The 55,273-nt window shown below is 64.1% G+C and carries 56 protein-coding genes, 1 tRNA gene and 3 pseudogenes (1 of these 60 cut by a window edge); 43 read left to right on the top strand and 17 right to left on the bottom strand.

Annotated features, from left to right (window positions below):
- From ACODSR_RS06270 to ACODSR_RS06255, 4 genes are all read right to left on the bottom strand, one after another.
- Positions 1-164: the 5' end (the start) of an OmpP1/FadL family transporter gene (locus ACODSR_RS06270; RefSeq protein ID WP_489074736.1), read on the bottom strand. 1,132 nt of this gene lie to the left of the window's left edge; the window shows 164 of its 1,296 coding nt (coding positions 1-164); the start codon lies at positions 162-164; its stop codon lies off the left edge, out of view.
- Between the two features lie 398 nt (positions 165-562).
- Positions 563-1,933, bottom strand: a complete 1,371-nt coding sequence (pgmG, locus tag ACODSR_RS06265; protein ID WP_489074734.1) for a phosphoglucomutase/phosphomannomutase PgmG — start codon at positions 1,931-1,933, stop codon at positions 563-565.
- On the bottom strand, positions 1,930-2,355 hold the full coding sequence (locus ACODSR_RS06260) for a J domain-containing protein (RefSeq protein WP_489074732.1): 426 nt from the start codon (positions 2,353-2,355) through the stop codon (positions 1,930-1,932). Before ACODSR_RS06260 ends, pgmG begins: the two co-directional genes overlap by 4 nt.
- A complete protein-coding gene (locus ACODSR_RS06255) occupies positions 2,355-3,161 on the bottom strand; it encodes a division plane positioning ATPase MipZ (protein WP_489074730.1) in 807 nt (268 codons plus the stop codon). Before ACODSR_RS06255 ends, ACODSR_RS06260 begins: the two co-directional genes overlap by 1 nt.
- A 110-nt stretch (positions 3,162-3,271) precedes the next feature.
- Between ACODSR_RS06255 and panC the strand changes: the two genes are divergently transcribed.
- Positions 3,272-4,117 (top strand): pantoate--beta-alanine ligase, encoded by an 846-nt coding sequence (panC, locus tag ACODSR_RS06250; RefSeq protein ID WP_489074728.1) that lies wholly within the window; start codon positions 3,272-3,274, stop codon positions 4,115-4,117.
- Positions 4,118-4,308: 191 nt separating this feature from the next.
- On the opposite strand, the gene ACODSR_RS06245 is transcribed toward panC, so the two are convergent.
- Together ACODSR_RS06245 and hemE are read right to left on the bottom strand one after the other, a co-directional pair.
- Positions 4,309-4,749 (bottom strand): CopD family protein, encoded by a 441-nt coding sequence (locus ACODSR_RS06245; RefSeq protein ID WP_489074726.1) that lies wholly within the window; start codon positions 4,747-4,749, stop codon positions 4,309-4,311.
- Positions 4,749-5,804, bottom strand: a complete 1,056-nt coding sequence (gene hemE, locus ACODSR_RS06240) for a uroporphyrinogen decarboxylase (protein ID WP_489074724.1) — start codon at positions 5,802-5,804, stop codon at positions 4,749-4,751. Before hemE ends, ACODSR_RS06245 begins: the two co-directional genes overlap by 1 nt.
- Before the next feature lie 289 nt (positions 5,805-6,093).
- On the opposite strand from hemE, the gene ACODSR_RS06235 reads away from it, so the two are divergent.
- From ACODSR_RS06235 to ACODSR_RS06185, 11 genes are all read left to right on the top strand, one after another.
- Entirely contained in the window at positions 6,094-6,921 is an 828-nt protein-coding gene (locus ACODSR_RS06235; RefSeq protein WP_489074722.1) for a pyruvate, water dikinase regulatory protein, read from the top strand.
- Positions 6,918-7,511 (top strand): Maf family protein, encoded by a 594-nt coding sequence (locus ACODSR_RS06230; RefSeq protein WP_489074720.1) that lies wholly within the window; start codon positions 6,918-6,920, stop codon positions 7,509-7,511. The genes ACODSR_RS06235 and ACODSR_RS06230 overlap by 4 nt, the downstream gene beginning before the upstream one ends.
- Positions 7,508-8,332, top strand: a complete 825-nt coding sequence (gene aroE, locus ACODSR_RS06225; RefSeq protein ID WP_489074718.1) for a shikimate dehydrogenase — start codon at positions 7,508-7,510, stop codon at positions 8,330-8,332. Before ACODSR_RS06230 ends, aroE begins: the two co-directional genes overlap by 4 nt.
- A gap of 11 nt (positions 8,333-8,343) precedes the next feature.
- Positions 8,344-8,937, top strand: a complete 594-nt coding sequence (gene coaE, locus ACODSR_RS06220; protein ID WP_489074716.1) for a dephospho-CoA kinase — start codon at positions 8,344-8,346, stop codon at positions 8,935-8,937.
- 32 nt (positions 8,938-8,969) lie between these two features.
- Complete coding sequence (gene dnaQ, locus ACODSR_RS06215) at positions 8,970-9,671, top strand: DNA polymerase III subunit epsilon (protein ID WP_489075011.1); 702 nt, start codon at positions 8,970-8,972, stop codon at positions 9,669-9,671.
- A gap of 76 nt (positions 9,672-9,747) precedes the next feature.
- The gene (hpf, locus tag ACODSR_RS06210) at positions 9,748-10,356 is read left to right on the top strand and encodes a ribosome hibernation-promoting factor, HPF/YfiA family (protein WP_489074714.1); all 609 of its coding nucleotides are present in this window, start codon (positions 9,748-9,750) and stop codon (positions 10,354-10,356) included.
- 131 nt (positions 10,357-10,487) lie between these two features.
- Positions 10,488-10,955 (top strand): PTS sugar transporter subunit IIA, encoded by a 468-nt coding sequence (locus tag ACODSR_RS06205; protein ID WP_294138176.1) that lies wholly within the window; start codon positions 10,488-10,490, stop codon positions 10,953-10,955.
- Entirely contained in the window at positions 10,915-11,412 is a 498-nt protein-coding gene (locus tag ACODSR_RS06200) for a PaaI family thioesterase (RefSeq protein ID WP_489074712.1), read from the top strand. Before ACODSR_RS06205 ends, ACODSR_RS06200 begins: the two co-directional genes overlap by 41 nt.
- On the top strand, positions 11,402-11,755 hold the full coding sequence (locus ACODSR_RS06195) for a DUF1491 family protein (RefSeq protein WP_489074710.1): 354 nt from the start codon (positions 11,402-11,404) through the stop codon (positions 11,753-11,755). The genes ACODSR_RS06200 and ACODSR_RS06195 overlap by 11 nt, the downstream gene beginning before the upstream one ends.
- Positions 11,756-11,932: 177 nt before the next feature.
- A complete protein-coding gene (locus ACODSR_RS06190) occupies positions 11,933-12,595 on the top strand; it encodes a cell wall hydrolase (protein WP_489074708.1) in 663 nt (220 codons plus the stop codon).
- 114 nt (positions 12,596-12,709) lie between these two features.
- Entirely contained in the window at positions 12,710-13,204 is a 495-nt protein-coding gene (locus tag ACODSR_RS06185; protein ID WP_489074706.1) for an MmcB family DNA repair protein, read from the top strand.
- 216 nt (positions 13,205-13,420) lie between these two features.
- Here ACODSR_RS06185 and ACODSR_RS06180 read toward each other — a convergent pair whose 3' ends face one another.
- Positions 13,421-14,047 carry an ankyrin repeat domain-containing protein gene (locus ACODSR_RS06180; RefSeq protein ID WP_489075009.1) on the bottom strand — a complete coding sequence of 209 codons (627 nt, stop codon included), beginning with the start codon at positions 14,045-14,047 and terminating at the stop codon, positions 13,421-13,423.
- Positions 14,048-14,088: 41 nt separating this feature from the next.
- Between ACODSR_RS06180 and ACODSR_RS06175 the strand changes: the two genes are divergently transcribed.
- From ACODSR_RS06175 to ACODSR_RS06160, 4 genes are read left to right on the top strand one after another with little or no spacing between them, the layout of a single operon-like run.
- Entirely contained in the window at positions 14,089-14,742 is a 654-nt protein-coding gene (locus ACODSR_RS06175; RefSeq protein WP_489074704.1) for an SCO family protein, read from the top strand.
- A gap of 3 nt (positions 14,743-14,745) precedes the next feature.
- The gene (locus ACODSR_RS06170) at positions 14,746-15,171 is read left to right on the top strand and encodes a YcgN family cysteine cluster protein (protein ID WP_489074703.1); all 426 of its coding nucleotides are present in this window, start codon (positions 14,746-14,748) and stop codon (positions 15,169-15,171) included.
- Positions 15,152-15,883 carry a M48 family metallopeptidase gene (locus tag ACODSR_RS06165; protein ID WP_489074701.1) on the top strand — a complete coding sequence of 244 codons (732 nt, stop codon included), beginning with the start codon at positions 15,152-15,154 and terminating at the stop codon, positions 15,881-15,883. Before ACODSR_RS06170 ends, ACODSR_RS06165 begins: the two co-directional genes overlap by 20 nt.
- Before the next feature lie 4 nt (positions 15,884-15,887).
- Complete coding sequence (locus ACODSR_RS06160) at positions 15,888-16,154, top strand: hypothetical protein (protein ID WP_489074700.1); 267 nt, start codon at positions 15,888-15,890, stop codon at positions 16,152-16,154.
- 81 nt (positions 16,155-16,235) lie between these two features.
- Here the strand turns inward: ACODSR_RS06160 and trhO are convergent, their stop codons facing one another.
- Positions 16,236-17,084, bottom strand: coding sequence for an oxygen-dependent tRNA uridine(34) hydroxylase TrhO (trhO, locus tag ACODSR_RS06155; protein ID WP_489074698.1), 849 nt, complete (start codon positions 17,082-17,084; stop codon positions 16,236-16,238).
- A 64-nt stretch (positions 17,085-17,148) separates the two neighbouring features.
- On the opposite strand from trhO, the gene pdeM reads away from it, so the two are divergent.
- Together pdeM and ACODSR_RS06145 are read left to right on the top strand one after the other, a co-directional pair.
- Positions 17,149-17,808, top strand: coding sequence for a ligase-associated DNA damage response endonuclease PdeM (gene pdeM / locus ACODSR_RS06150; protein ID WP_489075007.1), 660 nt, complete (start codon positions 17,149-17,151; stop codon positions 17,806-17,808).
- 189 nt (positions 17,809-17,997) lie between these two features.
- The gene (locus ACODSR_RS06145) at positions 17,998-20,793 is read left to right on the top strand and encodes a TonB-dependent receptor (protein ID WP_489075005.1); all 2,796 of its coding nucleotides are present in this window, start codon (positions 17,998-18,000) and stop codon (positions 20,791-20,793) included.
- Here the strand turns inward: ACODSR_RS06145 and ACODSR_RS06140 are convergent.
- Entirely contained in the window at positions 20,771-21,517 is a 747-nt protein-coding gene (locus ACODSR_RS06140; RefSeq protein ID WP_489074696.1) for a YggS family pyridoxal phosphate-dependent enzyme, read from the bottom strand. The genes ACODSR_RS06145 and ACODSR_RS06140 overlap by 23 nt on opposite strands.
- A 23-nt stretch (positions 21,518-21,540) precedes the next feature.
- Here ACODSR_RS06140 and ACODSR_RS06135 point away from each other — a divergent pair, with 23 nt between their 5' ends.
- Positions 21,541-22,098 (top strand): thiamine phosphate synthase, encoded by a 558-nt coding sequence (locus ACODSR_RS06135; protein ID WP_489074694.1) that lies wholly within the window; start codon positions 21,541-21,543, stop codon positions 22,096-22,098.
- A 910-nt stretch (positions 22,099-23,008) separates the two neighbouring features.
- On the opposite strand, the gene ACODSR_RS06130 is transcribed toward ACODSR_RS06135, so the two are convergent.
- Positions 23,009-23,731, bottom strand: coding sequence for a hypothetical protein (locus ACODSR_RS06130; RefSeq protein ID WP_489074692.1), 723 nt, complete (start codon positions 23,729-23,731; stop codon positions 23,009-23,011).
- 242 nt (positions 23,732-23,973) lie between these two features.
- On the opposite strand from ACODSR_RS06130, the gene ACODSR_RS06125 reads away from it, so the two are divergent.
- The 9 genes from ACODSR_RS06125 (at position 23,974) to ACODSR_RS06085 (ending at position 34,483) form a co-directional block, all read left to right on the top strand.
- Positions 23,974-24,423, top strand: coding sequence for a DUF3576 domain-containing protein (locus ACODSR_RS06125; RefSeq protein ID WP_489074690.1), 450 nt, complete (start codon positions 23,974-23,976; stop codon positions 24,421-24,423).
- 137 nt (positions 24,424-24,560) lie between these two features.
- Positions 24,561-27,089, top strand: coding sequence for a leucine--tRNA ligase (gene leuS, locus ACODSR_RS06120; protein ID WP_489074688.1), 2,529 nt, complete (start codon positions 24,561-24,563; stop codon positions 27,087-27,089).
- 120 nt (positions 27,090-27,209) lie between these two features.
- Positions 27,210-27,713, top strand: a complete 504-nt coding sequence (gene lptE, locus ACODSR_RS06115) for an LPS assembly lipoprotein LptE (RefSeq protein WP_489074686.1) — start codon at positions 27,210-27,212, stop codon at positions 27,711-27,713.
- Positions 27,710-28,735, top strand: a complete 1,026-nt coding sequence (gene holA, locus ACODSR_RS06110) for a DNA polymerase III subunit delta (protein ID WP_489074684.1) — start codon at positions 27,710-27,712, stop codon at positions 28,733-28,735. Before lptE ends, holA begins: the two co-directional genes overlap by 4 nt.
- A gap of 174 nt (positions 28,736-28,909) precedes the next feature.
- Positions 28,910-29,992 carry a type III polyketide synthase gene (locus tag ACODSR_RS06105; RefSeq protein ID WP_489074682.1) on the top strand — a complete coding sequence of 361 codons (1,083 nt, stop codon included), beginning with the start codon at positions 28,910-28,912 and terminating at the stop codon, positions 29,990-29,992.
- A complete protein-coding gene (locus ACODSR_RS06100) occupies positions 29,989-30,663 on the top strand; it encodes a methyltransferase domain-containing protein (protein WP_489074680.1) in 675 nt (224 codons plus the stop codon). Before ACODSR_RS06105 ends, ACODSR_RS06100 begins: the two co-directional genes overlap by 4 nt.
- Complete coding sequence (locus ACODSR_RS06095) at positions 30,654-31,724, top strand: NAD(P)/FAD-dependent oxidoreductase (RefSeq protein ID WP_489074678.1); 1,071 nt, start codon at positions 30,654-30,656, stop codon at positions 31,722-31,724. Before ACODSR_RS06100 ends, ACODSR_RS06095 begins: the two co-directional genes overlap by 10 nt.
- A 31-nt stretch (positions 31,725-31,755) precedes the next feature.
- On the top strand, positions 31,756-32,160 hold the full coding sequence (gene msrB / locus ACODSR_RS06090; protein WP_489074676.1) for a peptide-methionine (R)-S-oxide reductase MsrB: 405 nt from the start codon (positions 31,756-31,758) through the stop codon (positions 32,158-32,160).
- A gap of 238 nt (positions 32,161-32,398) precedes the next feature.
- Positions 32,399-34,483 (top strand): transglycosylase domain-containing protein, encoded by a 2,085-nt coding sequence (locus ACODSR_RS06085; RefSeq protein ID WP_489074674.1) that lies wholly within the window; start codon positions 32,399-32,401, stop codon positions 34,481-34,483.
- A 112-nt stretch (positions 34,484-34,595) separates the two neighbouring features.
- On the opposite strand, the gene ACODSR_RS06080 is transcribed toward ACODSR_RS06085, so the two are convergent.
- The gene (locus ACODSR_RS06080; protein ID WP_489075003.1) at positions 34,596-35,582 is read right to left on the bottom strand and encodes an aspartyl protease family protein; all 987 of its coding nucleotides are present in this window, start codon (positions 35,580-35,582) and stop codon (positions 34,596-34,598) included.
- Between the two features lie 298 nt (positions 35,583-35,880).
- Between ACODSR_RS06080 and rho the strand changes: the two genes are divergently transcribed.
- The 3 genes from rho to ACODSR_RS06065 are packed head-to-tail and all read left to right on the top strand — an operon-like array spanning position 35,881 to position 38,160.
- A complete protein-coding gene (gene rho, locus ACODSR_RS06075; RefSeq protein ID WP_119743521.1) occupies positions 35,881-37,137 on the top strand; it encodes a transcription termination factor Rho in 1,257 nt (418 codons plus the stop codon).
- A 13-nt stretch (positions 37,138-37,150) separates the two neighbouring features.
- On the top strand, positions 37,151-37,441 hold the full coding sequence (locus tag ACODSR_RS06070; RefSeq protein ID WP_489074672.1) for an antibiotic biosynthesis monooxygenase family protein: 291 nt from the start codon (positions 37,151-37,153) through the stop codon (positions 37,439-37,441).
- Positions 37,438-38,160, top strand: coding sequence for a YjbE family putative metal transport protein (locus tag ACODSR_RS06065; protein WP_489074670.1), 723 nt, complete (start codon positions 37,438-37,440; stop codon positions 38,158-38,160). Before ACODSR_RS06070 ends, ACODSR_RS06065 begins: the two co-directional genes overlap by 4 nt.
- A 193-nt stretch (positions 38,161-38,353) precedes the next feature.
- Here the strand turns inward: ACODSR_RS06065 and ACODSR_RS06060 are convergent, their stop codons facing one another.
- Positions 38,354-39,322: a quinone oxidoreductase family protein gene (locus ACODSR_RS06060; protein ID WP_489074668.1), complete on the bottom strand. Its 969-nt coding sequence runs from the start codon at positions 39,320-39,322 to the stop codon at positions 38,354-38,356.
- A complete protein-coding gene (locus ACODSR_RS06055) occupies positions 39,322-40,020 on the bottom strand; it encodes a dienelactone hydrolase family protein (RefSeq protein WP_489074666.1) in 699 nt (232 codons plus the stop codon). The genes ACODSR_RS06060 and ACODSR_RS06055 overlap by 1 nt, the downstream gene beginning before the upstream one ends.
- A 147-nt stretch (positions 40,021-40,167) precedes the next feature.
- Here ACODSR_RS06055 and ACODSR_RS06050 point away from each other — a divergent pair, with 147 nt between their 5' ends.
- The 7 genes from ACODSR_RS06050 (at position 40,168) to pepN (ending at position 48,759) form a co-directional block, all read left to right on the top strand.
- Entirely contained in the window at positions 40,168-40,416 is a 249-nt protein-coding gene (locus ACODSR_RS06050; RefSeq protein ID WP_217673969.1) for a DUF6489 family protein, read from the top strand.
- Positions 40,417-40,433: 17 nt separating this feature from the next.
- A complete protein-coding gene (mnmE, locus tag ACODSR_RS06045) occupies positions 40,434-41,717 on the top strand; it encodes a tRNA uridine-5-carboxymethylaminomethyl(34) synthesis GTPase MnmE (protein WP_489074664.1) in 1,284 nt (427 codons plus the stop codon).
- Positions 41,718-41,778: 61 nt separating this feature from the next.
- Positions 41,779-43,629, top strand: coding sequence for a tRNA uridine-5-carboxymethylaminomethyl(34) synthesis enzyme MnmG (mnmG, locus tag ACODSR_RS06040; RefSeq protein WP_489074662.1), 1,851 nt, complete (start codon positions 41,779-41,781; stop codon positions 43,627-43,629).
- On the top strand, positions 43,626-44,270 hold the full coding sequence (gene rsmG, locus ACODSR_RS06035; RefSeq protein WP_489074660.1) for a 16S rRNA (guanine(527)-N(7))-methyltransferase RsmG: 645 nt from the start codon (positions 43,626-43,628) through the stop codon (positions 44,268-44,270). Before mnmG ends, rsmG begins: the two co-directional genes overlap by 4 nt.
- A complete protein-coding gene (locus ACODSR_RS06030) occupies positions 44,267-45,049 on the top strand; it encodes a ParA family protein (protein WP_217673973.1) in 783 nt (260 codons plus the stop codon). Before rsmG ends, ACODSR_RS06030 begins: the two co-directional genes overlap by 4 nt.
- On the top strand, positions 45,046-45,969 hold the full coding sequence (locus tag ACODSR_RS06025) for a ParB/RepB/Spo0J family partition protein (RefSeq protein ID WP_489074658.1): 924 nt from the start codon (positions 45,046-45,048) through the stop codon (positions 45,967-45,969). Before ACODSR_RS06030 ends, ACODSR_RS06025 begins: the two co-directional genes overlap by 4 nt.
- A gap of 192 nt (positions 45,970-46,161) precedes the next feature.
- Positions 46,162-48,759, top strand: a complete 2,598-nt coding sequence (gene pepN, locus ACODSR_RS06020; RefSeq protein WP_489074656.1) for an aminopeptidase N — start codon at positions 46,162-46,164, stop codon at positions 48,757-48,759.
- Between the two features lie 11 nt (positions 48,760-48,770).
- On the opposite strand, the gene ACODSR_RS06015 is transcribed toward pepN, so the two are convergent.
- Positions 48,771-49,286: an outer membrane protein assembly factor BamE gene (locus ACODSR_RS06015; protein WP_006966442.1), complete on the bottom strand. Its 516-nt coding sequence runs from the start codon at positions 49,284-49,286 to the stop codon at positions 48,771-48,773.
- A gap of 164 nt (positions 49,287-49,450) precedes the next feature.
- On the opposite strand from ACODSR_RS06015, the gene ACODSR_RS06010 reads away from it, so the two are divergent.
- The 3 genes from ACODSR_RS06010 to dinB are packed head-to-tail and all read left to right on the top strand — an operon-like array spanning position 49,451 to position 51,651.
- Complete coding sequence (locus ACODSR_RS06010) at positions 49,451-49,978, top strand: ubiquinol-cytochrome C chaperone family protein (protein WP_489074654.1); 528 nt, start codon at positions 49,451-49,453, stop codon at positions 49,976-49,978.
- Complete coding sequence (locus ACODSR_RS06005) at positions 49,975-50,505, top strand: DUF177 domain-containing protein (protein WP_489074652.1); 531 nt, start codon at positions 49,975-49,977, stop codon at positions 50,503-50,505. The genes ACODSR_RS06010 and ACODSR_RS06005 overlap by 4 nt, the downstream gene beginning before the upstream one ends.
- A gap of 57 nt (positions 50,506-50,562) precedes the next feature.
- Positions 50,563-51,651: a DNA polymerase IV gene (gene dinB, locus ACODSR_RS06000; RefSeq protein WP_489074650.1), complete on the top strand. Its 1,089-nt coding sequence runs from the start codon at positions 50,563-50,565 to the stop codon at positions 51,649-51,651.
- Positions 51,652-51,701: 50 nt separating this feature from the next.
- Here the strand turns inward: dinB and ACODSR_RS05995 are convergent, their stop codons facing one another.
- Positions 51,702-52,487, bottom strand: a complete 786-nt coding sequence (locus tag ACODSR_RS05995) for a DUF1134 domain-containing protein (protein WP_489074648.1) — start codon at positions 52,485-52,487, stop codon at positions 51,702-51,704.
- Positions 52,488-52,721: 234 nt separating this feature from the next.
- On the opposite strand from ACODSR_RS05995, the gene ACODSR_RS05990 reads away from it, so the two are divergent.
- A tRNA-Ser gene (locus tag ACODSR_RS05990) sits at positions 52,722-52,813 on the top strand.
- A 143-nt stretch (positions 52,814-52,956) separates the two neighbouring features.
- Positions 52,957-53,202, top strand: a pseudogene (locus ACODSR_RS05985) (Arm DNA-binding domain-containing protein); the annotation flags it as partial.
- A 30-nt stretch (positions 53,203-53,232) separates the two neighbouring features.
- Here the strand turns inward: ACODSR_RS05985 and istA are convergent.
- Positions 53,233-54,315 (bottom strand): annotated as a pseudogene (gene istA / locus ACODSR_RS05980) (IS21 family transposase); the annotation flags it as partial.
- Between the two features lie 157 nt (positions 54,316-54,472).
- Positions 54,473-55,231 (bottom strand): annotated as a pseudogene (locus tag ACODSR_RS05975) (IS481 family transposase); the annotation flags it as partial.
- Positions 55,232-55,273: the final 42 nt, after the last annotated feature.

Below are 55,273 nucleotides of genomic sequence, written 5' to 3'. Positions count from 1 at the left end.
TAGATGGTCGATGGATCGTCGCCTGCTGCAGCGCCCCCTGACAGCGCACGCCCGGTTTCCTTGGGCGATTGTTCCTGGAGGTAGAAGCCGCCCGCCAGCGCCGGGACCGGGGCCGCCAGCACGCCTGACAGCAGGAAGGGAAGAAGGCGACGGCTAAGCGACATGGACGATCCTCTATTCACTATCGTGCCGGCACCGGCGCGCTATCCCGCGCGCGCTGGCCGACTTTGCGCAGCGCGGATAGCAGCATCGTGGTTAATTTCCAGTATCGCGGCTGTCCGGTTCATCGCATTTACAAGCGGTTGCGACGGTGAACGCGGTCTGACGCTACGGCAGGACCGCCATGCGAAGGACAAAAAAAAGCCGCCCCGAAGGACGGCCTTGAAGTTTTAGGAGAGGATGCCTGAAAGGCGAGTTTCTTTTGCGGTGCAGCAGCGATTGTCGCAAATGCGAAATATGACGGGGTGATTGCAGAAAATGCAATCATGTCCGCATTTACAGCTTTCCGTAAGGGAAAGGCCAAGGGCGCGGTGATAGCGATATCAAATTTTTTATCGCGACATCATATAGAGGGTCGCCTGATCCCCGATTCGTGCAGCTGTGCGTCGATCTGGGCCATGAGTCGGGCCAACCCTGCGCCGTCTTGCGATTCGGCGCGGGCGACCAGTGCCGCCTGGGTATTGGAGGCGCGCAGCAGCCACCAGCCATCGATGGTGCGGACGCGCACGCCGTCGATCGCGTTCACATCCGCGCCGCTGGCGCGCAGCCGGGCGCGTATTTCGTCGATCACCGCGAATTTGCGATCCTCCGCCACGGCAAAGCGCAGTTCGGGGGTGTTGGCAAGGTCGGGCATCGCGCTGCGCAGGTCGGTGATGCTGCGATCCTGCCGGGCGGCGCGGATCAGGCGGACGGCGGCATAAAGGCCGTCGTCATAGCCATAATAGTCGTCGGCGAAGAAGAGATGCCCGGTCATCTCGCCGCCCAGCGGGCTGCCAATCTGCTTCATTCTGGACTTGATATGGCTGTGGCCGGTTTTCCACATATCGGGTCGGCCACCCAGCGCAGCGATGCCGTCGAACAGTGCCTGACTGGCCTTCACATCAGCGACAATGGCGGCACCGGGGCGCTTTTCCAGAACGCCTGGCACGAACAGGCCCAATAGCTGATCCCCGGCAATCACCCTGCCCTGCCCGTCAATCACGCCGATCCGGTCGCCATCGCCATCGAAAGCCACACCGAAATCGAGCTGCTTGGTCAGGACAAGGGCGCGCAGGTCGGCCAGATTCGCTTCTTCGGTAGGATCGGGATGATGGTTGGGAAAATTGCCGTCTATGTGGGTGAAGAGCAGATGATGCTCACCGGGCAGGCGCTGCACCAGTTTCTCGACCACCTGGCCCGCCGCGCCATTGCCCGCGTCCCAGCCGATGCGCCAGTCGCACCCGTCAAAACCCTCGACCAGCCGATCCACATAGCGGTCGATGATCGTGATGCTTTGACTCTGGCCAAAGCCATCGTCCCAGTCGCCCGCCGCCGCCATAACGCCCAGTTGCTGGATCGCTTCGCCAAAAAAGGGCGCGTGACCCTGCACCAGCTTGAAGCCATTTTGATCGCCGGGATTATGGCTGCCGGTTATCTGAATGGCGCCGTCCACCTGGCCGACCATTTCGGCATAATAGAGCATGGGGGTTGGCCCCAGCCCGATGCGCAGCACGTCGATGCCGCTGGCGCACAGCCCGTCGACCAGCGCGCTTTCGAGCATCTCTGAACTCAGCCGCCCGTCATAGCCCACGGCAATGCGCGATCCCCCTGCCCGCGCGATGACGGTGCCGAAGCTGCGCCCCAGTGCCCAGGCGTCGGCGGCATCCAGCGTTTCGCCCACCGTGCCGCGCATGTCATAGTCGCGCAGCAGGGTCGGGTCGAAGCGGTGAGTCACCTTTCCGCCTGATGGCGCAGCAGCAGGTCGCGGGCAGCGTTGATCTGGGCCGCCAGTGCCTCCGTCCCGCCCTTGTCGGGATGGACCGAGGCGATCAGGCGACGATGGGCGGCGCGGATCATGTCGGCGTCGGCATCAGGCGCGACGCCCAGCAGGGCGCGGGCCTGGGCAATATCCTGCGGTGGCAGGGGTTTGGGCGCGGCGGTCTTGCGCTTACCGCGCAGCTTGCCTCGTCCTACGAAGAACATGGCCGCGCCGATCAGCAGCGGCGCGCCGATCACCGGCTTGCCCTTGGCCGCCAGCACCGCGCCGACCAGCGCCACCCCCAGCGCCATTCCGTCTTTCGCGCTCATGCGTTGCAGCCTTCCTGTCCAGATCAGCCAGCCTGCAAGGCCCGCCAGCAGCAGCGCGAGCCAGCCCATCAGGCCGCGCCGATCAAGTCCATGGAGCCAACGCCTTGGCGTTCGGGGAGAGCAAGGCCCGCCACCATTTCCCGCAATTCCTGCCGCGCGGCGATGTGGCTGACGCCCAGTTCGCCCAGATGCCCCTTGTCCAGCAGGGTCAGCCCCGACGGGAACAGTTCGCGGAAGATCACGCGCTCCGACAGGCCCGGAATGACGCGGAAGCCGACCCGGCGGGACAATTCCATCAGCGCGTCGCCGACCCGCTTCTTGTTGCGGGCGTCCTGATGCTGGACGCGGTTGCGCAGCACGACCCAGTCGATCGACACGCCATCGGCCTTGGCCCTGGTCTTGCGCGCTTCAAAGATGAGTTCGGAATAGAAGGACAGACGCTTGACCTTGAAACTTTCCGCATCGACCTGCCCGATCAGGTCGAAATCGACGAAACTGTCGTTCATCGGCGTGACCAGCGTGTTGGCGCGCGCCGCCATATGGCGGGCGAACAGATCATCGCGGCCGGGCGTATCGACGATCAGGAAATCGGTGTCCTGCGACACGGCAGCGACTTCGGATTCGAGCGCCTCTATGCTATCGCCCTTCAACACTGCAAAGGTCGGTGCGACCAGTTCAATGCCGCGGCGGCGCGCGGTTTCGGCGCGATTCTCCAGATAGCGGGTGACGGTGCGCTGGCGCGGATCAAGGTCGATCATACTGACGCGATGGCCGAGCGCGGTCAGTGCGATCGCGGTATGGACAGCGGTGGTCGATTTGCCGGTTCCGCCCTTTTCATTGGCGAATACGATGAGATGCGGCTGCGAATTGGCCATTGGACCCCTGATAACCCCGTTGATTGTCGCAATGATTCTTGACCGTCCAGCGACTGCGCGCCTAGCAGGACGTCCCTGTCACCCCTGCCCTTATCGGAGCCGTTCCTCCCGTGCAAACCCTGTCTGACCTGCCCCCGCTGCGCGCCGCCATCGACGCGCTGAAAAGCGACGGAAAGCCGCTGGTTCTGGTGCCGACCATGGGCGCTTTGCATGACGGGCATATGGCATTGGTCGAGGAAGCGCGACGGCACGGGCGGCATGTCGTCGTGTCGATCTTCGTCAATCCCAAGCAGTTCGGGCCGAACGAGGATCTGGCCGCCTATCCAAGGCGCGAGGTCAAGGACGCGCAGATGCTGAGCGCCGCCGGGGTGGATATTTTATGGATGCCCACCGTCGATGTCATGTATCCGGCTGGCTTTGCCACCAACATCAGCGTGAGCGGGGTCAGCGACGGGCTGGACGGGGCAGCGCGGCCGGGCCATTTCGATGGCGTCGCAACGGTGGTGACCAAATTGTTCAACCAGGTCCGTCCCGATGTCGCGATCTTCGGCGAGAAGGATTATCAGCAGCTGGCCGTCATCCGGCGGATGGTGGCAGACCTCGACATGGGCATAGAGATTGTCGGGATGCCGACCCAGCGGGCCGAGGATGGGTTGGCCCTGTCGTCGCGCAACGCTTATCTCAGCGATGATGAACGCAAGGCGGCGCTGGCTTTGCCGCGAGCGCTGGGCGAGGCCAAGCGGCAGATCGAAAAGGGTGGCGCGGTCGAGGAGGCGCTGGCCAAAGCGGTCGCGATGCTGAGCGCCCAAGGCTTTGATCCGGTCGATTATGTGACTTTGTGCGATGCGGTCACGCTGGAGCCGATGCATGTGCTGGACCGCCCGGCCCGGCTGCTGGGCGCGGCCAGGCTGGGCAAGACGCGGCTGATCGACAATATCGCGGTCGATGCGTTTTAGACATTACTCCCGCCTCCGTTCGTTTCGAGCGAAGTCGAGAAACGAATGGATCGAGATTGAGTAATCTCGCTTAACTTCGCACTTTTCCCGGTAAATCGGACATTTTATTGCGCCGGGATGATCCTATCGGAAAGCGGCAGGGCAATGATAGCAGCGCGGCTGGCTGTAGGACAGACTGCCCCCGCCCCTGATCAAAATGGCTTCACGATCACCGCGATGACGATGACGGCAGCGGCGATGCCGGGGACTTCGTTGAACAGGCGGAGCTGTTTGTCGGTCAGGGTGCGCTGACCCCTGGCGAGCTTCTTCGTATAGCCCGCAATCCAGCCATGATAGGCCGACAGACCCAGTACGAAGAGCAGTTTGAGGTGGAACCAGCCAAAGCTCCATGCGCCCAGTTCGACCATCAGCATCAGGCCGAAAATCCAGGTCAGCACCAGCGAGGGGTTGAGGATGATCTTGAGCAGCCGCTTTTCCCGATCGATCCATTTGCGGTCCTCGTCCGATCCGGGCGCGCTTTCCTGATGATAGACGAAGAAGCGCGGCATCATGAACAGGCCCGCCATCAGGAAGATGACAAAGATGACATGGGCAGCCTTTACCCACAGATAAGCGGCACCAAGATAGGCCATCAGACATGCTTTCCGTTGCGGACATAGGCGATCAGCGCCTCGACATGCGCGATCGGCGTGTCGGGGAGGATGCCATGGCCCAGATTCATGATGTGCGGGCGATCGGCAAAGGCGGCGCGGATATTATCCACCGCCTGCTGAACCGCCTGCCCGCCCGCGATCAGCGCCAGCGGATCGAGATTGCCCTGCACCGGCAAGCTCTGGGGCAGGACGCGGTTGGCCCAGTGTGGATCGACCGTTTCATCGACGCCGATCGCATCGACCCCGGTGCCCGCGGCATAATCGGGCAGTTTCGCGCCCGCGCCTTTGGGAAAGCCGATGATCGGGATCGTGGGATGCAGCGCCTTTAACTTGCGCACGATCGCGGCATTGGGCTGGATCACCCAGCGGTCAAACTGGAGCGGGGCGAGGCTGCCGGCCCAGCTGTCGAACAATTGGACCGCTTCGACCCCCGCCTGGATCTGGCCCGACAGGTAAGTGACGGTCGCGTCCACAATCGCGTCGATCAGCGCGCCGAAGCGGACGGGATCGCCATAAGCGAGGCGACGGGCCGCGCCCTGATCCTTGCTGCCCTGCCCCGCGACCATATAGGTGGCGATAGTCCAGGGGCTGCCTGCAAAGCCCAGGAATGTGACCGAGGGGTCAAGCGCAGCCTTTACCTGCCGCACGGTCTCATAGACCGCCTCATAGCGGCTAAAATCGGGCTTGAGTGCGCTCAGGTCGGTTTCGGCAAGGATCGGGGCGAGGCGCGGGCCTTCGCCAGCCTCGAACCATAAATCCTGTCCCATCGCGTAGGGGACGATCAGAATGTCGGAAAAGAGGATGGCACCATCAAAGCCGAAACGGCGCAAAGGCTGCAGCGTGACCTCCGCAGCGGCTGCGCTGTCATAGACAAGTTCGAGGAAGCCGCCCTTGTCAGCCCGCAATGCGCGATATTCGGGCAGATAGCGCCCAGCCTGGCGCATGAGCCACATGGGGGGCACGGTCGGGACGTCGCCCTGGAGGACGCCAAGCAGGGGCTTGGTGGCAAGGACCGTCGGCGCGTCGAGGCTCATCTATTCTCTCTTAATATAGATTTAAGTAGGATGTTGGAGATAGTAGGGACGTTGGCAGCGGGGTTTATGCGCTGTGCCCGGATTTGCCAACAGCTTGACTCCCCCGGCTTACGCTTTGCGGCCTGAGTCAGTCACTCTATCCCCGTTATCCACAGGCTGTGGATGAAAATGTGGGTCTGTTGGGGGGCTGTGGATAAGATTCTGCGCTCCGGGGATGGACGAAAAGCGGGGATTTTGTCCCCAACTCCTCCCTTGCTTTATCCACAGCCTGCCCACACAGATATGGGCCATGTCGCGCATCCACCTGCACCTCCTGTCGGACTCCACCGGTGAAACGCTGGAGAATATCGCCAAGGCCGCGATCGGCCTGTTCGAAAATGTCGAGGCAATCCGCCATTTCTGGCCGATGGTGCGATCCGAAGTCCATCTCGACCGGATCATGCAGGAAATCGCCGCCAATCCGGGGCTGGTGCTGTTCACCCTGACCAATCATGTCTTGCGGCGGCGGCTGGAAACGCGCTGCCGGGCGCTGGGCCTGCCCCATGTCGCCGCGCTCGACAGCGTGGCGGATGCACTGTCCAACATATTGGGGCAGGAAACGCGGACCCGGCCTGGGCGCAAACATATATTGGATGAAGCCTATTTCGCCCGGATCGAGGCGATCCAGTTCACCATCGCCCATGATGATGGCGTGGGCCATGAAAATTGGGAGGAGGCCGACATCGTGCTGGCAGGCGTGTCGCGCGCGTCCAAGACGCCGACGTCGATCTACCTCGCCAATCGCGGCTACAAGACCGCCAATATCCCGCTGGTGCCGGAATCGCCGCCGCCCAAAAGCCTCTATAGCCTCAAACATCCGATGATCGTCGGCCTGACCGTCAGCCCCGATCGGCTGATCCAGATCCGCCGCAACCGGCTGCTCTCGCTCAATCAGGCGCCGGAGACGGCCTATGTGGATAATGACAAGGTGCAGGAGGAGCTGGCCTTTGCCCGGCGCATGTTTGCCGACAATGGCTGGCCGGTGATCGACATGACCCGCCGCTCGATCGAGGAAGCGGCTGCGGCGATCATCAACCTGTTCAACGACCATGTTCTGGGTGAAGGGGCGGCATCATGATCGTGCTGGCATCGCAAAGCGCCAGTCGCCGGGCGCTGCTGGAGGCGGCGCATGTGCCGTTCGAGGCATTGTCACCCGGCGTGGATGAGGAGGCGGCCAAGGAAGCGTTGCGCGCCGATGGGCTGGATGCGCGGGCGCTGGCGGATGCGCTGGCGGAGTTGAAGGCGCTCAAGGTTTCGCGCCGTGTGCCTGGCGGGCTGGTGCTGGGATGCGACCAGACTCTGTCCCTTGATGACGGGACGATGATCGACAAGGCGGTCGACCGGGCGGACGCTGCGCGCATCCTGCGCTTGCTGTCGGGGCGGGTGCATCATCTGCATAGCGCGGCGGTAATCGTGCTGAATGGCGAGCCAATCTGGCGGCATGTCGAGCGGGTGCGGATGACGGTGCGGCCGTTAAGCGATGCCTTTATCGAGACCTATCTGGTCGGCGACTGGGACGAATGCCGCTGGTGCGTGGGATGCTACCGGATCGAGGGGCCGGGTGCGCAATTGTTCAGCAAGGTCGAGGGCAGCCAGTTTGCGATTCAGGGCTTGCCGCTACTGCCGCTGCTTGACTTTCTGCGCGTGCGCGGCGTTTTGGCGGCATGACCGACATGCTCCCCTATGCAGAAGTGATTGGCGATCCGATCGCCCACAGCAAATCGCCGCTCATTCATAATTTCTGGCTGAAAGCGCTGGATATAGAGGCGGAATATCGCAAGACCCATGTGACGGCTGAGGGTCTGTCCAGCTATTTTCTGCAACGACGCGCCGATCCCGACTGGCTGGGCTGCAATGTCACCATTCCGCACAAGATTGCGGTGATGGATTATACCGACGATCCGGGCGGGGTGCGCACGCGGATCGGGGCGATGAACACCATCGCCAGCGAAACCGGCGGGCCGCTGATCGGCACCAATACCGATGCAGGTGGCTTCCTCCAGCCACTGCTGCGCGACAAATGGAAGGGGCAACGGGCCGTCCTGATCGGTGCTGGCGGCGCGGCACGGGCGATCCTGTTCGCATTGTCGAGCCTGGGCGTGCCGGACATCACGATCATGGTGCGCGATGTCGCCAAGGGGCAGGCACTGCTCGACCGGGCGGGGGTGAAGGGACAGGTCATCAGCCTGACCGATCCGCTGCCGGCGTGCGACCTGCTGGTCAACAGCACCTCGCTGGGCATGGTGGGTCAACCGGTGCTGGACCTTGACCTCACCCCCCTGCCCGCCAGCGCGACCGTCTATGACATTGTCTATGCGCCGTTGGAGACCGATTTGCTGAAAGCGGCGCGGGCGCAGGGTCTCAAGACGCTCGACGGGCTGGAAATGCTGATCGGGCAGGCGGCGCTGGCGTTCGATATTTTCTTCGATGCGCAGGCGCCGCGTGAGCTGGACGCGGATCTGCGCGCGCTGTTGCTGGCGGCGGACTGACGGGCAGCCCCATGAAGATTTACGGCCTGACCGGATCGATTGGCATGGGCAAGTCGGCAGTCGCGGCGATGTTCCGGCGTGAGGGCGTGCCTGTGTTCGATGCCGATGCGCAAGTGCATCACTTGCAGGGGCCGGGCGGCGCGCTGATCCCCGCGATCGAGGCGCGCTTTCCCGGCACGACCGGACCCAGGGGGGTGGACCGGGCGAAGCTGGGCGCGGCGGTGTTTGGCCATCCCCATGAGTTGCGGGCGCTGGAAGCGATCGTCCATCCGGCGGTGCAGGCGGCGCGGCGCGCCTTCCTGCGGCGGCACCGGTCGCGGCGTTTCGTGATTCTCGACATTCCGCTGCTGTTCGAAACGCATGGGCAAAAGCGGCTGGCAGGCGTGATCGTCGTCACTGCGCCGGCGTGGAAACAGCGCAAACGGGTGCTGGCGCGACCGGGGATGACACCCGCCAAGTTCCGCCGGATCGTCCATCTCCAGACCCCGGACGCAGAAAAAAGGCGGCGGGCCGATCATATCATCCACACCGGCACGACCTTCACCCAGACCCGCGCGCAGGTGCGGCGTCTGGTCGCTTGCCTTGGCGCAAAGATGGGCCGATAAGGGTTTGCCCAAGAGTCGATATGAAGAGGGCGATGCGCGAGATTATTTTCGATACCGAAACGACCGGATTCGATCCGGCATCCGGCGACCGCATGGTCGAGATCGGCTGCATCGAACTGATCAATCGCGTGCCGAGCGGCCGCACCTTCCATGCCTATTATAACCCGCAGCGCGACATGCCTGCCGCTGCCGAAGCGGTCCATGGCCTGTCGTCGACTTTCCTGAAGGACAAGCCGCTGTTTTCCAGCGGTGTGGACGATCTGCTCGCCTTTCTGGAGGATAGCCCGCTGGTCGCGCATAATGCGCGCTTCGATTTCGGCTTCCTCAACCATGAATTGCGGCTGTGCGGCCGCGCCGATGTGTCGATGACTCGCATGATCGACACGGTGGCGATCGCACGGACGCTGCATCCGGGCGCCAAGCACAGCCTGGACGCGCTCTGCACCCGCTACGGCATCGATCGCAGCCATCGCATCAAGCATGGCGCGCTGCTCGACGCCGAATTGCTGGCGCAGCTTTACATCGAACTGACCGGCGGCCGTCAGATCGGCCTGGGTCTTGCACAGGAGGAGGAAAAAGCAGCCACAGACGGGGAACTTGGCGCAGGCGCCATGGTTCGCCCTGTTCGTCCCGCGCGCGTTTTTGCAGCGAGCGCGGCGGAGCTGGAACGGCATGGCAGGTTCATCGCGACCCTGGACAAGCCGATCTGGCTGGAGGAGGCGCAGCCGGGCTGAACAAAACGGTCCGTGTCCGTGCCTCCAGGTCATCCGGGCCGCTTCCTGCGACCCGGCAAGAATAAGGAGAAGGCATATGGATATTCGTGTTTCCGGGCATCAGGTCGACACGGGCGATGCGCTCAAGCAGCATGTCGCCGACCGCATGGAGGCGATGGCCGAGAAATATTTTTCCCGCACGATTTCGGCCCATGTGACCTTTCGACCCGCGCCGCACGGCGCCTTCCACTGCGACATCGTCTGTCATGTCATGACTGGCCTGATCCTCAAAGGTGCAGGCGAGGCGCAGGAGGCGCATCCGTCCTTCGACCAGGCGGCGGACCGGATCGAAAAGCAATTGCGCCGGTATATGCGCCGTCTGAAGGACCGGCACAGCCAGGCGACCGCCGCCGAGGCGCAGCGGGTCAGCAGCTTCAGCCTCGATGATATTGACGGGGCGGGCTACACCATTTTCGCCTCGCCCGTGGACGAGCATGAGGAGGTGGTCGAGGATTCGCCGCTGATCGTCGCGGAAACCCGCGTCGATATTCCTGAGGCCAGCGTGTCCGACGCGGTCATGATGCTCGACCTGCGCAACACCAATGCGCTGCTGTTCGTCAATGCCGGGACCGCGGCCTATAATATGGTCTATCGTCGCCATGACGGGACGATCGGTTGGGTAGAGCCGCGTTTGACGGCGGGCTGAGCCGGGCCATCTGCCATGGGCCGCCTGTTGACCTGATGGTGCAGGCGGCTTATGGGGCCGGGCTTTATATTCCCCGATCGTCGCGCATCTAGACCCCAGGCTGGGCGCGGCTCGGCTGGTTCGGACAGACCATGGTTGATTTCCACGACATCGTTTCAGCGGACGCGCTCGCCACGGGCCTTTCGGTGAACGGCAAGAAGCAGTTGTTCCAGAAGATCGCGGCGCTGGCGTCCTGCGCCTATGGGCTGGACGCCGATGAGGTTGGCGACGCCTTGTTCGAGCGGGAGCGTCTGGGTTCGACCGGCTTTGGCGGGGGTGTCGCCATTCCCCATGCCAAGATTGCCGGGCTGGAACGGATGTGCGGCATGGTCGTGCTGCTCGATCCGCCGGTGCCGTTCGATGCGGTGGATGATGCGCCGGTCGATATCGTCTTTGCCCTGCTCTCGCCCGTGGATAGCGGCGCGGAGCATCTGAAGACTTTGGCGCGGGTGTCGCGCTATCTGCGCGATGAAAATCAGGTCGTGCGGTTGCGCGGGGCCAAGTCGGCCGCCGCGCTCCATGCGCTGCTGGCCGGTGGCGGGGCGCGTGACGCTGCCTGAGACAGGCGCGCCCGCCAGCGGCGAGGCCGCGCATTTCCGTGCGCTGGAAAATCTCTATCGTTCCGCGCCGATCAACCGGCTGTTCCGGTCGGAGATTGCGATTCACGAGCCGGGCCGTTGCGTCATCGATTTCGATGTCGATGAAAGCCAGTTCCACGCCGCTGGAGCCGTCCATGGCACCGTCTATTTCAAGATGCTGGACGACGCAGCCTTTTACGCGGCCAACAGCCTGGTCAGCGACCGATTTCTGCTGACCACCGCCTTCAACCTGCTGTTCACCCGGCCGATCGCGCCCGGTCGGATTCGCGCCGAGGGGCGCTGGATCAGCGGCAAGCGCCGCGTTTACGTGGCCGAGGCGAGTCTGGTCGATTCGGACGGCGAGGAAGTCGGGCGCGGCACCGGCACCTTCATGCGGTCGCAATTCCCGCTGTCATCGCTGCCAGGATATGGTGGCTGAGTCGCAGGACAGTGCGCGGCTGACCAGTGCGATCCTGGTCAATGCGCTGGTGCGACGCACCAACGCGGCGGGCGGCTTTGCCATGATACTGGTCAAGGGCGACGCGACCAGTGGCGTCATACTCATACAAGCGCTTGAAAAAGGTCGGGAAAGCGGGTTGTTCGAGCGGGTATCGAACTTTGCCGGGGGTCATGCGTTGATGCGCTGTGGACCTTCCCCGGAGGAGGGGCCGGAGGCGCTCGCCACCTATGTGGCGCGCCGGCGCAGATCGGACCCCGATCTGTGGATCGTGGAACTCGATATCCCGGAAGCAGAACGGTTCGCCGCTGAAACGATCTGCTGATCGTTGACATAGCGCAATGGTCCGTGCAGAGGCCCGCCCACGCTGAACGCGCAGGTTGCTGCATTCGTCCAAGGGGGGTGAATGTTGTAAACACGCAGACGGGGGGCGGCCCAACGTCAGGGAATATGTGTTAAAAAACGACGTTCAAGGCCAAGAACCGCACGTTTTTGAGTAGTAATGAGTTTTCGTCTGAGAGCCGCGATCATCGTGGCATTTGCACTGTCCGCCACAGCGGCAGTGACCGCTTCCGATATGTCGATCGCCGGTGAGTCGGTCCAGTCGGTAGCCTCCCTATCCAGGGACAATGCGCTGATTCCAGCGCCCGCGGTCGCCCAAAAGCCCGCCATCACTTTTGCCGCGCCGCGCGAAATCGTGCAGCCGCTGGCTTCCAAAGCCAATCTGAATTCCACCGAATCCGACATTCAGGCCAACAGCCTGTCCGCGCTGGTCGACGCCCATGGCGATGCCGACGCAGTGGACGGCGACATGAAGTGCCTGGCGGGTGCGGTCTATTTCGAATCCAAGGGCGAAAGCCTGGAAGGCCAGCTGGCCGTCGCGCGGGTGATCATCAACCGCGCGAAATCGGGCCGCTTCGCCGACAGCCTGTGCGGCGTCGTCTATCAGCCCAGCCAGTTCAGCTTCGTGCGCGGCCGCGGAATGCCGCCGATTCGCGAACAGAGCCAGAGCTGGCGCGAAGCCGTCGCCATTGCCCAGATCGCGATGAACGACAGCTGGAACAGCCGGGCCGAAGGCGCGCTGTTCTTCCACGCCCGTCGCGTTTCGCCGGGTTGGGGCAAGGCCAAGCTGGCGATGATCGACAATCATATCTTCTATCGCTGATGTGAGGATGTGCTGAGGCACATTCTGCCGGTGCGGCGCTGATCAAAAGAAGGCCGGTTCGGATTGTCCGAATCGGCCTTTTCTTTTGTTCCCGACCTGTTCTAAAGTCGCGCGATGAGTAGCGCCCCTATCGATGGCTGTTCCCCGCTGACCGACGGCACCGCTTTGGCGGTGGCGCGGGGGACGTTGCGGCTGTTTTTTCGTCATGACATGAGCGGCATATTGGAAGTGCCGCTGCCCAATGGACGACGAGCCGACATCATGGCGATCGACGGGGCGGGGCGGCTGACGATCGTGGAGATCAAGTGCAGCCGCGCGGACTTGCTGGGCGACATGAAATGGCCCGATTATTTCGACTATTGCGACCGCTATTATTGGGCGGTGCCGATGGGGTTCGACCTGTCGCTGTTTGACAGTGAAGCGCTATGGCCCGCGCGCACCGGGCTGATCGTCGCGGATCAATATGACGCCGAGCTGGTCCGCCCCGCGCCGATCGAGCCATTGGCCGCGGCCCGGCGCAAGGCGGAGACGTTACGCTTTGCCCGGCGCGCGGCGCGGCGGCTGACCGCGATCAGCGACCCTGATCATGCGGCGGAGATCGGGTGGTAGGGGGTGATGTTTCATCCTCTCCTATAAGGGCAGGGCTATCGGATATGGAACGGCCCCCTCCCTCATCGTCATGCTGAACTTGTTTCAGCATCCATTTCACGTCTCCAGCGGTGGCTTTTGGGGCACGATGGATCCTGAAATAAATTCAGGATGACGTTGTAGGGATAACGAAAAGTCATATGCGACTCCCCCCTTTAGTGCATCAAGGAAAAAACCTTAGAATACCGGACCCTGCACCGGTCCCTTGGGCGTGGTGCTGGTCTTGGCGGCGGCGAGGGCTTCGGTGAGGCCGGGGGTGCGGTTGTCGCGGTTGGCATAGTCGCGCGCGGACATGCCTGCGATGCTGTCGCGCTTGTCGGGATTGGCGCCCTGCGCCACCAGCAGCCGGACAAGGCCCAGGTCGCGCAACTGCACCGCGCGGATGAGCGGGGTTTCGCCGCTGCCATTGGTCTTGTCCACCTGCGCGCCATGGGCGATCAGGGTACGCACGCCTTCCTCGAACCTACCCTGCACCGCCTTCATCAGCGGCGGATTGCCTTCATTGTCGGTCAGGTTGGGGTTGGCCCCCTTGGCCAGCATGAAGGCCAGCCAAGTGGCGTCGCGCCGCGCGATGACGATGTGCAGCGCGGTTTCGCCGGTCGTGACGTCGCGACTGTTGACCACGGTAGAGCCGGGCTTTTGCAGCAGGTCGGTGACCTTCTGCCCGTCGGCATCCTTCACGGCCTTGAGGAAATTATAATTGTCGGAAAATTGCGCCTGCGCCGCGACAGGGGACAGCAGCGCCAGCGTCAGTGCGGCGGCGCGTCCCAGACCCATCCATGCGCTCAACCCGGTCTTGATCATCATCTGCCCCGTATCATTTGCAAATCCGCCCATAGCAAGGCATGGCTGGCGGCACCATGAACAAAGCAAAGATTGCGATCGCCCTGCCGCTGCTGGCCTTGCTGGCTGCGTGCAATATGGGGGCGGACGGGAACGCATCAAGCGGCGACAGTGCGCCGGGTGAACTGGCCGGCGCGCGGATCGGCGCGCCCTTCACCCTGACCGATCAGGATGGCAAGCCCAGAAGCTGGGGCGATTTTGCGGGAAAATATCGGCTCGTCTATTTCGGTTATACCTATTGTCCTGATGTCTGCCCGGTGGACCTGCAACGCATCATGCAGGCGTTCAGCCAGTTTGAAAAAGCGCAGCCCGCGCTGGCGGCGAAGGTCCAGCCGATCTTCATCAGCGTCGATCCCGCGCGCGATACCCCCGCGATCCTGAAACCCTATGTCGCGGCTTTTCACCCGCGCCTCATCGGCCTGACCGGGACACCGGAGCAGATTGCGAAGGTCGCCAAGGATTTCGTGGTCCTCTATAATGTGGAGGGGAAGCCTGGGGAGAAGGACTATCTGGTCAGCCACAGCCGCACGCCCTATCTGTTCGACCCGCAAGGCAAGCCGGTCGCACTGGTGCCTGTCGATGATCCGGGGACGCCGGACGTGGACGAAGGCGCGCCGGACAAGGTGCTGGCGTCGCTCCAGAAATGGGTGAAATAGGGCTTGGACTTCTGGGAAAAGCCTCTCCACACGCTGGACGCCGCCCAATGGGAGGCGTTGTGCGATGGCTGTGGCAAATGCTGCCTGCACAAGGCGGAGGATGAGGATACGGGGCATATCTACCCCACCAATGTCGCCTGCCGCCTGCTTGACCGCCATAGCGGCCAATGCACCAGCTACAAGAATCGCCGTAAGTTCGTGCCTGATTGCGTGCAGCTGACCCCGGCCAAGGTCAAACAGATCAGCTGGTTGCCGCGCACCTGCGCCTATCGCCTGCGTGAGGCGGGCGAGCCGTTGCCGGACTGGCATTATCTGGTTAGCGGTGACCGGGAAGCGGTGCATCGCGCGCAGGAATCGGTACGCGGCTGGACCGTGGCGGAGGCGGAAGCGGGCGACCTGGAGAATCATCTTGTCGACTGGGACATCTGATCCCGACGCGGCCATCCTGATCGACGGTGTGGCGATGCCGGTGCGGGTGCGCCGTTCGGCACGGGCGCGCGCCTACAGGCTGACGATCGACGGGGCGCGGGGCGAATTGCGCCTGTCGATGCCGGTGCGGGCGAACCTGAAACGCGCGCTCGGCTGGGCGCAGCAGCATGAGGGCTGGGTGCGCACGCAAATGGCGGCGCAACCGGCGGTGACATTGCTGGACGATGGCGCGACCTTCCCGCTGGAGGGGCGGGAGGTGCGCATCTGCTGGGTCGAGGGCGCGTCGCGGACGATTCGGCTGGAACAGGGTCGGCTGGAGGGTGACCGCCTGATGCTGGGCGGGGCGGCGGAGTCGGTGAGTAGCCGGGTGTTGCGCTGGCTGGTGGCGCGGGCGCGGGCGGTGCTGGAAGTCGAGACACAAGAGCTGGCCCGCGAACATGGGCTGATCGTTGCGTCGGTGGGCGTCGGCGATCCGCGCAGCCGCTGGGGCAGTTGCACCTCATCCGGCGCGATCCGCTATAGCTGGCGGCTGATCCTCTGCCCGCCCGACGTGCGCCGGTCGACCGTGGCGCATGAGCTGGCGCATCTGCTGCATATGGACCACAGCCCGGCCTTTCACGCCGCCCATGCGCGGATTTATGGCGCGGACCCGCGACCTGCGCGGGCCTGGCTGCGTGCAAACGGGGCGGGGCTGCACCGCTATCGGGCTTAGGGAAATGGCACGCCGGAAACGCTATCTGACCGCGACCATGCCAGACGGCTATGTCAAGACGATCGGGCCGACCGCGGACCCCTTCACCCATTATTGGCGGATCGTCGCCGTGCTGGACAATGGCAAGACGGAAGTGTTCTGGGGCCATGTGCGCTCGCTCGCCGAAGCGAAGAAGAAGCGGGCGGCGGCGGCGGACGGCGCGCGGATGCGGGGCTGGAAAAGCTATGCGTTCGAGATTGCGGAGCTGGTGGAGACGGCGATAGCGCCGTGATCCGTTCGTTTCGAGCGAAGTCGAGAAACCTGCGCGCTGACGTTACTCGACTTCGCTCGAAACGAACGGAGGTGGGTGATTCTAACCCCGGTGTGGCCAGACGCCTGAGCCGTCCGCCGCGCACATATGGGCTGTATCGTTGGGATAGGGCAGGCCGCAGGCGCGGCAAGTTGTGTAATCGCCGACTTTCAGGCCATGGCCCACCGCCACCCGTTCATCGAACACATAGCAGTCGCCCTGCCAGCGGCTATCGCTTTCGGGTACTTCCTCCAGATAGCGCAAAATGCCGCCCTTGAGATGATAGACATCGTCGAACCCGCGCGCCTTGACCAGGGCGGTGGATTTCTCGCAGCGTATGCCGCCGGTGCAGAACATCGCGATCTTCGGACTACGGCCCTGCGCTTTCAGGTCGGCGGCGAAGGCGTCGAACCAGTCGGGAAAGTCGCGGAAGGCGCGGGTGCCGGGGTCGATCGCGCGATCGAAGGTGCCGACGGCGACTTCATAGGCGTTGCGGGTGTCGATGACGATCGTGTCGGGATCGGCGATCAGCGCGTTCCAGTCGACAGGGTCGAGATGGGTGCCGGCCTGATGTGCAGGGTCCAGATCGCCCACGCCCAGCGTCACGATCTCCGGCTTCACCTTCACCTTCATCCGGGCGAAAGGCGCGATATGGGCGGTCGCATATTTGACGTCGAGATCGGCGCAGCCGGGCAGCTGGCGGAGGTGATCGATCAGCGCCGCGATCGCGTCGGCATTGCCTGCGACCGTGCCGTTAATCCCTTCGCCCGCCACGATCAGCGTGCCGCGCGTGTCGAGCGACGCACAGAGCGTGCGCAGATCCCCGGCGATGCCCTGGGGATCATCGAAGGTTGCAAAGCGATAGAGGGCGGCAACGGTGAAAGGCGCAGTGGAAGAAGCAGTGTCGGACATGGCGGCCCTATAGGCGTTCGTTGGCCCTCTTGAAAGCGGGACCGCATCGGCGCATAGCCGGGTGATGGTTCCCCTTTCGTTCGCTGGTGAGGCGTTTCTGGCGCTGCCGCAGGCCGCGCTCTATTGGCCTGCGCGCGCGGCCTTGCTGGTCGCCGACCTGCATTTTGAAAAAGCGAGCTGGTATGCACGCTTTGGCCAGTTCCTGCCGCCTCATGACAGTGAGGCGACGCTGGACCTGATCGAGGCGCTGGTGGCGCAGACCGGCGCGCGTTCGGTCTGGTCGCTGGGGGACAGTTTTCACGATGCAGGGGGTGCCGCGCGGCTGGACCCGCGCGCGCGAAAGCGGATCGATTCCCTTACGGAAAGCCTGGACTGGACCTGGATTACCGGCAATCATGACGTTGGCGTGGCGGACATGCCGGGGGGACGCAGGCTGGTCGAGGCGGAGCTGGGCGGGATCATCCTGCGGCATGAGGCGCAGCCGGACGATCCGCGGCCCGAAATCTCCGGCCATTTCCACCCGAAGTTCCGCCTGTCGGTGCGCGGTCGCCATGTAGCGCGCCGCTGCTTCGTGGAATCGGCCACCAAGCTGATTCTACCCGCGCTGGGCGCGCTGACGGGGGGACTGGATGCAGGCCATGGCGAGATTCGGCGTGTGGTGGGACCCGGAGCGAGTGCTTTGGTGCCCGTTTCGGACAGATTGTTACGCTTTCCGTTATCGTAAAGAAACGCTACGGAAACCGGATTTTAAGCCGTTGCCGATAAGCAACAGGGTGTGAATATCACGCCACCCAACCCCGCAAAAGGCGCAGAAAAGCTAGGGTCTCTTGCCTTCGCCCTGCTGTGGCAGCATAAACAAGCGCATCACCCGACGCGTCGAAAAGGCGCGCGGGCCAGGAGAGGATCGACCATGATGACAGACAAGAGCCTTTGGCTGACGACCGCCGGCATGATCGCATTGACGATGGCGATGCCCGCCGCCGCGCAGGAGACGGCCGCGCCGCAAGCCGCCGTTGATCAGGACAGCGCAGAGATCATCGTGACTGCCACCCGGCGCGCCAGTCCGCTGTCGGACGTACCGATCGCGGTATCAGCCGTCAGCGCGCAGGCGATGCAGAATAGCGGCGCCAGCGACATCCGCACATTGAACCAGCTGGCCCCGTCGCTGCTCGTGTCCTCGACCGGATCGGAAGCCAATGCGTCGGCGCGTATTCGTGGCATCGGCACGGTGGGCGACAATCCGGGCCTCGAAAGCTCGGTCGCGGTGTTCATCGACGGCGTCTATCGTTCGCGCACCGGCGCGGGCCTTAACGAACTGGGCGAGATTGAGCGGGTCGAGGTGCTGCGCGGGCCGCAGGGGACGTTGTTTGGCCGCAATGCGTCGGCGGGCCTGATCAATATCATCAGCAAGGCACCCGAACGCACGTTCAGCGCCAAGGGTGAGATCACCTATGGCAATTATGATTATTGGCGGCTGTCGGGCCGGGTGACCGGACCGGTGGCCGAAGGCATTGCGCTCAGCCTGGATGGTGTCTGGTCCAAGCGGGACGGCTTCTACAAGCTGGTCGATACGGCGGGCAACACAGTTGGCGACACCAATGACCGCGACCGTTATTTCCTGCGCGGACAGGCGCTGATCGAGCCGAATGACGATCTGTCGATCCGGCTGATCGGCGATTATACCAATCGCGACGAAAGCTGCTGCGGCGCGGCCTATACCGAAGCGCGCGAACGGACCCCGGCGCCGGGCGGCGGATACAACACCGCCAGCTTCAACCGCATCGCCGCGATCCTGGCGGGGCAGGGCAGCGTGATTGCCGCCGACCCTTATGATCGCGAACTTACGACCACGCCGGGTCGCGACTATGTGAGCAAATTGAAGGACTGGGGCGTGTCGGGCGAGGTCAATTATGATCTGGGCGGCGCGAAGCTGACCAGCATCACCGCCTATCGCGATTATAAGTCCAGCGACTATGGCGATTATGACTATAATCGCGCCGACCTGCTCTATCGCGATCCCAACACCTATCGCCAGTTCAAGACCTTCACCCAGGAATTGCGGGCGCAGGGTTCGGCCTTTGGCGAGATGCTCGACTGGCTGGTCGGCGGCTATTATGCCAATGAGCGGCTGACCTTGCAGGATAATATCCGCTTTGGCGCCGATTATGGCCGCTTTTCCGCCTGTCGCCTGATGGCGGGGGCAGCCGTCAACAGCAACTTCCCGGCATCCACGCTGGCCGCCTGTGGCAGCGGGCTGGCGACGTCGGCGCTGATCGCGGGCACACAGGCCAATCTCAACGCGGGTCTGAATGCGGCTTTCCTGAACGCGGGACTGCCAGCGCCGGTTGCGGCGGGGCAGGCGGGTGCCATTTCGACGGGTCTGGGCAACGGCCTGCGCGCGCTGGCGGCAATTCCGTCGGGCACCGGCGACATTGCGTCCATCTATCGGCAGAAGAGTGAGAATTGGGCGCTGTTCACCCACAACATCGTCCACATCACCAAGACGCTCGATCTGACGCTGGGCCTGCGCTACACGCATGAGAGCAAGACATTCTCGTCCGATTTCAACAATAACAACGCGACCTGCGCGGCGTTGCAGCCGGGGCTGGCCCCGATCGCCAGCAATCCGGCACTGGGCAGCGCGGCGGCACTGGCGGGCGGCATATTGACGCTGGGGTGCCTGGGCAATGGCTCCACCAGCCTCAACGCGCTCGACCTCAACGACAAGATCAGCGACGGCGAATTTTCCGGCACGGCGGTTTTGTCCTGGAAAGCCACCGACGACCTGATGGTCTATGGCAGCTATTCCAAGGGCTATAAGGCGGGCGGCTTCAACCTGGATCGTTTCCAGCTGGGATCGACCGGGCTGAACGTCCTGCCCGCCGTATTCGCGCCGCGCACCAATGCCGACGTGACCAGCCTGCGCTTTGCCGCGGAAAAGGTGGATTCGTTCGAGGTCGGCCTGAAATATAGCGCGCCCAAATGGAGCGTGAATCTGGCCGGCTTCCGGCAGGAGTTCAAGAATTTCCAGCTTAACACCTTCAACGGCACCAGCTTCGTCGTCCAGAATATCAATGGCTGTGACGGCGCGCTGAGCGCGGCGCGGACCTGCGCAGCGGACGATGTCGGGCCGGGCCTGATCAGCCAGGGTATCGAACTGGAATGGTCGGTCACCCCGGCGCGCAATTTCCGTGTATCGGGCGGCGCGACCTATGCCGAGGCGAAATTCGCCAATCGTCTGGTCGGCAGCGGCAATGGCGCGGTGCCGCTGGACCCGGCATTGTTCCTGCTGCCCGGTGCGATCAACAGCAATGCGCCCAAGATGGTGACGACCGCCAGCATGGCGTGGACCCCCGACATCGGCACCAGCGGCCTGTCGGCGCTCTTCTACGTCGATGGCCGCATGACCAGCGATTATAATACCGGGTCGGACCTGTTCCCCGAAAAGCGGCAGGATGGCTATGCCATCTTCAATGCGCGCGTCGGCATTCGCGGTCCCAACCAGCGCTGGGCTGTGGAGTTCTGGGGCCAGAATATCTTTAACCAGGATTATACCCAGGTGTCGTTCAGCAGTCCGCTCCAGTCGAGCAGCCCGGCAACTTCCACCACTGGCCAGTTCAGCCAGGGCGCGCCGATGGCGAACCAGCTGATCTCCTCCTACCTCGCCGAACCGCGCACCTACGGCATCACGCTCCGGGGGAGTTTCTGAGCATCCCCAGCCCGCTTCGGGGAACCGGGCGGGCTGGCGGGGGGCGATCGCCGAACAGGGCGGTGCCGACGCGAATGTCGGTCGCGCCCAGCATGATCGCGGTTTCATAGTCACTGGACATGCCCATCGACAGGCGCGGGAGGCCCTCCTCCCGCGCCATTTTTGCAAGCAGCGCGAAATAGGGGGCAGGCTCCACATCGGCGGGCGGGACCGCCATCAGGCCGAGCAGGGGAATGTCGGCGGCCCGCGCGGCAGCAATCAACGCTGGCGTGTCGGCAATCGCGCAGCCGCCCTTTTGCGGCTCTGCGCCGATATTGACCTGAATATAGCAGGGGACGCGCTTGCCCGCCGCGTCCATCGCCTTGGCCAGCGCGGTCAGCAGGGAAGGGCGGTCGAGGCTGTGGATGACATCGAACAGGGCGACGGCATCGGCGGCCTTGTTGGATTGCAGCTGGCCGACCAGATGCAGGCTGATGTCGGGATGCGCCTGTCGCAGCGCGGGCCATTTCTCCTGCGCCTCCTGCACCCGGTTTTCGCCGAACACGCGCTGCCCGGCGGCGATCAGCGGGCGGATGGCGTCGGCATCCTTGGTTTTCGATACAGCGATCAGGGTGACGGCCTCGGCGGCGCGGCCGGTCAGGCGGGCGGCTTTGCCGATCTCGTCCTGGATGGTGGCAAGTCGCTGGGCGGCGTCGGTCGCGGGGGAAACAGTGTCTGTCGTCATGCGCGCTGCTATAGGGCAGGGTCATGACCTGTCGCCACCGCAAAAATATGCCCCTGATCTGGCTGATGACCGACGAGCGGATCGGCGACGCGGCTTTGCTGGCGGCAGTGGCACGGCTGCCCAGGGGGCGGGTGGGGATCATCTTTCGCCACTATCGGACGGAGCCGGGGGCGCGGCGGGCGCTGTTCGATGCGGTGCGGGCGATCGCGCGGCGGCGGCGGCTGATGCTGATGCTGGCGGGGACGGCGCGGCAGGCGGCGGCTTGGGCAGCGGACGGCTGGCACGGGCGGGACGCGCGACGCGCAGCACGACCGATGCGGCACAGCGCGCCGGTGCATGATGCGCGAGAGATGGTGGCGGCGCGGCGGGGTGGGGCGGATATGGTGCTGTTGTCGCCGCTATTTCCGACGCGCTCGCATCCCGGTGCGGGGAGTCTGGGTCGGGTGCGATTTGCGGCATTGACGCGGGGGGCGACGATGCCGGTTGTTGCGCTGGGTGGGGTGAGGGCGGAACATGAGCGGATGTTGCGCGGTATCGGTGCGGCGGGATGGGCGGCGATCGATGGGTTGGCGGGAGAGTAGCCGAGGCCGTATGACCGTCTTGGGTGGGTAGCGTTCGTTAACGGTCGGCATATAAAGTAAATTGGCGGACAGGCAGTCCGCTGGAGAAGGCAAATGCAACCTTGTTGGGCTGTGGCAGTCGCCGCGCTTCCCCTCGCATTGATGAGCGGACCAGTTCATGCCTGCCGGATGCACGCTCAACTTGAATTAAGCGATGTTAGGTACGCAGACGTGGTTCTGATCGGACGAGTCAGCCACTATCGGATCATCCGAGACGTCGAGTTTCGTCGCAAGATGCTGGCTAACCCGAAACTTCCCCCGGATATGCGCAAATTCTATCAGGGCCCGAACGGTCTCCTGAGCGACTATGCGAGCTTCGACGTTGAGGTGGATCAGGTGCTGGCCGGGAAGGCAACGACCAGCATCTCAGTGACTTGGGATAACTCGACCTTCGGTGTACCCGAGAAGATGGCAGCCGGACCCTTCCTTATCGCATTGCGTAGGCCGGATTCCAAAATCCCGCCGCTTCGCGGCCCGAGCGCCACCATTCTTCCTAGCCGCGAGCCAAGGTCCTTGACGGTGCTGCAAGCGCCTTGCTCTAGTCCATTCATATTCGAGAGTACGAGTGACGAAGCGCGCACCATTGGATTGATCTTGTCAGGTCGATCACAATAGGCAGCGTCCACAATTGGTCGTTACCTGCCGACAACCGCCGTCGTCATCCTGACCAAAGTCAGGAGCCATTGGCGCGGCCTTCACGCATGATCGCAATGCTTGCGTGAATGGATCCCGGATCAAGCTTGTCCTGAGCTTGTCGAAGGGTCCGGGATGACGGAGGGGGATAAGTCAGCTTTAAGGCCTATGACCACAGCGGCTTTCGGCACAATCAGACAAGAAGCCCGTCGTTCCGCAGTCCCAGCCTTTCAGCCGATCAGAACTTGAACACAGTGCCCAGATAGACGGCCTGGCTGTCCTGGCGGTCGTCGGTCATCGGGGTCAGGCGGCCTGCGACGCTGTTGTTATAGCGCACGCCCGCGGTGACGTTCAGGTTGCGCGTCAGCGAGTAGGAGCTGGCGAGATCCAGCGAATAATCCTTGTCAGCCGCCGGGTTGCGCGTCGCGGCGATGGCGTCGCGGCGGGTTTCGATCAGCATCTTGGTGCTGAAGCGATCCTTCTTGCTGCTATCCAGCGAGAAATTCTTGGCATCGACCATGGTTTCGACCGCGACCGGATCGAGCGCCTTGCGGCCGACCGCTTCGGGCAGGGCGAACTTGCGCCAGCCATGCGCGCCGTTCAGGCTGAAGGCGACCGGGGCGATGTTGACCGGGGTCAGGGTGCTGTTCACCGCGACGCGATCATTACCGCCCGCGCGCACCATCACGGTGATCGCGCGCTGGCCGCTCAGCGAGCCGCTGGTGGGCGTGAAGCGAAAGCCCTGACGGCTGGCCGACGCTGCGATCTTCGCATAAGCGGCGGCAAGGCGCGGGTCCTTGGTCGTCGGCGTGAAGGAAGAAATGCTGCCCAGCGCGCCCAATGACACCGGCGACTGCATACGCACCAGATCGGTCGCCGCGCCGATGGCAGGAGACAGCATGAAGCCAGCCACGGCAACCGCCGCGCTCGCCAATGCCAAATGTCCCCTATTCACGCGCATGACTCGATTCTTTCCCCACCGACTTATAGTCCATAACGCTCTACACGCCCGAAGCCGCCACTGGCTAGTGCCGCACCTCTTTTCGCCGCCCTTTTTGTCGGACTGTTGCAAGGAACACACAAACATCTGGTTCGATCCTGCGCCGGATCGCGCGTGGACCTGCCAGCCGCCCCTTGCTCCTGCGCGCGGTGCCACTATAGAAGGCGCGAGCTTTTTTCGTCTTTTCAGCTAGGACATGCCTGATGGCCAGCCGCCTTTTCCGTTCCGTTTCCGCCGCAATGCTGCTGACCGCCCTGTTGCCGCTGGCCGCCTGCGGTGGCGGGTCCAAGGACCGGCCCAAGGCTGATCTGGCCGCGTCGAAGGTGACCACGATCGGCGTCAACGCCTATCTGTGGCGCGCCAGCCTGGATACTTTGTCCTTCATGCCCATGGTGCAGACCGATTCCAATGGCGGCGTGATCGTCACCGACTGGTATGCCAACCCCAACAGCCCCAATGAGCGGATGAAGCTGACCGTGTCGATTCTGGACCAGGATCTGCGCGCCGACGCGCTGCGCGTCGCGGCCAGCCGTCAGGTGAGCCAGGGCGGCCAGTGGGTCGACGCGCCGGTGCAGGCCGCGACCGTGCAGAAGCTGGAGGAGGTCATCCTGACCAAGGCCCGCGACCTGCGCCGCACCGCGATTGCGGGCTGATTAGCTGACTATTTTTCCGTTCGGGCTGAGCGAAGTCGAAGCCTTCCACTGAGCGTAGCGAAGTGACCTCCCTTCGGTCGGTCGAGCCCTTCGACTTCGCTCAGGGCGAACGGAGGTAAGTGGAAGTGGAAAATATTATGCAAAGGCGCTTCAATCCGCTGGAGGCCGACGCCCGCTGGCAGGCGATCTGGGACGAGAAGCAGAGCTTTCGGGCGGACGATGCTTCGCCCAAGCCGCGATCCTATGTGCTGGAGATGTTTCCCTATCCGTCCGGGCGCATCCATATCGGCCATGTCCGCAACTATTCGATGGGGGACGTGCTGGCGCGATTCCGCCGGATGACGGGGCATGAAGTGCTGCACCCGATGGGCTGGGACGCCTTCGGGATGCCGGCCGAAAATGCCGCGATGGAGAAAAAGGTCCATCCGGGCAAATGGACCTATGAGAATATCGCGAACATGAAGGCGCAGCTCAAGAAATTGGGCTTCGCGCTGGACTGGAGCCGCGAACTGGCGACGTGCCACCCGGACTATTATGGCCATGAACAGGCGCTGTTTCTGGACATGCTGGACGCGGGACTGGTCTATCGCAAGGAGTCGGCGGTCAATTGGGACCCGGTCGATATGACCGTGCTGGCGAATGAACAGGTGATCGACGGCAAGGGCTGGCGGTCGGGCGCGACGGTCGAGAAGCGCAAGCTGTCCCAATGGTTCCTGAAAATCACCCAGTTTGCCGACGATCTGCTCGAAGGGTTGGCGAGTCTGGACCAGTGGCCCGACAAGGTGCGCACGATGCAGGAAAACTGGATCGGCAAGTCGGTCGGGTTGCAATTCCACTTCAAACCGGTCGCGCCGTTCGACAGCGAGATCGAGGTTTATTCGACCCGGCCCGACACGATTTTCGGCGCCAGTTTCGTCGCCATCGCGGCGGACCATCCGGTCGCGCAGGCGGTGGCGGCGGGCAATGCGCAGGCGCAGGCGTTCATCGATCTGTGCAAGGCGGGCGGCACCACCGCGGCGGAGCTGGAAACGGCGGAGAAGCTGGGTTTCGACACCGGGCTGACCGTCACCCATCCGTTCGATCCCGACTGGCAACTGCCGGTGTTCATCGCCAATTTCGTGCTGATGGACTATGGCACCGGCGCAGTCATGGGCGTCCCCGCGCACGACCAGCGCGACCTGGACTTTGCGCGCAAATATATGCTGCCGGTCGAGCGTGTCGTCGCGGCGGAAGGCGATGAAGCCGCGCCGATCCACAATGAAGCCTATGTCGGGCCGGGTAGGCTGGTGAACAGCCGCTTCCTGGACGGCATGGCGGTCGAGGAGGCCAAGGCCGCCGTCATCGCCCGCGCGCAAAGCGAAGGCTGGGGCGCGGGCAAGACCGTGTTCCGCCTGCGCGACTGGGGCGTGTCGCGCCAGCGTTACTGGGGGACGCCGATCCCGGTGATCCATTGCGATGGCTGCGGCGTGGTGCCGGTGCCAAAGGCGCAGCTGCCGGTGGTGCTGCCCGACGATGTGACCTTCGACATTCCGGGCAATCCGCTCGATCGCCATCCCACCTGGAAGCATGTGGATTGCCCCGCGTGCGGCAAGGCGGCGGTGCGGGAAACCGACACGCTGGATACGTTCGCGGATTCAAGCTGGTATTTCATCCGCTTCGCCAGCCAGCCCAAGGACAAGCCGTTCGACCGCGAAACGGTGGAAAAATGGCTGCCGGTCGGTCAATATATTGGCGGGGTCGAACATGCGATCCTGCATCTTCTCTATGCGCGTTTCTGGACGCGCGCGCTCCAGCATATGGGGCAATTGGGCTTTGCCGAGCCGTTCACCGGCCTGTTCACGCAGGGGATGGTGACGCATGAGACCTATAGCCGGGAGCAGGGCGATGGCCTGCCGCCGGTCTATTTCGCGCCGGGCGAGATTGAGCGCGCAGCCGATGGCGCGACCCTGATCGCGGACAAGGCACCGGTCGAGGTTGGCCGGGTCGTCAAAATGTCCAAGTCCAAGAAGAATGTCGTCGATCCCGATGACATCATCGCCCAATATGGCGCGGACGCGGTGCGATGGTTCATGCTGTCGGACAGCCCGCCCGAACGCGACCTGCCCTGGACCGAAAGCGGGATCGAGGGATCGTGGCGCTTCGTCAACCGGCTGTGGAGGCTCTTTGGTCAGGTCGAGGCTGGAGCCGAAGGCACCGACAAGGCGCTCGACCGCAAGCTGCACCAGACGGTCGACGGGATCGCCAGGGATATTGAGGCGCTGTCCTTCAACAAGGCGGTCGCCAAGATTTACGAACTGACCAATGCGGTCGAGAAGGCCGCGCCGTCCGCGTCGCGCAATGCCGCCATCCGTGCGCTGGCGCTGCTGGTCGCGCCGATGACCCCGCATCTGGCGGAGGAAGCCTGGGCCGATATGGGCGAAACCGGCCTGATCGCCGACGCCGCCTGGCCCGCAGTTGATCCGGCGTTGCTGGTGGATGATGAAGTGACCATTGCCTGCCAGGTGATGGGCAAGCTGCGCGACACCATCACCGTGCCCAAGGGGACGGCGAAAGACGAACTGGAGCGGCTGGCGCTGGCCGCGCCGAACGTGGTCCGCATCCTCGACGGGGCGACGCCGAAAAAGATCATCGTCGTGCCGGATCGTCTGGTGAATTTGGTGATTTAGAGGAAACGCCGTTCACCCTGAGCGAAGTCGAAGGGCTTTGCTGAGCGGAGGCGAAGAAGCTTCGCTCCGCTCAGCAAAGGGCTTCGACAAGCTCAGCCCGAACGGATAAGGGTTCAGGTCATGAAGCGCATCATCCCCCTCCTCGCCGTCCCGCTCCTGCTCACCGCCTGTGGCCTGCGCCCGGTCTATGGCGGGGGCGCGAATGGCGCGGTGGCGCAGGCGCTTGGCCATGTGGAGGTGCAGCCGATTGCCGGCAAGAATGGCTGGCTGATGCGCAATGCCCTCAACGACCGGCTGGCCGCGATGCAGAGCGGTGGCGCCGGGCCACGCTACAAGCTCGTCGTCAAGCTGGACGACCAGATCACCGGTTTCGGCCTGCGGTCCGACGCTGCCGTTACCCGCGAACGCCGCACCTTGCGGGCGCGCTACCAACTGGTGGATGAGGCAACGGGCGCGCAATTGCTGGACGACAGCGCCGGGTCGGACGCGGGCATCGATGTCACCTCCAGCGAATTTGCGACGATCGCGGCGGAAGATACGGCGCTCGAACGCTTGTCGCAGACGGTGGCGGACCAGATCGTCGCGCGGCTTGCCCTCTATGCCAGCCGGGACCGCACCCCTTGAAGGCCAATCGCGGCCAGATCGAAAAGGCGCTCGACGCGCCATCGGCGGGGCTGCGCTTCATCCTGCTCTATGGCCCGGACGAAGCGGCCAGCCAGGCGCTGGTCCGGCGGCTGGAGCGGGCGATGGGACCGGGGGCGGAGCGTGTGGACCTGGACGGATCGACCCTGCGCGATGATCCGGCGCGCCTGTCCGATGAAGCCGCGTCCTTTTCCATGTTCGGCGACAAGCGCTGGATCCGCGTCCATGGCATGGGCGAGGAATCGCTGCCCGCGCTGACCGCGCTGCTGGAGGCCGAAGCGGCGGGCAATCCCGTCATCGCGGTGGCGGGCGCGCTGAAAGCGACGTCGAAGCTGCTCAAGCTGGCGCTGGATCACAAGGCGACGCTGGCCTTCGTCTCCTACCAGCCCGATGCGCGCGAGTCGGAGCAGATTGCCATCGGCATCGCGCGCGAAGGCGGGCTGCGGCTGTCGACCGAACTGGCGCGGCGGATCGTCGATCTGGCCAATGGCGACCGGGCGTTGATGAGCGGTGAGGTCGAAAAGCTGATCCTCTATCTCGACGCCGCGCCCGACCGTCCGCGCGAAGCGACGGCGGAGGCGCTGGATGCGCTGTCGGCCGACAATCCCGATACGGAGGTTGCGCCTTTGGTCAACGCCGTGCTGGGCGGTGACCTTAAGGCCATGCACCGTGAATTGACCAGCCTGTCGGAGGTTGGCGCCAGCATGGCGTCGGTCATCCGCCCGCTGCTGACCCGCGCGATGCTGCTGGCCAATATCCGCGCCGATTTCGACAGTAGCGGACGGCTGGAGGGCGCGGTCGAGGCGGCGGGCAAGGCGGTGTTCTGGAAGGAAAAGGGCGTGGTGACGCGGCAGGTGCGGCTGTGGGACGCGACCGGTATCGCCCGCGTCATCGCGCGACTGGCGCAGGCCGAACGCGCCACACGATCGGGCCGGGGGACCGGCGACCTGCTGGTGCGGCACGAATTGTTGACGATCGCGCGGCAGGCGGCGCGGGAACGATAGGCGGCGACAGGCGCTTTGACGGCTGGAAGGTGATGACTGCACCATGATCCGTTCGTTTCGAGCGAAGTCGAGAAACCTGCGCGGTACGTTTCTCGACTTCGCTCGAAACGAACGGTGAGTTGGGTTTTGCCCTGAAGTGATCATATTCTAAAAACAGGTCGCGACACGGATGGCATGACCGGCCACCGCGCCAGCGCGCAACAAAGGCAGCGCATTATTTCGTCCACCGCCACCATCCACGCCATCGGCACCGCTGTTCCCATGACTGACGTCCACCCGGCCTTTATCGACTGGGCCGGTGCGCGCATCACCGACCGGCGAGAGCGGGCGCTGTTCACACGCATGGCACAGCGCAGCGGGATCGAGCATCGCTGGTCGGTGATCGAGTCGCCAACGGCGCAGGACGGTTTTTACGCCGCGCAATGGCCGACCACGGCGCAGCGCATGGCCATCTATGCCGACGAAGCGCCGATACTGGCCGCGCGCGCGGTGGCGGCGCTGGGGCAGCAGGTTGCGATCGAGGGCATCACCCATCTGGTGGTGGCCAGTTGCACGGGCTTTACCGCGCCGGGGATCGACCAGCGGCTGATCACGTTGCTGGGGCTAAGCCCTTCGGTCGAGCGGCTGATGGTCGGCTATATGGGCTGCTATGCCGCGATCGTCGCGTTGCGATCCGCCCGCCACATCGTGCGGTCGGAACCGGGCGCGCGGGTGCTGGTGATATGTGTGGAACTGAGCAGCCTGCACTTGCAGGACGATGCGCGGGTCGAGCCGTTGCTGGCGATGCTGCAATTTGGCGATGGCGCGGCGGCGGCCTTGGTCAGCGGCGGGCCGGGGGGCATTGCGCTCGGCCAGCCCTTTGCCATGACCGTGCCGGATACGGCGGGCCTCATTCGCTGGGATCTGGGCGATCATGGATTTGCGATGCATTTGTCGGGCGAAGTGCCGGGCGCGATCGCGCAGGCGCTGGCGGGGACGGTGACCCTGCCGGTTCCAGCGGAAAGCGTCGATCTGTGGGCGGTCCATGCCGGGGGGCGCTCCATCCTCGACGCGGTGGCGCGTGCGCTGGATCTGCCCCCCGATGCGCTGGACCATAGCCGCGCGGTGCTGCGCGCCTTTGGCAATATGTCGTCGGCGACTTTGATGTTCGTGCTGGCGCGGATATTGGCGGGGTACGAGACCGGGCAGGGGATTGCGCTCGCCTTCGGGCCGGGTCTGGCGGCGGAGGGGCTGACCTTTCGCAGCGACGTGCCATGAAGCGATCGCTGGCAGAGGAGCAGATGGACGCGGAGGACCTGCCTGCCGATATCTATGCGCGGGTGCTGGCCGATCTCGACCGGGTCAACCGGGTGACGCTGGCGGCGCGGCCGACGCTGGCTTTTCTGGATCGCGCGGTGACCGGGCCGTTCCGGTTGCTCGACGTTGGTTATGGCGATGGCGGGATGCTGCGGCAGGTGGCGCGCTGGGCGAAACGGCGCGGCATGGCCTGCGAACTGGTGGGCATCGACCTCAATGCGCGGAGCGAGGCCGTGGCGCAGGCGCGCACCGACCCCGCCATGGCGATCGACTATCGCACGGGGGACTACGCGGCGTTGGCGGATGAACCATGGGACATCATTATTTCCAGTCTGGTGACGCACCATATGGACGATGCGGAGCGGTTGGCGTTCCTGCGCTTCATGGAGGATCAGGCGCGCATGGGCTGGTTCGTCAACGACCTGCACCGCCATGGCTTTGCGTATCGCGGCTATCCGTTGCTGGCCCGGCTGCTGCGGGTCCATTCGATCGTGCGGCAGGACGGGCAACTCTCGATCGCGCGCAGCTTCGTGGCGGACGAATGGCGGGCGATGCTGGCCGCGGCGCATATCCGCGATGCGCAGGTCAAGCGTGTCTTTCCGTTCCGGCTGTGCGTGTCCCGGTGCCGATAATCGTCGGCGCAGGCCCGGCTGGCGCAGCGGCGGCGATGCGGCTGGCGCGGGCAGGGGCAGCGCCGGTGCTGATCGACCGGCAGCTTGTGCCGGGCGATGCGCTGTGCGGCGGATTCCTCAGTTGGGCGACGGTCGCGCAGATTGAGGCGCTGGGGATTGAGCCGGCAGCGCTGGGTGGCCACAGGATCGACACGCTGGCGCTGTTTGCGGGCGGGCAGGAGATCGTCCTGCCGCTCCCCGCGCCGGGCATGGGCCTGTCGCGCCACCGGCTAGATACGCTGTTGCGCGCCGCTGCGCAGGATGCGGGGGCGACGTTCCGGCTGGGTCATGCGGTGCGGACGCTGTCGCCCACCACCATCACCATGGATGATGGCCAAACGATCGACTGGAAGAGCCTGTTCCTGGCCACCGGCAAGCATGACCTGCGCGGCGCGGCGCGGCCCCATGGCGGTGCGGACCCGGAACTGGGCCTTCGTCTTCGTCTGCCGCCCGGTGCTACGCGGCATCGGCTGATTGGTGGCCGGATCGAACTTCACTGGGTCGACGGCGGCTATGTCGGCCTGCTGTTGCAGGAGGATGGCAGCGCCAATCTGTGTATGGCGGTGCGCAAGAGCGCCTTGGCAGCGGCAGGCGGGCGTCCGATGGCGCTGATCGCGCAGCTGGCCGATCAGTCCCCGGCATTGGCCGACCGGCTGGGTGACGTTTCCGCCAACGCGCCTGTCGATGCGATTGGCGACGTCCCCTATGGCTGGCGCGCGACGACGGGTTGGCCCGGTCTCTACCGGCTGGGCGATCAGGCGGCGGTGATTCCGTCGCTGGCCGGGGAGGGGATCGGCATCGCGCTGGCCAGTGCAGAGGCGGCGGTGGCGCAGTGGCAGGAGGCGGGGCGTGAGGGCGCGGCGCGATATCAGCGCGATTTTGCCCGCCGGGCGATGCTGCCGCTGCGCGCGGCGGCCGGATTTCGGGCGTTGGGGCGCAGGCCGGGGCTGCTCCGCCTGCTGGCGGCGACGCCCGGCGCGGCGCGCCTCGCCATGCGCCTCACCCGTATCGCAGGCGCTTGATCGGCGCGCTGCCTGCGCCCATATTGCGGCCATGGACAAGCTCAACCTGACCGACGCCGAATGGCGCGACCGCCTTTCTCCCGAACGCTATCATGTGCTGCGCGAAGGCGGGACCGAGCGGGCCTTTACCGGCAAACTCAACAGCAACAAGGCCGACGGCGTCTATTATTGCGCGGGCTGCGGCGTGGAACTGTTCGACGCTGACGAGAAATATGACAGCGGGTCGGGCTGGCCCAGTTTCACTGCGCCGGTGGACATCGACGCGGTTGAGGAAATTCGCGACGCCAGCCATGGCATGATCCGCACCGAAGTGCGCTGCGCCACCTGCGAAGGCCATCTGGGCCATGTGTTCCCCGATGGTCCGGGCGTCAACGGCCTGCGCTATTGCATGAACAGCGCCTCGCTCGACTTCAAGCCGCGCGACGCTGACGCATAGTCGTTCGGCACCAGCCCGCACCCCCACCCGGCCACCCATAGGCTACTATCGTGGGGTGGCCGGGTGGGGGTGCGGGCTGGTGCGGCACAAAATGCGCTCTTCCGCGCATTTTCAAAGAATAACCGTTCATGCCATGTAAAGCGGTGATCGTCATGGAGACGGTCACGGCAATTTTCCGGGCAGGGCGCATGAAACGCGCTGGCCGGGGCCGGGATTAGCGGGTATCCGGGGCGCACAGATGGCAGGATCAGGCAAGAGCAAGGGTACGCCGGGCAAGGCGAAGCGATGGCTGGTTCGCGGCCTGAAGATCAGCGTCGCGGCCGGGGTCGCCGGGCTGCTGGCGGTGGTGATCGCCGTCGTCATCGCGATGCAGTCTCTGCCCGATTATAACAGCCTCAAATCCTCCCCCAATGGCCAGATGATCCGCGTCCACGCCGCCGATGGCAGCGTCATCGTATCGCTGGGGCCAAGCTTCGGGCGCTGGATGGATTATGACCAGATTCCCAAGGTCATGGTCGACGCCATGATCTCGACCGAGGACAAGCGTTTCTACCTCCACCCCGGTGTCGACCCGATCGGCATGGCGCGCGCCGCCTGGGTTGCGGTGGAAAATCGCGGCAAGGGTCGCCGCTGGCAGGGGGCGTCCACCATCACCCAGCAGGTGACGCGCAACATTTTCCTCAACAACAGCTATAGCTGGGGCCGCAAGGTGCGGGAAATGGTGCTGGCGATGGCGCTGGAGCGCAAATTCTCCAAGCGCCAGATTCTCGAACTCTATCTGAACAAAGTCTATTTCGGCGGCGGCGCCTATGGCATCGATGCCGCCAGCCGCAAATTTTTCGGCCATCCCGCCACCACGCTGGATCTGCCCGAAGCCGCGATTATCGCAGGCCTGGTCAAGGCGCCGTCCAGCTACTCGCCCACCGCAGACGCGGATGCCGCGATCGGTCGTGCGGGCGTGGTGCTGGACCTGATGCGCGACAATGGCGTCATCAGCGCGTCGGAGCGGGCGGCGGCCGACATAGAGGGGGTCAAGCTGGCCCCCGAACCACCGCAGAACAGCGTGCGCTACTTCACCGACTGGGCGCTGCCCCAGCTCGACGTGCTGATCGACGAGCCGAACGAGCCGCTCGACGTCTATACCACCATCGACCTTGGCATGCAGAAGGCCGCGACCGCGGCGATCCAGGCCAATGTGCCTGCGGGGACGCAGGGCGCGCTGGTCAGCCTCGACCGCGATGGCGCGGTGCGGGCGATGGTCGGGGGTCTCGATTATGTGACGTCCAACTATAATCGCGCGACCACCGCGACGCGCCAGCCCGGATCGGCGTGGAAGATCTTTGTCTATATGGCGGCGCTGGAGGCGGGCTATACGCCCGACACCGGGGTCACCGACGAGCCGGTCGACATTAACGGGTGGAAGCCGCGCAACAGTTCGGGCCGCTTTTCCGGCGACATCGACATCCGCACGGCCTTTGCCTATTCGATCAACACGGTCGCGGCCAAGCTGGGCGTGGAGGTCGGCTTTCCGACCGTCGCCGACATGGCGCGCCGCTTTGGCGTGACGACGCCGATCAACACCCATCCCTCCATGGTGCTGGGCACGTCGGACGTGCGGCTGATCGACATGACCCGCGCCTTCGCCTCGATCGCACGCAAGGGGATTGCGGTGACGCCCTATGGCATCACCAAGGTTACGACCGCGGACGGGCGCACCCTCTACGAGCATCAGGATGATACCAGCCGCGTGCTGGTCGCCCCCTGGGTCGCGGCGGGGATGACAGACCTGATGCAGACCGCCGTGTCCACCGGCACCGGCAAGGCGGCGCAGATCGGACGGCCCGTGGCGGGCAAGACCGGCACGACCAGCAGCAACAAGGATGGCTGGTTCCTCGGCTTCTCCAGCGGCGTCACCACCGGCGTGTGGATGGGTCGCGATGATGCGCGCGCGGTCGGCGTGTTGCAGGGTGGCCGTGCGCCAGCCCGTGCCTTTGCCGACTATATGAAGGTGGCGGTCGCCAAACGCCCGGTTGAACCGTTCGAGACCGAAGTGACCCTGCCCGAATGGCAATTGGAACCGGACGCCGAAGCCTATTATGGCAGCCCGGATAATGGTGCCGACAGCGGCATGATGGTGGACGAGAATGGCCTGCCAATCGAGCGCGCCCGCCCGCCCGCCCCGGACCCGCGCGATGATCAGGATTTGGAGGTCGACCCTCAGGATCGGCTGTCGTCGCAGCGGATCGACCAGCAATGGATCGACAATGTGCTGGGCCGCGACCGGCCGCGCCAGCCGCCCGCGCGGCCAGCGCCTAGTCCTTAGGGCGTGCGCGCTTCACCTTGATCCGTTCGTTTCGAGCGAAGTCGAGAAACCTGTGCGCCACGTTTCTCGACTTCGCTCGAAACGAACGGTAGTTCGGTCTGTCTCGCTCTGATTATTGAACGGGTATTTTATCCGGCGGCACCACCTCTGCCAGCCTTGTCTGGCTGATCGCACTGGCGTCAGGCAGCAGGAAATCCACCTTGCCCCGGCCAAAGTCGATTGCCACCTTGTCGAAGATGCGCAGCGCGCTGATCCCCAGCAGCAGCGCGGGCTTGTCCTTCATCCCCAGTTCGGCAAAGGGGCTTGCTTCGGCGAACAGCACCGGCACCTGGGTCAGGTTGACCCGTCCCATCCGCACCGATTTGATCCGCCCCACCTGCCCGGTCAGCTGCCCGCCGGTCACGCTGGTCAGGACCGCTTCAGCCATGTCCGGCGCGCGCTTTTTGGCAATCAGCCGGTCGCGCAGCGCCAGATTGCCGATGCTGAAATGGCTGCCAGTGTCCAGCATGACCGCGACCTTCATGCCGTTCACCTCGGAATCGAGCAGGATCAGCTGACCGCGCCGTCGCCGCGCCTCCACGACGATCGCGTCGGGGTCGATCGCCACGCGGCGGCGCGATCCGCTGGCGCTGATCTCCATCCGTCCGGTGCGGAAATTGAGCAGCAGCCGCTTGGCGTGCAGGCTGTCCAGCCCCAGCAGGCCGGGGGCACCCAGATGTTCGCCCTCCAGCACCGGCGCCTCGATATCGTCGACTGTCCCGCCGCCAAAGCCCAGCTTCGGCACCGCGACGGTCCCCGCCTCCGACCGGCCGGTCATGCTCAATATCGTCACATTGGCGCGGGGGGACAGCGCCAGTTGCTCGGCCAGATGGCGGGCGATGACCGTGCGCTGCGATCCGGTGTCGATGATGAAGTTCCACGGTCCCTTGCCATCGATATGGATGGGGATCGTCACCCGCTCGTCGGGCGAGGGGGCGGTGCGGACGATGGCGGGCGGAATGGCCGGGTCGAGCGCGGAGATATCCTGCGCGGCCAGCGGCAGTCCGGCGGTAATTAGGCCCATCGCTGCCAGGCCGACGGCCAGCGCCGTCAGCCCTATGGCCCCAGACCCTATGAGCCGGTGCCGTCCCATTGCCGCATCCTTTCCCGATTTTATCGCACGACTATAGCATGAATCCGGGTGGTCGCACCAGTGACACCCCTTAACCCGAATCGACGCTGCGCCGCCATTTTCCCTTGTCCCGCGCACAGTCCTGCCTTGACTTGGACCGGCCCGCTTCGCTAAATGCGCCCACTATCGACCCTGCCTGTCCTGGGCAGGCGTCTGGCGGCGTCCTGCGCGCCTGTGTCCCGCCGTTTCCGGCGCTATTCTCCTCTCGTCATCGGACCGACTCGCAATGCATCTCAAGGACCTCAAGAAAACCGCGCCCGCCGACCTCGTCACTATGGCAGAGGAACTGGGCGTCGAGGGCGCGTCGACCCTGCGCAAACAGGATCTGATGTTCGCGATCCTCAAGGCCGAGGCGGAGAATGGTGAGCAGATCATGGGCGAAGGCACGATCGAGGTGCTGCCCGACGGCTTCGGCTTCCTGCGCAGCCCGGAAGCCAATTTCCTGGCCGGTCCTGACGACATCTATGTCTCGCCCAATCAGGTGCGCCGCTTCGGCCTGCGCACCGGTGATACGGTGGACGGCGAAATCCGCGCGCCCAAGGATGGCGAGCGCTATTTTGCCCTCGTCAAGCTCAACACCGTCAATTTCGACGATCCCGATGTGGTCCGCCATCGCGTCAATTTCGACAATCTGACGCCGCTCTATCCCGAATCGAAGTTGACGCTCGACCCCTATGATCCGACCCAGAAGGACAAGTCGGCGCGCGTCATCGACATCGTGTCGCCTCAGGGCAAGGGCCAGCGCACGCTGATCGTCGCGCCGCCGCGCGTCGGCAAGACGGTGATGTTGCAAAACATCGCCAAGGCCATCACCGACAATCATCCCGAAGTGTTCCTGATCGTGCTGCTGATCGACGAACGCCCGGAAGAAGTCACCGATATGCAGCGCAGCGTGAAGGGGGAGGTCGTCTCCTCCACCTTCGACGAGCCCGCCACCCGCCACGTCCAGGTCGCCGAAATGGTGATCGAAAAGGCCAAGCGCCTGGTCGAGCACAAGAAGGATGTCGTCATCCTGCTCGATTCGATCACCCGCCTCGGTCGCGCCTACAACACCGTTGTCCCTTCGTCGGGCAAGGTGCTGACCGGCGGTGTCGACGCCAATGCGCTCCAGCGGCCCAAGCGCTTCTTCGGCGCGGCGCGCAATATCGAGGAGGGCGGTTCGCTCTCGATCATCGCCACCGCCCTGATCGACACCGGCAGCCGCATGGACGAAGTCATCTTCGAAGAGTTCAAGGGCACCGGCAACTCGGAAATCGTGCTGGACCGCAAGGTTGCGGACAAGCGCATCTTCCCGGCGCTGGATGTCGGCAAGTCCGGCACCCGCAAGGAAGAATTGCTGGTCGACAAGGCCAAGCTGAGCAAGATGTGGGTGCTGCGCCGCATCCTGATGCAGATGGGCACGATCGACGCGATGGAGTTCCTGCTGGACAAGATGAAGGACAGCAAGACCAACGAAGATTTCTTCGATTCGATGAACCAGTAAGCGGGACTGCGCCGTGGTTGTCGAACAGGCATTGCTTCAGGTCCGGCCCGGACAGGATGATGCCTTTCGACAGGCCATGGTCAAGGCCAGACCGCTTATCGCCGTATCCCCCGGTTTCATTGATTTGCAGGTACGACCTGCATTGGAGGAACCCGGCTGCTACCTGTTGCTTGTGCAATGGGAAACGGTTGCCGATCACAGGGATGGATTTCGGCTTTCGGATCGCTATCAGCAATGGCGTGCGCTGCTTCATGGATTTTATGATCCGATGCCGCAGGTCCGCTATTTCGGAGACCCACTTTGATCGACCTTCTCACCAACGCCGCTGCTGCCGCTCAGGGTCTGGGTTCGCCCGCCGACATCTGGGGGCATATCGTCCATGATTTCAGCAATATAACATCGCCCAGCGCGCTGGCCGCCTTTGGTCAGGTGCTGATGATCGACATTTTGCTGGCGGGCGACAATGCCATTGTTGTCGGCGCTCTGGCCGCTGGCCTGCCCGCCGCCCAGCGCAAGAAGGTGATCCTGATCGGGATTATCGCCGCGCTGGTGCTGCGCATCGGCTTCGCGCTGGTGGTCAGCCAACTGATGCAGATTGTCGGCCTGATCCTGGCCGGTGGCCTGCTGCTGCTGTGGGTCAGCTTCAAAATGTGGCGGGAACTTCACCCCAAGCGGGGCGGGGATACGCCGGGCGACACCAGCGACGATGATATATCGGGGCTGCGTCCGGCCAAGAGCTTTGCTGCGGCTGCCTGGGCCGTGGCCGTTGCCGACGTCAGCATGAGCCTGGACAATGTGCTGGCAGTCGCGGGCGCGGCAAAGGACCATCCCGGCATCCTGATCATCGGGCTGATCCTGTCGGTCGCGCTGATGGGCATCGCCGCGAACATCATCGCGAAGTATATCGAACGCTTCCGCTGGATCGCCTATCTGGGCCTCGCCGTCATCGTCTATGTCGCGGTCAAGATGATCTATGACGGCTTTGTCGATCATCAGGTCGGGATTTTGACGCTGTTCGGCTGAAGGCCGAACGTAGCGACGCGACGAAAAGGGGGCGGAACCAAACAGGTTCCGCCCCCTTTTTTGTTCATTCCTCCCCCTGTGGGGGAGGTGGCAGGGCGAAGCCCTGACGGAGGGGTGTCGCGCTAACGATAGGGCGACACCCCTCCGTCTGGCTGCGCCAGACACCTCCCCTGCAAGGGGAGGATTTTCGGGATCACACCACCAACACCGTCGCCCCAGTCGTCTCTCTCGCCTCCAGCGCGCGGTGCGCCTCTGCTGCCTCGCTCAGCGCGAAACGCTGGCCGATTATCGCTTTCACCACGCCGCGTTGCATCCGGTCGAACAGCCGCTCGGCGGTATGGGCCAGCTCTTGCGGCGTTGCGATATAGTCGAACAGGGTAGGGCGGGTGACATAGAGCGATCCGCCCCTGCTCAACTCCAGCAGCCTGACCGGCGGCACCGCGCCCGACGCATTGCCATAGCTGACCAACAGCCCGCGTCGTTTGAGGCTGGCAAGCGAGGCCGCCCAGCTATCCTTGCCCACGCCATCATAGACGACATCGACGCCCTTGCCCCCGGTCAGATCGCGCACGGTTGTGGCCAGGCCATCGAACGGTCCGTGCAGGCTATGGTCGGCATCGACCAGCGCCGCTTTTTCCGCCGATCCGCAATGGGCGATGACGATGATGCCCTTGTCGCGCAGCCATGGCACCAGCACCGATCCGACCCCGCCAGCCGCGGCATGGACCAGTGCGACCTGTCCGGGTTCGAGCCTGATCATATCCTCGGCCAAATAGCAGGCGGTCATGCCCTTGAGCATCATCGCGGCGGCATCCTCGTTCGATACGCCATCGGGGATTTTCACCGCCTTGTCGGCGGCGATGATGCGGTGGCTGGCATAGGCACCCAGCCCGCTGGCGCAACCGACCCGGTCGCCCAAGGCAAAGTCGCTGACGCCTGCGCCCACCGCCACGACCTGCCCCGCACCCTCCGACCCCAAAGGGACAGGCAGCGGCGCGGGATAGAGGCCGGTGCGATAATAGGTGTCGATGAAATTGAGGCCGACCGCGTCCTGCGCGACCAGCAATTCGCCTTCACCCGGTGCGCCGGGATCGAAATCCTCCCGCGCGATCACCTCCGGCCCGCCATGGTTGCGGGCGACCATGCGCCACGCGCTGCTCATCAGGCGAGATGCTCGGCAAAGAAATCGGCGGTGCGTTTGTCCGCCAGTTGCGCCGCCTGCTCATCCCTGCGATTGCCCATTTCGGCGGCGAAGCCATGATCGAGTCCCTCATAGTCGTGCAGGGTCAGGTGGCGATTATCGTCCAGCCCGGCATGCATCGCCGCCTGTGCTTCGGCGGGAACGAACCCGTCGTTGGTCGGGATATGCAGCAGGGTCGGCTTGCCGATCGCATGTTGCTCGCCCAGCAGCCCGTCGATGCCCACGCCATAATAAGCCACGAACGCATCGCCATCCGTCCGGCACGCCGCCATGAACGCCAGCCGCCCGCCCAGACAATAGCCGACCAGCCCGACCTTGCCGCCGCCCACGGCTGCGCGCGCCGCCCGGATCGTCGCTTCGATGTCGCGGATCGCCTGATCCTGATTGAGCTTCTGCATATGACCGAGCGCCGCCTGGAAATCCTCTGGCACGTCGGCGTCCAGTTCGACATGCGGCTTTTCGCGCCAGAACAGGTCGGGCGCATAGGCGACATAGCCGGCCTTGGCCCAACTGTCGCATTTGCGGCGGATGCCTTCATTCACGCCGAAAATTTCCTGGATGACGATGATCGCGGCGGTGGCATCCTCTGCCGGCTTGGCCACATAGGCGTCGAATGCGTCGTCGCCTTCCAGCGTCGGGACGGAAATAAAGCCTGCCATGGGAATCCCTTCCAACTATTGTGCAGCCCATATTGGCCTGTTCGCAGGGCAGCGCAACGGGCGCGTCATCCAAAAAATTTGCCATGACCGCCCCATTTGCGGCATGACGGGCGCAACGGAATTTTCCGCGCTGGAAGGGCTTGGAACATGAAGGTCACCGTCGATGTGGATTGCAGCCCGGCCGAAGCCCGTGCCTTTCTGGGCCTGCCCGATGTAACCCCGATTCACGACAAATATATCAAGACGATGCTGGAGGGGTTTGAAGGCGTCGGCAATATCGAACAGATGGAAACCCTGTTCAAAAGCTTCTCCCCCATGGGTGACGCGGGGGTGCGGCTGTTCCAGCAGATGATGAATATCGGCCTGTCGGGCATGTCCGGCACCGAGAAGAAATAGGTCGCGCCGCTTACACCGTGACCGACACGATTTTCGCCCTGTCGAGCGGCGCGCCGCCCGCAGGGATTGCGGTGATCCGGGTGAGCGGTCCTGCCGCCCGCGCCGCGCTGGAGACACTCGCCCGCCGCGTGCCGCCGCCGCGCACCGCCAGCCTGGCGCTGCTCATCGATCCGCAGGACGATGCGCCGCTCGATCGCGCGCTGACGCTGTGGTTGCCCGGCCCCGCGACCGTGACAGGCGAGGATCTGGTCGAACTGCACTGCCATGGCGGTCGCGCTGTAGTGGCGGCAGTGGAAGCAGCGCTAGCCGCGATGCCGGGACTGCGTCGGGCGCAAGCGGGCGAATTTACCCGCCGCGCCTTTGCCAATGGCCGGATGGACCTGAACGCCGTTGAAGGGCTGGCCGATCTCCTCGCCGCCGAAACCCAACAGCAACGCCGCGCCGCGCTGATGATGGCAGAGGGACATTTCTCCCGCCGGATCGAGGGATGGCGCGCGACCCTGCTCGACCTGTCGGCGATGGCCGAAGCCGCACTCGATTTTTCCGACGAGGACGATGTCCCTGATGCGGCGATCGAGGCGCGGATCGGCGAGGGCATCGCAGCGCTGGCGCGCGACGTAACGACGGTGCTGGCCGCGCCATCGGCGGAACGTCTGCGGGATGGGGTGCGGGTGGTGCTGGCCGGGCCGCCCAATGCGGGCAAGTCGACATTGCTCAATGCGCTGGTCGGGCGTGATGCGGCGATCGTTTCTGACATCGCGGGGACTACCCGCGACCGGATCGAGGTGCCAGCGGCGATTGGCGGGGTCGCCTTCCTTTTCACCGACACGGCGGGGCTACGCGACGAGACTGGTGACGCGATCGAGGCGATCGGCATCGACCGGGCGCGATCGGCGCTGGCGGCGGCGGACATCATCCTGTGGCTGGGTGACGCGGCTGACGCGCCGCGCGAGGATGCACTGCTGATCGCGGCGCAATGCGACCGGGACGGGGAGGGGGATCGTCCCGGCCTCCGCCTGTCCGCCCGCACCGGCGAAGGGATGGACGCACTGGTCGCGCTGCTGCTCGATCGTGCGGCAAAGCTGCTGCCGGGCGAGGGCGACTATGCGCTGCACGATCGACAGCGACAGCGAGTCGGACATATTGCAGCCTTTCTCGATTCCGCTGCCAGTGCGCGCGACCTGCTGATCCTTGCCGAGGAACTGCGGCAGGCGCGGCGGGAGATTGATACGCTGACCGGACAGGCAGGGACGGAGGATATGCTCGATCGCCTGTTCGCAGGATTCTGCATCGGCAAATGAGCCGCATGTTCCACGTGGAACGCTTTTGCCCCCGCCGCGCCTTTCTGATAAGGGCAGCGCCATGCGAACAAGCTATGATGTGATCGTGGTCGGTGGTGGCCACGCAGGATGCGAGGCGGCTGCCGCAGCGGCGCGCAAGGGCGCTGCGGTGGCGCTGCTCACCTTCGAGCGCGCGACCGTGGGTGCCATGTCCTGCAACCCGGCGATCGGCGGATTGGGCAAGGGCCATCTGGTGCGCGAGGTCGATGCGCTCGACGGGCTGATCGCCCGCGCGGCCGATGCCGCCGCGATCCATTATCGGATGCTCAACAGCAGCAAGGGTGCCGCCGTGCAGGGGCCGCGGGTCCAGGCCGACCGCAAACGCTATCGCGCCGCGATCCACCAGATGCTCGACGCGCAGCCCGGCCTCACCATCGTCGAGGGCGAAGCCGATGCGCTGTTGCTTAATGGCGACGCCGTTGCCGGGCTGGCGCTGGCCGATGGCCGCGTCCTGCACGCGCCCTCGGTCGTGCTGGCGACCGGCACTTTTCTGGGCGGCAAGCTGTTCCGGGGCGACGAGCGCGAGACTGGCGGTCGCGTGGGGGAGCGCGCCGCGACCACATTGGGCCTCCAGCTTCGCGCCATCGGCCTGCCGATCGGGCGGCTCAAGACAGGCACGCCGCCGCGCATCGACGGGCGCACGATCGACTGGGCGGCGCTGGAGGCGCAGCCTTCCGACAGCGCGCACTGGACCATGTCGCCGCTATCGAACGGGCGCGTGCTGCCCCAACTCGCCTGCGCCATCACCCGCACCAATGAACAGACCCATCAGATCATTCGCGACGGGCTGGGGCGTTCGCCCTTGTTCAGCGGCGCGATCGAGGGGCGCGGGCCACGCTATTGCCCGTCGATCGAGGACAAGATCCAGCGCTTCGGCGATCGCGACGGGCATCAGATTTTTCTGGAGCCGGAGGGGCTGGACGATCCGCTCGTCTATCCCAACGGCATCAGCACATCGCTCCCCACAGATGTGCAGGTTGCCATGGTTCGCTCGATGCGCGGGCTGGAGCGGGCCGAGATCGTCGTGCCGGGCTATGCTGTCGAATATGACCATGTCGATCCGCGCGCGCTCGATTCCACGTTGGAAGTCCGCACCATCCCCGGCCTCTTCTGTGCCGGGCAGATTAACGGCACGACCGGCTATGAGGAAGCCGCCGCACAGGGGCTGGTCGCCGGGGTCAATGCCGCCGCGCGGGCGCGGGGCGAGGGGGCGTTGGTGCTCGACCGGGCCAGCAGCTATATCGGCGTGATGATCGACGATCTGGTGTTGCAGGGCGTGACCGAACCCTATCGGATGCTGACCGCCCGCGCCGAATATCGGCTGCGGCTGCGTGCCGATAATGCGGAAACGCGGCTGGGCGCGATTGGTCTCTCGCACGAACTGATCGGCCCGGATCGCGCCGCCCGTCTGGCGGATCGCGCGGCGCAACGCGCTGCGGTGGAGACGGAACTGGCCAGTCCGATGACCGCCACCGAAATGGCGCGCGCTGGCGCAACCGTGCGGCAGGACGGCGCGCGGCGCAGCCTGTTTGAATGGGCGCGCTTCCCCGAAGTCGATCAGGCCTTGCTGCTGACCCTTGCTCCCGGCCTGCGCGATGCCCCCGACGACCTGCGCGCCGAGATATTGGAGGATGCGCATTACGCCCCCTATCTCGAACGGCAGGACGCCGAGATTGCCGACATGCGCCGCAACGAGCGGGTGATGATTCCGGCCGATTTCGACTTCGCCCTGATCGGTGGCCTGTCCACCGAAATGATCGAGCGGCTCGATGCGGCCCGGCCCGATACGCTGGCGGCGGCCAGCCGGATCAGGGGGATCACCCCGGCGGCGTTGGCGGCGATCCTCGTCCATGTGCGCCGGGTGGCCGCGTGACGGAAGAGGAAGCGCGGGCCTGGCTCGATACGCAGTTCGATGTTTCACGTGAAACATGGGACCGGCTGGAACGCTATGTCGCGATCCTGCTGGCGGCGATGGACGAGCAAAATCTGATCGCGGAATCGACCCGCCCCCATATCTGGGCGCGGCATATCGTCGATTCCGCGCAACTGTTGCGCCATGCAGAAAATGCGGGCGAGGGGGAGTGGTATGACCTTGGCTCCGGCGCGGGACTGCCTGGTATCGTCGTTGCCTGCCTCTCTACCCGTCCGGTGACGATGGTGGAATCGCGGCGCAAGCGGATAGAATTTCTTGACGCAGTCATCGACCAACTCGACCTCAAGCGCGCGCATGTGTTCGGCGGTCGTGTCGAGGCTGCCCCGCCCACAGCCGCAGCGGTGATCAGCGCCCGCGCCTACGCGCCTTTGCCTAAACTCCTGTCGTCCGCCGCGCATCTGGCGAATGAAAAAACGCTCTGGGTGCTGCCCAAGGGACGAAATGCGCAAAATGAACTGGAGGCGGTGCGCTCATCGTGGCAAGGTGTCTTTCACATGGAAGCCAGCGTAACGGATGCCGATAGCGCCATCCTGATCGCGCACGCCGTCAAACCCGTCGCCAGGAGGAAAGGCCGCGCATGATCTGCATCGCCATCGCCAATCAGAAGGGCGGCGTGGGCAAGACCACAACCGCAATCAATCTGGCCACGGGATTGGCTGCTACGGGATTGCGGGTGTTGCTGGTCGATCTCGATCCGCAGGGCAATGCCTCGACCGGGCTGGGGGTGATGCAGGCGGATCGCGCGCAGTCCAGCTATGATCTGCTGGTCGGCAATTGCGCGCTGGAGGACGCCATCGTCGCCACCCGCGTGCCCAAGCTCGATCTCGTCCCCGCGACGCAGGATCTGTCGGGCTGCGAAATCGAACTGATCGAATATGAAGAGCGCACCCATCGGCTGGAGCGGGTCCTGGCCGAAGCGCCGGCGGGCCGCTGGGACATTTGCCTGATCGATTGCCCGCCCTCGCTGGGCCTGTTGACGATCAATGCGATGGTGGCGGCGCAATCCTTGCTGGTGCCGTTGCAGTGCGAATTTTTCGCGCTCGAAGGGCTTTCGCAACTGCTCCAGACGGTCGAGCGTATCCGCGGGCGCTTCAATCCGGGCCTGTCGATCATGGGCGTGGCGCTGACCATGTATGACCGGCGCAACCGGCTGACCGATCAGGTGGCCGACGATGTGCGCGCCTGCCTGGGGGATCTGGTGTTCACGACCGTCATTCCGCGCAATGTGCGCCTGTCCGAAGCGCCCAGCCACGGCGTTCCGGCATTGATCTATGACTTCCGCTGTTCGGGATCGGAAGCCTATATGCGACTGGCGCGCGAACTGATCGCGCGCCTGCCCCGGCAGGAGGTAGCGGCTTGAGCGACGACACCAGCGAAAAGCCCAAGGTGGTCAAGCGCCCGCACGGACTGGGGCGGGGTCTGTCCGCACTGCTCGGCGACGTCGCGCGCGAGGAGCCGGTGGCCGCAGCCGTGCCCTCGCCGTCGGGCAAGGCGATCCAGAGCATAGAGGTCGCGCTGATCCAGCCGCACCCCGAACAGCCGCGTCGCCATTTCGACGAAGGCGCGTTGCAGGAACTGGCCGAAAGCATCGCCAAGCGCGGCGTGATCCAGCCGATCATCGTCCGGCCCCATGGTGGTGGTTTCCAGATCGTCGCAGGCGAACGCCGCTGGCGCGCGGCGCAGCGCGCCCATCTCCACCGCATCCCCGCCATCGTCCGCGATTTCGACGAGGCGGAGACGCTGGAAATCGCGCTCATTGAGAATATCCAGCGCGAAGATCTCAATCCGATCGAAGAGGCCGAAGCCTATCGCAAGCTGATCGCCGAATTTCATCACAGCCAGGAAGCGCTGGGTCGACTGGTCGGCAAATCGCGCAGCCATGTCGCCAATCTCATGCGCCTGCTCGATCTGCCCGCCATGGTGCAGCAGCAGGTGGTCGAACAGAAGATCAGCATGGGCCATGCCCGCGCCCTGATCGGCGCGCCCGATTGCGAGGCGCTGGCACGGCAGGTCGAACAAAAGGGGCTTTCCGTCCGCGACACCGAACAGCTGGTGCGCCGGGTCAAGAAGGGCGAGGATGCGCCCGTCGCGCGGCGCGGCGGCGGTTCGCGCGACAAGGATGCGGACATCGCCGCGCTGGAACAGCATCTGGCCGACATATTGGGGCTGAAGGTCGATATCGACCATATGAGCGGCGCGGGCGGCACGCTGTCGCTGCGTTACTCGACCCTCGACCAGCTCGACATGCTGTGCCAGCGCCTGTCAGGCGAACGCATCTAACCAACCTCCGTTCGTTTCGAGCGCAGTCGAGAAGCGGTTGCGCTGAGGTTTCTCGACTTCGCTCGAAACGAACGGATCATAGTTTTGTGGTGCGCCAAGGCCGTGAATCACCATCGTTGATATGGGCGAAGTTTGACGAGTTAGACCCAAAGCAGTCTGGTCTTTTACCCACCCGATCCCTAGGTTGCGGGCATGGCCGACATGCAAAACTCCACCGCCGCTCCCGCGATTATCCGCCGCTGCGACTATAGTCCGCCCGACTGGCTCGTCCCCACCATCGCGCTGGATTTCGATCTCGACCCGGCGCTGACCAGCGTTCGTGCGACCCTGTCGGTGACGCGCAATGGCGATCATGACCGGCCGCTGCGGCTGGATGGTGACGGGCTGGTGCCGCTGGAGGTGAAGGTCGATGGCGCTGTGCTGGCTGCGGACGATTGGCATCTGGAGGCCGGGTCGCTGATCATCGCCCTGACCGGCGCGACGCACAGCATCGAAACGCTGGTCGAGCTGGTGCCGGAGAATAATAGCAAGCTGATGGGCCTCTACGCCAGCGGCGGCCTGCTCTGCACCCAGTGCGAGGCGGAGGGTTTTCGCCGCATCACCTTCTTCCCCGATCGACCCGATGTCCTGTCGCGCTACAGCGTGCGACTGACCGCCGACAAGGCGCGCTTCCCCATCCTGCTCGCCAATGGCGATCCGGTCGAACAGGGGGAGGGTGATGCTGGCCGTCACTGGGCGCTCTGGAACGATCCCTTCCCCAAGCCCTGCTACCTGTTCGCGCTGGTCGCGGGCGACCTGGCCTGTAACGTCGACCGCTTCGTGACGATGAGCGGGCGCGAGGTGCAACTGGGCATCTGGGTGCGGGAAGCCGACCTGCCCCGCACCGCTCATGCCATGCAGGCGCTCAAGGACAGTATGGCCTGGGACGAGCGCGTCTATGGCCGCGAATATGATCTGGACGTGTTCAATATCGTCGCTGTCGCTGATTTCAATTTCGGCGCGATGGAGAATAAAGGCCTCAACATCTTCAATTCGCGCTATATTTTGGCCGACCCCGAAACTGCGACCGACATCGACTATGACGGGGTCGAAGGCGTGGTGGCGCATGAATATTTCCACAACTGGTCGGGCAATCGCGTCACCTGCCGCGACTGGTTCCAGTTGAGCCTCAAGGAAGGCTTCACCGTCTTTCGCGACCAGAATTTCTCTGCCGACATGGGCAGCCATGCGGTCAAGCGGATCGAGGATGTCCGCATCCTGCGCGCGGCCCAGTTTCAGGAGGATAGCGGTCCGCTCGCGCATCCGATCCGACCTGAATCCTATATGGAAATCAGTAACTTCTACACCGCCACTATCTATAATAAGGGCGCGGAGATCATCCGCATGATGGCGCTGATGCTGGGGGCCGAACGATTCCGCGCCGGGAGCGATCTCTATTTCGACCGGCATGACGGGCAGGCCGCGACCTGCGAGGATTTCGTCGCCGCCATGGAAGAGGGCGGGGGCATCGACCTGACCCAGTTTCGCCGCTGGTATGAACAGGCAGGCACCCCGCATGTCCGCGCGCTGCTGCGCCATGATGCTGTGACCGGAACGGTCGAGCTTGATCTGCAACAAAGCATCCCGCCAACCCCCGGTCAGCCCGACAAGCAGCCGATGGCGATCCCGCTGCGTGTCGCTCTGTTCGATCCGGCAACTGGCACGCATCAGGGCGACCAGCTGCTGATGCTGACGGAGGCGCGACAGAGCTTCCGTTTCGAGAGCTTTGCCGCCCCGCCGATCCTGTCGATTAACCGCGGTTTTTCTGCGCCGGTGATCGTCGAAACCAACCGCAGCCAGGATGATCTCGCCTTCCTGTCAGCGCGCGACGATGATCCGTTCGCGCGTTATGAGGCGATGCAGCAGTTGATGGTCAATGTGCTGATCGGCGCTATTGCCGGGCAACCGGTTGACGGCACCGCCGTCATCGCGGCGGTGCGCAACACTATCACCGACCCGCTGCTTGACCCGGCCTTTATAGCCGAAACCATTCGCCTGCCCAGCGAAGCCTATCTGGGTGACCAGATGGCGGTGGTGGACCCGGATGCGATTCACGCCGCGCGGGAAGCGCTGCAACAGCGGATCGGCGCGGAGCTGGAGCCGCTATGGCGCGATATCCATAGCCGGACCAAGGCGAACGGCTTTTCGCTGTCGCCCGCGGCCAAGGGCGCACGCAAACTGCGCAATGCGGCGCTCCATTATCTGGTGGCGTCGGGCGCGGAAGATGGGCCTGCTATCGCCTTCGCCCAATTTCATGAGGCGGATAATATGACCGAGCGGCAGGCGGCGCTCGCCACGCTGGCCAATGGCACCAGCGCGGAACGCGATGCGGCGATCGACATATTCTACAACCGCTATGGGCATGATGCGCTGACGCTCGACAAATGGTTCCAGACCCAGGCGTTCGCGCTGCATCCCGATACGGTCGATCAGGTGGAGGAATTGGGGCGGCACAAGGCGTTCACCTTGTCCAATCCCAACCGGGTGCGGTCGCTCTACGGCGCATTTGCGGGTAATCAGTGGGCGTTCCATCACCGGTCGGGCAAGGGCTATCAACTGGTGGCGGACTGCATCATCGCGCTCGATTCGCGCAATCCGCAAACCGCCGCGCGACTGGTGCCGCCACTGGGCCGCTGGAAGCGCTTTGACGCCGATCGCGCCGCGCACATGCGGGCGCAATTGCAGCGCATATTGACGCAGCCGGGCCTGTCGAAGGATGTCACCGAACAGGCGAGCAAGAGCCTGGAGTGAGGGGCAGCTAGTTAGCTGCCGTTGGGGCCGCCACCCGGACCGCTGCCGCCGGCATTGCCGCCCATGCCACCAGCGCCGACCGCACCGATATTGCCGAATATCTCGTCAAACAGGCTGCGATTGCGCCCCAGCGTCGGGGTCTTGTCGCCCATGGGGGAGATGTTGGCGACCTGCTCAAGTCCGGCGCGATCCACCGCCACGACATTGCCCGCCGCATCGAAGCGGACGCGCAGCACCGTCTGGTCGGCGGGCTTGGGGTTGGAAAAGGCCAGCGACCGCATGTCGCGCGACACATAATACCAGTCCTGCTCACCGAATTGCGAGGTAAAGCTGGGGCGACCCAGCGTCCCTTCCACCGATGCGCGATTGTCGATGCCCGGCTGGACCGAATCGACTAGCAGCTTGTCGACCTGATAGCCCTGATGGGTGCGGATGCGGGTGCAGCCCGATGCCCCCAGCACCAGCGCGCCGAGGCCGAGAGCCAACAGGAAACGCCCGCGTGTGGAATGACGGCTGAACTGACGCATGGACTTCTCCTGGCGGAACGCACCCGCGAACCCAATAAACATGACGCCGCCATTGCATTGGGCAGCGGCTCGATCAATATGGAAATGCGTCGCTCCCGGCAAGGGGCGACACTTGGCAGGACGGCGCTCCGTCCAACGATCCGTCTTAAAAAAGCATAGTCCTCATGTCCACAGCCTCCCCTTCCTTCCTCCAGCGCCTGTTTGGCCGTGCCGATCCCAAGGCGGGGTTGATGCCGCTCTACCATGCCGTGGTCGCGGAGGGGCGCCAGCCGCACTGGTATATGGACGGCGCCGTGCCGGACACGCTGGACGGGCGCTTCGACATGATCGTGGCGGTGCTGGCGCAGGTGCTGATGCGGCTGGAGCAGCAGGGTGCAACCCAGGAAAGCGTCTGGCTGACCGAATTATTCGTCGATGATATGGACGGCCAATTGCGGCAGGAAGGGATTGGCGACGTCGTGGTCGGCAAGCATATCGGCCGGATGATGAGCGCGCTGGGTGGCCGGATCAGCGCCTATCGCGCGGCGCTGGCTGGTGAGGCGGACATGGCCGATGCGCTGCGCCGCAACCTCTATCGCGGGACGCCGGTGAGCGACGCTGCGCTCGCCCATGTCGAGGGCGCACTGCGGGCGCGCTGGACGCGGCTGGGCTGCCTGACCCGCGATGCGATGCTGGCGGGGGATCTGGGATGACCGCGCTGCCGACGCCTGAATTTTCGCGGCCCATCCGGCTGGACCAGATCGGCCATATCAACGGCAACACGACCATCACCGCAGACGCCGCCGAGCGCGAGGCGCTGATGCGCCGGTTCACGCTGCTGGCGCTCGACGCGCTGGAGGCGGACTATGCGATCAGTGAGGAGAATGGCAGCATCTTCGCGCGCGGTCGGGTGCGGGCCACGCTGACCCAGGCCTGCGTCGCGACCGGCCTGCCGGTGCCTGAAGCGATCGACAGCGATTTCCTGCTCCGCTTTGTCGCCGAGGATGGCGATGTCGTTGAAGGCGCTGAAATGGAGCTGGACGCGGAGGATTGCGACACGATCGGTTATAGCGGCAATATCATCGACATGGGGGAGGCGGTGGCCGAAACCGTAGCGCTGGCGATGACGCCCTATCCCCGCGCGCCTGATGCCGATGCCGTTTTACGTGAAGCCGGCGTGCTGCAGGAGGATCAGGCTGGTCCCTTTGCCGCCTTGCTGGCGCTCAAGGGCAAAGAATAAGCGTCGCGGCGGCAACGCTGTTTCCCTTTCGTTCCTGTCGTGGCATAAGATTGCGCCATGGACGCTCCGCCGCCACCGCTGCGCAAGATCATCCATATCGACATGGATGCCTTCTATGCGTCGGTAGAACAGCGCGACGATCCCGCCTTGCGTGGCCAGCCGATCGCGGTCGGCGGCGGCGGTCCGCGCGGGGTGGTAGCCACAGCCAGCTATGAGGCGCGGGCGTTCGGCGTGAAGTCCGCCATGCCCGGCGCACGGGCGCGGCGGCTCTGCCCAAGCCTCATCTTCGTGCCGCCGCGATTCGACGCCTATCGCGCAGTGTCCGGGCAGATCCGGGCGATCTTCGCGCGCTTCACCGACATGATTCAGCCGCTATCGCTCGATGAAGCCTATCTGGACGTCACCGTGAACAAGCCGGGTATTGCTTCGGCAACGCAGGTCGCGGCGGAAATACGCGCGCTGATTCGCGCCGAAACCGGCCTCACGGCATCGGCGGGCGTCTCCTATAACAAGCTGATCGCCAAGCTGGCGTCGGACCAGAACAAGCCCGACGGGATATGTGTCGTGCGGCCCAGCGCAGGCCCGGCTTTCATCGCAGCGATGCCGGTGCGGCGCATTCATGGCGTGGGACCGGTGACGGCGGCGCGGATGCACGCATTGGGAATCGAGACGGGGGCCGACCTGCGCGCGCGCGACCTGGCTTTCCTCCAGGCGCATTTCGGCAGCGCGGCGGACTATTATTATCGCGCCGCACGCGGGCAGGACGACCGGCCAGTGCGCGAGCGCGAACAGCGCAAGTCTGTGAGCGTGGAGGACACGTTCTTCGACGACCTGATTGACCGGGAGCGGCTGATCGCGGAGATCGACCGGATCGCGACCGGCCTGTGGGGCCGGATCGAGAAGGCGCAGGCCTGGGGCCGGACGGTGACGCTGAAGATCAAATTCGCCGATTTCCGCATCATCACCCGGTCGCGCAGCTTTGCCACGCCAGTGCGGTCGCCCGATCTGCTGGCGCAGTCTGCGCGGGAGTTGCTGCTGGCCCAGCTACCCCTGCGCATGGGCGCCCGGTTGCTGGGGCTGGGGGTGCACAATCTGGAAGCAGCGGAGGAAGGCGAACAGGGCGATCAGCTGGCATTGGGGTTGTAGTCTTTGAAGGGAAGACGGTGCTCCCGCGCAGGCGGGAGCACAAACGCCTCTCAAAACGGCAACCAGGTCCGCTTTTCGCTGAACTTCATATAGCCGGCATTGACGCCCAGCCGATAGCCGACGCCCAGACGGATCGGGATCAATACGACATTGCCCCAGCGCAGATAGCTGGCGGTGAAACCACCCACCAAATAAGCTGTGCCTTCGGCGGCCGGGAAGCGGTGATAGAGATCCTGCGTGTCGTAGAGATTATACACAAGGACGAAGGTGTTGGCTGCGTTGCCGCCGACATCGAAGCCGATCGACGGCCCGGTCCAATAGACTTCGCGCTTGCCCTCCACCTTGTGATTGAGCGTGCCGGAGCCGTAGCGCAGGCCGACGACAAAGGCACCCGATGCCTCACGCCCGGCGATATAGGCGTTGGGGCGACCCTGATCCTTCAGCACTTTTTCGATCAGGCCCGCCAGCCCTTCCGCGCCCTTGCCGAACACGCCTTCGGCCGCGCCGATCAGATCGTCCTGCTGGAAGGAATCGCTGGGTGCGATCGCGGCGGGGGGCGATGCGGCAGTGACGGGCGCGCCAGTCGCGGTTGTGCCGGACGTGACGGCGCTGTCGGCCGTAGTGTCGCTATAGACGCTGGGATCGACGCCGGGTTCTGTGGGAGCGCTGCGCGCGGGCGGCGGCGGGGCGAGATCGGCATCGATAGCGGTGTTGGGATCGATCGTGCGCACCTGTGCCGACGCCGCCACGGGACTGAGCGCCAGCCCCGCCAGCCCCGCCATCAGTGCGGCTGCCCGCGCCAGGCGGGCGCTTGTCCGTCCCATAATCCCGATCATGCCCGATGCTCCCCGCAAATTGCCATTTTAACCATCCCCCAGACTATCGGCTTTCAACCTGAAACGACAATGAACGAACGCCCACCTGAGTCGATTCCGGGCCGGAACGATTTACGAGCATGGCAAAAGGGTAAAAAATCCCCGAACAGGACCGTTGCCATGCGCCAAAGCCGTCGCTATAGGACACGTCGCCTAGCCGCAGCCCCGCCCCAAGCGGGCGTTCAGGCCATGTTTGGAGACGTGGGTGAGTGGCTGAAACCAACGGTTTGCTAAACCGTCGTAGGGATAACTCCTTACCGAGGGTTCGAATCCCTCCGTCTCCGCCAATAGCTTGTTTTTCTGCATCCATAGCGAACCGAAAAAGCCCAGCGTTTCCGGGCCTTTCGGACTGATTCGCGTCCCACCTCATCCCCTCGCATCTGTCGGTGACCGATTTGGCGTGTGGTAAAAAGCGTGGGAGAATATCGGCATGGGAAAGCTCTCCGTAACAGGTGTGAAGGCAGCAAAACGACCGCGCCGCTTCGGTGACGGCGAGGGCCTGTTTCTGGTGGTCGGCACAACCGGCTCCAAAAGCTGGGTGTGCCGCGTCCAGAAGCATGGCCGCAGGCGCGACATCGGATTGGGCAGCGCAGCGAAGGTGACGTTGTCTGTTGCCTGCGACCGGGCGCGCGAGGTGCGGACCTGGGTGGAGCTTGGCCTCGACCCTGTGTTCGAGAAGCGCAAGGCGGGTGGCATCCCGACATTCAGGGAGGCGACGGCCAAGGTCTATGCGGCGAACCGCAAGACCTGGCGCAACGAAAAGCACGAGGGGCAATGGTTGCGAACGCTGGAAGCCTTCTACGATCCGGATCTTGTCGGGCAACTGCTGGATTTCGACGACGCGACGGGTGCGATCGGGAACGCTGTAGTATTTGCCGCCAATAGAGACCATCCCATCGTGGCTGACGCGGGGCTCAAGCTTCAGAACAGCGTCAAAGCGCCCCGCCGGAAGCCGCTGCAACTCAGGCTGCTCGGCGGCGATGGCTTCAGCAATAATCCGCTGCGTCGTGCCGTGGACACGGACGTTGGCGACGGTATCGAGCCAGTCGATCAGCTGGACATTGAGATCGTCCAGATTGCGGAAGCTCCGGCCCAGGAAGAAGTCCTTGCGGATATAGCTGAATGGCCGCTCGACCTTTCCCTTGGTCTTGGCCCGATAGGGGCGGCAGGCGCGCGGCACGAAACGGTAATGCCCCGCCAGAGCCAGCAATAATCGATTGTAGATGATGTGGCCCTGATCATCTTCCCCGGTCACGGCGGTTTTCATACGATCGTAGAGGATTTCGATCGGGACGCCGCCGAGGGCTTCAAAGGCTTGCATATGGCAGCGCAACAGGCTGTGGAGATACTGGTGCATAACGCAGCGCGCTAACAGGAAGCGCGAATGTCCCAGCACCAGGTTGAACAGCCAGACGATCCGACTGACGCCGGGCTCATCGGTAAATTCGACGACGAAGAAGGCAAAGTCGACCTGTGCCTGCACGCCAGGCGGCGTCTCGAACCGAACCTCAAAGGGCATGGGGCCGTTTTCCGGCCGGATCGCTGCCAGGAACCGCTTTACCGCGGTATAAGCGCCCATCTACCCCAGCTCACGAATTTCCCGTGTCAGGCCCGCCGCCGTCAGATCGGGAAATGCCGTCACTCGCTCACGCAAAAATTCCAGATAGGGTGCCAGTTTGTTCGGTCGACCCAGCATGCGCGGGCTGTAAACCGGGGCCTCGGTGCGCCGATCGATATATTTTCGGATGGTCTTGGGATCGCGACCAGTGCGTCGGGCAATGGCCGATATCGATACGTCCTACCGATGTAGTTCGAGGATCATCATCAATTCTCCAAGTCGGATCATCGGCCCCGTCTCCGCGTCTGCAAAGTAGATGAGGACAATGTCGGCTCATCTCATTCTGCCGGGGCTAGCCCCGGCAGAATGAGATGAAGGGGGCAACCAACTAGGTGTTTAGTCCCAGATTGTGATGGTCAGGTTTGACGTTAAAGACTTCGGGCTTTGATTGCCAGAGCTGGTCGATTGCCTGGTATGGTGTTTTGAACCTCAGCGCTTTGAGCTGCTTTGCGAAGTTGTAGGCTGTCAGCCATTCGCTGACATGGCGTCGCAACTCCTGGACCGAGGTGTAGTGGAAGGATTTGACGTTGGTCTCTTTGATGGTGCGAACCATGCGTTCGGCCTGGCCGTTGGTCCACGGGTGATAAGGCTTGGTAAGACGGTGCTCGATGTCGTTCTGGTTGCAGACGCGCCCGAAGATGTGGGTGATCCAACCTTTTCCGTCACTTTGATAGCGATCGGTAAATTGCACGCCATTGTCCGTGAGGATGGTGTGGATCTTGTACGGCACGGTCTTGACCAGAACTTTGAGGAAAGCGGCTGCCGCGAGCTTGGTCGCCTTGCGGTATATTCGAGCACACACCAGCTTTGATGTGCGATCCACCGCAACAAACAGGAAGCCTTTGCCGCCCTCGTAGCGCAGTTCGGCAATGTCGATATGGAAGTAGCCGATCTCATATTTCTTCAATGCCTTGGGCTTCTCCCGATCGACTTTTGGCAGGCGGGATATGCCGTAGCGCTGCAAACATCGGTGCAAGCTGCTTCGCGTCAGATGAGGAATGACGTCTTTCAGAGCGATGAATACATCGTCGAGCGGGAGCCGGGCCTGTACGCGCAGGGCTACGATCGCGGCCTTGCGCGGCGACAACTACGATGGCCGGTTGAGCGGCGACTATGATGGCCGGTAGGA

The sequence above is a fragment of the Sphingobium sp. FG125 genome, from assembly GCF_057809795.1.
The sequence above is the reverse complement of the archived record's forward strand: the minus strand, read 5'-3'. Positions and strand labels throughout refer to the sequence as shown.

What these genes read in the sequence shown, in the direction of transcription:
- ACODSR_RS06260 (WP_489074732.1), bottom strand. Translation starts at nt 2,355, where the DNA reads ATGGGCTGGCTCGCGCTGCTGCTGGCGGGCCTTGCAGGCTGGCTGATC.
- ACODSR_RS06255 (WP_489074730.1), bottom strand. Translation starts at nt 3,161, where the DNA reads ATGGCCAATTCGCAGCCGCATCTCATCGTATTCGCCAATGAAAAGGGC.
- ACODSR_RS06245 (WP_489074726.1), bottom strand. Translation starts at nt 4,749, where the DNA reads ATGGCCTATCTTGGTGCCGCTTATCTGTGGGTAAAGGCTGCCCATGTC.
- hemE (WP_489074724.1), bottom strand. Translation starts at nt 5,804, where the DNA reads ATGAGCCTCGACGCGCCGACGGTCCTTGCCACCAAGCCCCTGCTTGGC.
- ACODSR_RS06235 (WP_489074722.1), top strand. Translation starts at nt 6,094, where the DNA reads ATGTCGCGCATCCACCTGCACCTCCTGTCGGACTCCACCGGTGAAACG.
- ACODSR_RS06230 (WP_489074720.1), top strand. Translation starts at nt 6,918, where the DNA reads ATGATCGTGCTGGCATCGCAAAGCGCCAGTCGCCGGGCGCTGCTGGAG.
- aroE (WP_489074718.1), top strand. Translation starts at nt 7,508, where the DNA reads ATGACCGACATGCTCCCCTATGCAGAAGTGATTGGCGATCCGATCGCC.
- coaE (WP_489074716.1), top strand. Translation starts at nt 8,344, where the DNA reads ATGAAGATTTACGGCCTGACCGGATCGATTGGCATGGGCAAGTCGGCA.
- dnaQ (WP_489075011.1), top strand. Translation starts at nt 8,970, where the DNA reads ATGCGCGAGATTATTTTCGATACCGAAACGACCGGATTCGATCCGGCA.
- hpf (WP_489074714.1), top strand. Translation starts at nt 9,748, where the DNA reads ATGGATATTCGTGTTTCCGGGCATCAGGTCGACACGGGCGATGCGCTC.
- ACODSR_RS06205 (WP_294138176.1), top strand. Translation starts at nt 10,488, where the DNA reads ATGGTTGATTTCCACGACATCGTTTCAGCGGACGCGCTCGCCACGGGC.
- ACODSR_RS06200 (WP_489074712.1), top strand. Translation starts at nt 10,915, where the DNA reads ATGCGCTGCTGGCCGGTGGCGGGGCGCGTGACGCTGCCTGAGACAGGC.
- ACODSR_RS06195 (WP_489074710.1), top strand. Translation starts at nt 11,402, where the DNA reads ATGGTGGCTGAGTCGCAGGACAGTGCGCGGCTGACCAGTGCGATCCTG.
- ACODSR_RS06190 (WP_489074708.1), top strand. Translation starts at nt 11,933, where the DNA reads ATGAGTTTTCGTCTGAGAGCCGCGATCATCGTGGCATTTGCACTGTCC.
- ACODSR_RS06185 (WP_489074706.1), top strand. Translation starts at nt 12,710, where the DNA reads ATGAGTAGCGCCCCTATCGATGGCTGTTCCCCGCTGACCGACGGCACC.
- ACODSR_RS06180 (WP_489075009.1), bottom strand. Translation starts at nt 14,047, where the DNA reads ATGATCAAGACCGGGTTGAGCGCATGGATGGGTCTGGGACGCGCCGCC.
- ACODSR_RS06175 (WP_489074704.1), top strand. Translation starts at nt 14,089, where the DNA reads ATGGCTGGCGGCACCATGAACAAAGCAAAGATTGCGATCGCCCTGCCG.
- ACODSR_RS06160 (WP_489074700.1), top strand. Translation starts at nt 15,888, where the DNA reads ATGGCACGCCGGAAACGCTATCTGACCGCGACCATGCCAGACGGCTAT.
- trhO (WP_489074698.1), bottom strand. Translation starts at nt 17,084, where the DNA reads ATGTCCGACACTGCTTCTTCCACTGCGCCTTTCACCGTTGCCGCCCTC.
- pdeM (WP_489075007.1), top strand. Translation starts at nt 17,149, where the DNA reads ATGGTTCCCCTTTCGTTCGCTGGTGAGGCGTTTCTGGCGCTGCCGCAG.
- ACODSR_RS06145 (WP_489075005.1), top strand. Translation starts at nt 17,998, where the DNA reads ATGACAGACAAGAGCCTTTGGCTGACGACCGCCGGCATGATCGCATTG.
- ACODSR_RS06140 (WP_489074696.1), bottom strand. Translation starts at nt 21,517, where the DNA reads ATGACGACAGACACTGTTTCCCCCGCGACCGACGCCGCCCAGCGACTT.
- ACODSR_RS06135 (WP_489074694.1), top strand. Translation starts at nt 21,541, where the DNA reads ATGACCTGTCGCCACCGCAAAAATATGCCCCTGATCTGGCTGATGACC.
- ACODSR_RS06130 (WP_489074692.1), bottom strand. Translation starts at nt 23,731, where the DNA reads ATGCGCGTGAATAGGGGACATTTGGCATTGGCGAGCGCGGCGGTTGCC.
- ACODSR_RS06125 (WP_489074690.1), top strand. Translation starts at nt 23,974, where the DNA reads ATGGCCAGCCGCCTTTTCCGTTCCGTTTCCGCCGCAATGCTGCTGACC.
- leuS (WP_489074688.1), top strand. Translation starts at nt 24,561, where the DNA reads ATGCAAAGGCGCTTCAATCCGCTGGAGGCCGACGCCCGCTGGCAGGCG.
- lptE (WP_489074686.1), top strand. Translation starts at nt 27,210, where the DNA reads ATGAAGCGCATCATCCCCCTCCTCGCCGTCCCGCTCCTGCTCACCGCC.
- ACODSR_RS06105 (WP_489074682.1), top strand. Translation starts at nt 28,910, where the DNA reads ATGACCGGCCACCGCGCCAGCGCGCAACAAAGGCAGCGCATTATTTCG.
- ACODSR_RS06100 (WP_489074680.1), top strand. Translation starts at nt 29,989, where the DNA reads ATGAAGCGATCGCTGGCAGAGGAGCAGATGGACGCGGAGGACCTGCCT.
- msrB (WP_489074676.1), top strand. Translation starts at nt 31,756, where the DNA reads ATGGACAAGCTCAACCTGACCGACGCCGAATGGCGCGACCGCCTTTCT.
- ACODSR_RS06085 (WP_489074674.1), top strand. Translation starts at nt 32,399, where the DNA reads ATGGCAGGATCAGGCAAGAGCAAGGGTACGCCGGGCAAGGCGAAGCGA.
- rho (WP_119743521.1), top strand. Translation starts at nt 35,881, where the DNA reads ATGCATCTCAAGGACCTCAAGAAAACCGCGCCCGCCGACCTCGTCACT.
- ACODSR_RS06060 (WP_489074668.1), bottom strand. Translation starts at nt 39,322, where the DNA reads ATGAGCAGCGCGTGGCGCATGGTCGCCCGCAACCATGGCGGGCCGGAG.
- ACODSR_RS06055 (WP_489074666.1), bottom strand. Translation starts at nt 40,020, where the DNA reads ATGGCAGGCTTTATTTCCGTCCCGACGCTGGAAGGCGACGACGCATTC.
- ACODSR_RS06050 (WP_217673969.1), top strand. Translation starts at nt 40,168, where the DNA reads ATGAAGGTCACCGTCGATGTGGATTGCAGCCCGGCCGAAGCCCGTGCC.
- mnmG (WP_489074662.1), top strand. Translation starts at nt 41,779, where the DNA reads ATGCGAACAAGCTATGATGTGATCGTGGTCGGTGGTGGCCACGCAGGA.
- ACODSR_RS06030 (WP_217673973.1), top strand. Translation starts at nt 44,267, where the DNA reads ATGATCTGCATCGCCATCGCCAATCAGAAGGGCGGCGTGGGCAAGACC.
- pepN (WP_489074656.1), top strand. Translation starts at nt 46,162, where the DNA reads ATGGCCGACATGCAAAACTCCACCGCCGCTCCCGCGATTATCCGCCGC.
- ACODSR_RS06015 (WP_006966442.1), bottom strand. Translation starts at nt 49,286, where the DNA reads ATGCGTCAGTTCAGCCGTCATTCCACACGCGGGCGTTTCCTGTTGGCT.
- ACODSR_RS06010 (WP_489074654.1), top strand. Translation starts at nt 49,451, where the DNA reads ATGTCCACAGCCTCCCCTTCCTTCCTCCAGCGCCTGTTTGGCCGTGCC.
- ACODSR_RS06005 (WP_489074652.1), top strand. Translation starts at nt 49,975, where the DNA reads ATGACCGCGCTGCCGACGCCTGAATTTTCGCGGCCCATCCGGCTGGAC.
- dinB (WP_489074650.1), top strand. Translation starts at nt 50,563, where the DNA reads ATGGACGCTCCGCCGCCACCGCTGCGCAAGATCATCCATATCGACATG.
- ACODSR_RS05995 (WP_489074648.1), bottom strand. Translation starts at nt 52,487, where the DNA reads ATGATCGGGATTATGGGACGGACAAGCGCCCGCCTGGCGCGGGCAGCC.